Raw genomic sequence first — 56,338 nt, 5'->3', positions numbered from 1 at the left:
TGCCTTTCGCCGTCCGCGCGATCGCGACGACGAGCGTCTTGCTCGGCGCCACGAGCTCCGCCTCCTTCTTCTTCACGTCGATGCGCCAGACGCCGTGGCCCAGCGCATAGAGCTCGTCGCCCACGACCGCGAGGCGCGTCAGCGTGACGACGGGATAAGGGATCGAGGTCCCAAACTCGGAGAACGGGACCCTCTTCGCCTTCGGACGCGCGATCTCGACCCAGTCTTTGCCGTCCTGGTAAGCGAGATATCCGTCCATTCCGGCGACCCAGAGCGCGCCGCCGTGGCGCACGACCCCGATGATCTGCTGGTCGATCTTGCCGATCTTCTGCAGCTTCCACGACGCGCCCTGATCTCCGGAGCGGTAGAGCCCGCTCGGACCGCCGGCGATCCATTCGCTCCCGTCGACGCAGATCCCCTCGAGCGGCGTCCCCAGCTTCGAAGACGTCGCGCGCTTCTTGAGGTCGGCGGTGCTCGTCACCTCCGTTCGCGCGCCGCCCCAGTAGCCGCCGGTCCGGAACGCCACCGGCGTCCCGCGGAGATCGCTGCGCAGCTCGTGGACGTCGAGCCCGTCGACGAAGATGTCGCTCGTCGTGAGCGCGTTCGGCCTCCCGGCCGGAAACAGCGTGGTCGCTTCCATGCGCCGAGTAGAGACGAGCCGGTGGCGGCGCGCAAACCCGAAGACGCAGCGCCTACCAGGCGTGCCCGCCGGCTCGGCTCGAGATCGTCGCCCCCGCGGAGGGCGGCGGAGGCGCGGCCGGCGGCAGGCTCGCCGACGTCCCGGCGCGCACACCGCAAAACTCGACGACCGGCACCGCCGCGAGGTGATGCGAGAAGGCGCCGTGCGTCCAGAACTGCGGCTCGTCGTAGCGGATCACGACCGAGCCCTGCTCCGCATGGAAGACGAGCGCGTCGAAGACGGTCGTGGAGCCGTCGGCCTTCACCGTCGTCGCAACGGACCAGCTGGTGAGGGGCGAGGTGCCATCCTCGTCATGGACGATGAGCTGCGTCTCGATCCCTGCCTCCGCCGAGAACGTGCCGAGGTGATACGCGCCGTCGCTCGTCGTCTCCACCGTGAAGCTCGCGCCGTCGATGCCGAGGTCGGCGCACGTGAGGACGCGCTCGGTCCCGCGTCGCCGAGCTGGGTCGGGAGTCGCGGTGCACGCGCGAGGATCGCGCCCGCCTCGGGACCGAGCTCGTTGTGATCGAGCTCGAGCATCTCGAGCCGGGAAAACCCGGGGTGGGCGACCCTACTCCCCTGCTCGCCGATCCTCGGCTCGAGAATCATAAGCAGCCAAAAGTGCCCTACACAGGCCAGTTTTGGCCACCGATACATGCTAGGGCGCGTCTCCTCGATCAGAGCTGGCTCACGCGACGCATGAGGCTCCCGCAGAGATCGGACGCGGGATTGCGCGCGCGTTCGACGTCGAGCGCCTTCTTGAAGATCTCCATCGCCTTCTCCGGCTCCTCGAGGACGGCGTACGCCATGCCGAGGAGCTCGTAGTCTGCCGGATCTCGATCTCTGAGCACGAGCGCTTGGAGGATCGGCAGCGTCACGCGATAGGCGTTCTTCACGTCGTCGCTCGCGACGTCCGGCTGCTTGCCGAAGAACATCAGCTTGAGCGCCTGCCGCTGATCGTCGGGCCGCATCGACGCGAACGAGCCGCTCGCGAACACGGTCCCGTATTGCCGGAACATGTCGTCGAGACGCCCCTCCTTCGCGGCGGAGCGCGCTTGCTTGAGCGCCTCCGACTCGCCGACCTCCAGGGACGGAGAAGACGGCGCCGGTGGCTTCTCCTTCAAGAGGGGCGCGACGACGGCGTTCATCGACCCGGAGGATCGCCGCCGCACGTAGGGAGGCTCCGGCTGCGCGATCTCGGAGCGAATCTCCGACGGGACCGCCTTCAGGCTCGGTTCGCTCGGGACCTTGGGAGAGAGAGAGCGCGTGACCGCGGCGAAGAGCTTCTGATGCGCTTCGTCGAGGCCCGAGAATTTCTCGCGCAGGCGAGCCTTCGGCATGAAGAGCTCCTCGCGCCTCCCATCGTCGAGCTCTCGTCGCAACACGAGCTCCGTTTCGGAGCGCGATCGGGACGCGATGTCATCGACCGTGGGCGCGAGGCTCTCGACGAGGCGCGCCACGACCTCGACGAGCTTCGGCTGCGACTCGGCGCTCGTACCGTCGAAAGGGAGACCATCGAAGGTCGCGGAGACGAGCCGCTGCTTCGGGAGCGCGCGCACCAACTCGCGGACCTTCGCCGCGAGATCGCGCAACGCCGGCTCGTCCTCTGGCGCCACCGGGAACGCCCCGACCGTCGGATCGTCCGCCCGACCGGTCCGGACCAGCGCGATCGCGCTCGGATCCACGGTGACGGTAAACCCCTCCGGTTCGCCGATCTCGGCGCGGAGCTCGATGCTCATCGTTTCACCGTCGTCCACGACGCCCGTGATCCAATGACGATCGACCTTCTGCCGCTTGCTCTTGACCTCCTTCTTCACGAGACCGGTGAGCTGCGGAGTGACGATCGCGAGGTCCTCGGCGAGACGAGAGACGCGGAGCGGCGCGGCCCAGATCCCGTCCTCCGCGATCGCGAGCGCGAGCGTCCAGGCGAGCCCGATCGGCGACTCTCCGCCGAGCTCGGCGCGATAGCGGTGCAGATCCTTCTTCGCTCCGGGGATCAGCTCGACGCGCCACGTCTGCTTCGCCTTCGGCGGCGCACGCACGAGCAGCCAGTCTTGGAGCGTGGGGAAATAGTCTTCACGCGCCGCGACCACGTCGGCATCGAGCACGACGATCTCCTCTTCGAGCTTCGTACGCACCGCGGCGTCGGCCACGTCGCGCCGCTCGTTGACGAGCATGCCGAGCTCCGCCGCGAGACGCGCAGACGCGGAGTCGGCGCCGCCACGATCGCACGCCTCCGCCGCGGCGATCGTCGCCCACGCGAGCGCCTCGAGCCTCGCGAGCTCCACCTCCGCGCGCCCCCGCGCCTCCTCGCGCCGCACATCGGCGGTGACGATCGTCTGATCGGCCGCCGCGATACCGCCCGCAAAATCGAGCGCGTCGCGAAGCTCCTCGAGGAAATTCGTCACGAACGGCGCTCGCGAGAGGTCACCGAAGAGAAAGGACATCGAAGCAAACGAGTCTACCAGCCGCACCGCTCCTCATCACCCGCGCTGCGTCCGTCGCGCTCACCGACAGCAAGAAGGCCGGTTCGTGCTCGAGCAAGGGGAGTGGTCGATGCCGCGGGCCGCCGCGCGGCAGCGGCGCTCCGATCATGCCTCGTGGAATCATAGGCAGCCAAAAAGCGGTCTACTACCCCCGGTTTGGCCACCGATGCATCGTCGAGGAAGGAGGCAGGTGAGGCCGTCTGGCGGCATCATTGAGACCACGCCGAGGCGCGGTTCACGGAACGCCTGGGGTGCAGACGGCCTTGGCCTTGTCGTCGAGCACGAGGCAGGCCGTGAAGCCCAGCGCGGCGCAGTCGATCCGGTCGATCCGGCCGCGGTTGCAGAGAACGACGCTGGTGCCCTCGCACGTACGCTCGCCGATCGTGCTCGTTACGCACTCCGCCCCGAGCGTGCACGCTGCGCTCGTATCTGTCCCGGCGTCATCGATCACGCGGCAGCGCGAACCGACAACGTGACGTTCGCAGTCGAACGTCGCCACGCCACCGTTGACGCAGCCACGGACCTTGTCGCCGTCGCAGCTCGCCCCGCTGAAGGAGAGCGGCGCCTGAGGCACGAAGCTCCCCGAGCACGCCGCACCGCCCTGACAGCCGTTCGCCGCGCACGTCATGCCGAGGTCCGTGCAGCGCGGCCCGCGAACATCGCGCTCGTTGCTCAGGGAGCAGGAGTGGGCGTGGCCATCGTCGCCGCATCGCGTGCTGTTCGGTCCCGCAACGCACGGAGCGGCGCCACGTTCACTGCAGGCGGGGAGCCCGCCACCTTCGCGCGTCAGACAGACGAGCCCACGCACAGCGCAATCCTCGCGCGAGAGCACGCCGTCGTCGCACGTCTCGACCACGTCACCGTCGCAGCGCGAGGGGCACGCTCCGCCGATGCGTTCGTGTACCTGTCCGGCACACTCGGCGAGCGCTGCGCACCCGTTGCTCTTCGCCGCCGCGCACGCAGCGACGGCGCGAAGATGCAGCGGTCCGTCTGCGTCGTAGAGCTGGCGGAGGATCGCCTCCGCCTTGACCTTCGGGGAGCAGCTCCCCATGAGAACCGCGAAGCGCGCCGCGACCTCGGAGGAGATCGCCGCGCCGGCGTCGACTCCCTGGCGACCGCTGTCGGCCACGCTCTCGCCAGGACCGTCCGCGACTGCCCCACCGTCAGACACGTCGACGACGCCTCCCGTGGGTTCATCGGAGCATCCAACCGCGCTCGCGGTGCCGAGCGTGAACGTGACGGCGGCGACGGCGTGGAGCCGCCGACCTTCGCCCTCAGCCACCATCGTGGCCTTCGTGGGCGACGGTCATCGTGAGAGCTTCCGCATAGCGACAAGGCCGGCACTCCTCGCCGTTTGGCGCCGGAGTGTCCCGATACTCGGGCCGAAACGAGGCCTCGCCGAGCAGTCGGTCGTCACGCAGAACGCGGACGTTCAACGTCGACGGTGGCGGCAACTCGGTAAGGAGAAATCCGCTCACGATCGGGGTTCCTCCGTCTTGATCCTCCCTGTAATCGACGAGTAGCCCTTGATCGCAGCGATAGTACCGGGGTTGGGGGATGCAGCGAAGCACGCGGCTGTCGTCGACAACGACCTCGAGTCGGTCACGCTTTGGATCGATCGGAGAGACGAACGCCACATCTACGGCTGCGCCGCAGGCCGGGCCTTCTTGACAGCGGTCGACACCGCACGCGAGCGACGCGCTGGAAGCGCTCGTCAGGAGGCCCATGAGCACGATGAACCACTCTGCCGGACGAAAAGCCCAACGACCACTCATCGCGTCAGGTTCGTCCGAAGGAGCTCCGTCAGCGTACGGACGGTGCGTTGCTCTGCGCAGACCACGATCCAGTCATCGTTGCCGGGGCTCGAACCGCAACCGTCGAGCTTCTTGAGGAGAAAGTCGATCCTCTCCGTCGCGCCGGCGACGTCACCGACGAGCAGCTTGCGCTCCGCCTGGTCGAGCGCGTTGTAGAGCGGGTTCTTGCTTGGCTTGACCACCTCGTCGGGAAGTCGCCGGATCGCGACGATCACGAACTGTGGGTCCTTCCCATCGATGAGGCCGTCTCCGTCCGTGTCGCGACTCTTTGGATCGAGCAACAGGTCGATCTCGAGACCATCGCTCAGCAAGTCATCGTCCGTGTCGGAGCGCGTCGGGTCCGTGCCGTAGCGTCGAACCTCGTCTCCATCCGCGAGCCCGTCTCCGTCCGTGTCCGCGCGTAGCGGATCGCTGCGATGGACGTTGACCTCATCGCCGTCGCTCAGGCCGTCTCCGTCCGTGTCGCCTAGGAGCGGATTGGTTCCCAGACTGATTTCATCCCCGTCTCGAAGACCGTCCCCGTCGGTGTCCGCCATGCGCGGGTTCGTTCCCCGGCGAATCTCATCGAGATCCTCCAGGCCATCTCCATCGGTGTCCCGCAGGCTTGGATCGGTGCCCGCGGAGAGCTCGTCGGCGTCCAGGATCCCGTCTCCATCGCTGTCGTCGCAGGCGTCGCCGACGTCGTCGTGGTCCCAGTCTGCCTGATCTTGATTCGCCACGAGGTCGCAGTTGTCACGCGCGGCGTCGATGTCGTCGCCGTCCTGATCGAGGGCGGTGGGCCACAGCCATTGCCGCGCGGCGTTCGGGCTACCGCGAGTGATCCAGAGAATCGGACCGACCGAGTCGTCTCCACCGTCACCTCGGCGTGCGGCATGCATCGCCATGACCTCGCCCGTGTCCCGCCACAGAATCGGTGCGCCGGAGTCACCCCCGCACGGCTGCGAGTCGTCAAAATCGTACTCCCCAGAGAGCATGTCGGAGTTCTCCGTGCAGGAGCCGTTGCGAAGACCGCTCTCCATGTTGAGCCAATTGATCTGAGCCGTCGCTTGCACGCACTTCTCGCCGTCCGTGAACGGGCCACCGAGACCGGCTCCGAGAAGGGTGACGCAGTACTGATTGTCCCCGCAACCCGGTTCATCAGCGCGCTCCGGGATCACGGGCAGTGGCCTGAGGAGCGTGCGCGGGATGCGTCTCTCTGGCGGGAAGACCAGCACGCCCACGTCGACGCCATGACACTCGTCGCTCTCCCTCCGAAGCCGGGTGTGGACCGGATGCTCCAGCCCAACGGTCGTCGTGCCGAGCGCGACGAGCGCCTCACGTTGTTCGACGGAACCAGCGAGAGGGTCAACCCGCCACGTCGCGTTGGGCGCATCGCTGCCCCTTGCGCGAATGCAGTGAGCGGCCGTGGTGATGGTGTTGCTCGACGAGAGCCATCCGGTGCAAAATCCGGCGTTGGTACCATCCGCCTTCGTTATCTGAAGCCGTACCACCTGCGGATGAGCGTCACCATCCGGTCCGGCGAGATGATCATCGCCGATGTACACACGAAGTCTCGTAGACTGGAGAGGGGGTGAGCTCGTAGCGCAGGCGCCGAGGATGATCGTCGCGGTAGTCAGAGACGCGAGCCCGCCGAACCTCGTCATGTGTCTTTTCCCCTCGCCGGTGTACGCCGCCAAAGCGCCAGCGAGGCACAGGTGAACAGAGGAGGACATCGGTGTCAATCGCGCCATCCGTGCATTTCGAGATCGTCGTGAGCGGAGCTGGTACTTCGACGCGAGGAGAATCGTGAGTCGCTACGGCGAGAAGAGCGCGGGCATCTCCACCGTCGCGGCGACGAGCTCGTCGCGATGTATGCCCGGGCGGACGCCGTACGACGTCACCATCGTCGGGAGCAGCGTCTTCTTCGTCCCCGTGACACGTCGAAACGTGACCGTCTTCTCGCGTAGCTCCGCGGCGTAGCGTTTGTCGATCGTGAATTCGGCCTCCGAGAGCTTCATCTCGCAGACGTTGATCGTGGCGTCCTTTCGGTCGATGAGCAGGTCGACCTGCGCGCCGCTCTCCGAACGCGAGCGCGGCCGGTGACGCCACCCGGACTCGACCGTCTCGACCGCCTCGATCCCGAGCGCACGCTTCAAGCAGACCGCCTCGAACGCGAGACCGCTCCACGCCCGCCACGCCGGCGACGTGCGCCGCGTCACCCAGAAGCCCGAGGTGGACGCGCGGTGGCCTTCGATCCACCGCAGGTAGAAGAGCGAGTACTCGTCGGCGAGGTGATAGACCGCCTCCTTCTCGGCAGCCCGAACGCGACGAACCCCCAAAACTCGGCCGCGCTCGTACGCGCCCTCTTCGCCGTCAACGACGCGCGCCCCACCGGCGAGCACGACGTCGTCGCGGGGGTCGCCTGCGACGTGTGGCAAGTCGACGCCCCCGCCCAAGGCGTCCAGCTCCGCACCTGCATCTCGCAGCTCCTCGACGACACCGCGATCGCCAGCGGCGCGACGACGCTCCCGGCGACGGGCGCTCGGATCGAGCTCTGGACCCGCGCCTACAAGAACGGCCAGGAGACGATGCGCTCGACCGCCGTCCGCATCACACCGAGCGCGCCAGGCGCCGATCCGCTCGCGGGGACGTGCGATCCGGGCGTCGCTCCCCGCGGCTGAACCGCGCTCGGCTCAGCGCTTCGTGTACTTGCCGCGATGCTCCGGGTGCTCGTTCTCGAAGGCCTCGAGGCTCTCGCGCGTGATCTCGACCTCGACGACGCCGTCCTTCTCGATGACGCACTGGCAGCCGAGGCGCGAGTCGGCGCGGACGTCGAAGGCCTTGTCGAGGATGTCCTCCTCTTCCTCCTCCTGCTCCGTGAGGAGCTCGCGGCCGGCCTTCACGTAGACGTGGCACGTCGAGCACGCGCAGACGCCGCCGCACGCGTAGCCCTCCGGCGCGTCGATCTTCTGCGCCGCCTGGAGGATGCTCGTGCCGACCGGCACCTCGACCTCGCCGTAGCCCCGGAACTTCACGATCGCCATCAGCGCATTGGCCTCTCTGCGTGGGCCGCCTCGATGCCCTTCGCGTCCTCCACCGTGCGCTCGACCGACGCGAGCGACTGGCCCTCGATCGCCTTCGCGATCGCGCGGTTCATGCGGCGGCCCGCGAACTCCTTCGTCGCCGCGTCGAGGTCGGAGATGCGGAGCTCGATCTGCCCCGCGTTCGTGCCCGTCGCCGCGGTCTCGAGCGCGGCGATCGCGGCCTCGATGCGCGCGCGCTCGTCGCCGGCGAGCAGGTCCGCGTCCGCCGCGAGCGACTTCTTCGTCGACGACACGACGCGCCCCGCCTCGACCCGCACCTCCGCGAGCTTCCGCGCGGCGAGGTCTTCCTCGCCGTGGTCGATCGCGGCGAGGAGCATCTCCTCCACCGTGTCGTCGTCGAGGCCGTACGAGGGCTTCACGCTCACGGTCTGCTCGATGCCGGTGCGCTCCTCGCGCGCGGTGACGGCGAGGAGGCCGTCGGCGTCGACGCGGAACGTCACCTCGAGGCGCGCCATCCCCGCCGCCATCGGCGGGATCCCCTTGAGCGTGAACTTCGCGAGCGAGCGGCAGTCCGCCGCCATCTCGCGCTCGCCCTGCACGACGTGGATCTCGAAGCCGGTCTGCTTGTCCTCTTGCGTCGTGTACGAGGCGCGCGCCGCGGCCGGTGTCGTCGTGTTGCGCGGGAGGATGCGGTCGACGACGCCGCCGCCGACCTCGATCCCGAGCGAGAGCGGGATCACGTCGAGGAGCAGCACCTCGTCGGCGTCGCCTTGCCCCGCGAGGAGGTTCGCCTGGATCGCGGCGCCGAGCGCGACGACCTCGTCGGGATCGATGTCCGCGAGCGGCGGGCGCCCGAAGAGCTCCTCGACGTAGGAGCGCACGGCGGGGACGCGGGTCGAGCCGCCGACGAGGATCACGCCGTCGAGCTCGCGCGGCTTGTAACCTGCATCTTTCAGCGCGCGGCGGCAGGCGACCCCCGTGCGAGCGAGGAGCGGCTCGATGAGGGCGTCGAAGCGCGCGCGCGTGACGACGAACGACGCGCCGCCTCCGAAGGGGCTCTCGACCTCCACCTCCGCTGCGCCGGTGAGGCCGTGCTTCACCTTGCGCGCGAGGTCGAGCACGACACGGATCTCGCTCGGCGACGCCGCCTTCGGGTCGCGACCGGCGAGCGTGAAGATCTCCTCCGCGAGCGCGCGGTCCATGTCGTCGCCGCCGAGCGCGCTGTCGCCGCCGGTGGACTTCACCTGGAAGACGCCGTCGTCGAGGACGAGGATCGTGACGTCGAAGGTGCCGCCGCCGAGGTCGTAGACCGCGAATTTTCCGTTTTGCTTCTTCTCGAGGCCGTACGCGAGCGCGGCGGCGGTGGGCTCGTTGAGGAGGCGCAGCACGTCGAGGCCGGCGAGGCGGCCCGCGTCTTTCGTCGCCTGGCGCTGCGCGTCGTCGAAGTACGCCGGCACGGTGATGACCGCGCCGCCGACGCTGCGGAGCTCGTCCTCCGCGATGCGCTTCAGCGACCTCAAGATCTCCGCGCTCACCTCGACCGGCGTGACGACGCGCTCGCCGACGTCGAAGCGCACGACGTTGGGGGCGCCCTCCTTCGGCGGCACGAACGCGTAGGGACCGAGCCGCTGCGTCTCGGGATCGTCGCCGCCGCGACCCATGAAGCGCTTCACGCTCACGATCGTCTCGCGCGGGTGCTCGCTCGCGCGCAGGGCGGCGTTCCGCCCGACGACGACGTCGCCGGCCCCTCCGTAGTGCACGACGCTCGGCACCAGCGCGGCGAGGTCGCAGTCCTTCACCGTGACGGGGCGCTCGTTCTTCACGTACGCGACGAGCGAGTTGGTCGTGCCGAGGTCGATCCCGATCGCCTTCGGAGGCGCCTTCGGGTCGAAGATCTCCATCAACCCCGATTCACGCATCGCCACGGCTCACCCGTCCGCTTCGTCTTCGATCGCTTCCACCTCGTCGAGGAAGCGCTTGTAGAAGCGCAGCTCACCGAGGACGCCGACGACCGACGACGGGTTCTTCTCGAGGCCCGCCGCGAGCTTGAGCTCGGCGACGTCCCACTTCTCGCGGATCTGCTCGCCGAGCTTCTGCACCTTCGCGAGGTCCTTCGCCGCGCGCGCGTCGGCGAGCTCCTCGCGCGAGGCCATCATCTGCATCAGGAACTGCGGCGGCACGCTGATGGTGGAGGAGTGGCTGTCCTCCGCGATCGGGATCCCCGCGAGCCCGAAGAGCGCCTCCGCGCGGCGGAGCGGATCGCGCAGGATGCGCCACGCCTCGTTGACGTCCGCGGCCTTCTCGAGCGCCTCGCGCCGCTCGCTCGCGCCGGCCGACGCGAACTTGTCGGGGTGGAGCGCGCGCGAGAGCTCGCGGTGGCTCTTCTCGACGGCGTCGAGGTCGAGATCGTAGCGGCGCGGAGCGCCGAGGAGCGCGAACGGGTCTTCCATCGAAAGTGCCTAGACCGTGAACGACGTGCCGCAGCCGCAGGAGGACTTCTCGTTCGGGTTGATGAACTTGAAGCCCTGCCGCATGAGCGTCTTCTCCCAGTCGAACGTGGCGCCGTTCAGGTAGAGGAGGCTCTTCTTGTCGACGATGATGCGCACGTCCTCGCCGCTCGACGACTTCCGGTCGTACACGACGTCGCGCGCCTTCGGCTCGCCGTCGTGGAACTCGATGACGTACGAGAAGCCCGAGCAGCCGCCGCCGCGGATGCCGACGCGGAGCGCGGTGCCGGGCACGTTGCGCTTCGCGATCTGCTGCGCGACCGCGTCGACCGCCGCCTGGGTGATCTCGATGCTCAGCGACTTCGACGCCGGCGCGCTCTTTTCGACCTGCGGATCCATCGCTCCTTACCCGCTCTTCGCCGCCTGCTTCGCGCGGTAGTCGGCGATGGCGCTCTTGATCGCGTCCTCGGCGAGGACGGAGCAGTGGATCTTCACCGGGGGGAGGTTCAGCTCGTTGACGATGTCGACGTTCTTGATCGCCTCCGCCTCCTCGACCTTCTTGCCCTTGATCCACTCCGTCGCGAGGGACGACGACGCGATCGCGGAGCCGCAGCCGAAGGTCTTGAACTTCGCGTCCTCGATCACGCCGTCATCGCTGACCTTGATCTGAAGACGCATGACGTCGCCGCACGCCGGCGCGCCGACGAGGCCGGTGCCGACGCTGGGGTCGTCCTTGTCGAGGGTGCCGACGTTCTTCGGGTTCTCCGCGTGCTCGATGACTTTTTCGCTGTACGCCATGACGTGCCTCTTCTTCGTGGGTCAGTGCGCCACCCACTGGACGCTCTTGAGATCGATGCCCTCTTTGTACATCTCGTACAGGGGCGACATGTTTCGGAGGTGGACGACCTTGTCCGTGACGAGCTTCGCCACGTAGTCGACCTCCTCTTCGGTGGTCCAACGGCCGAGGCCGAAGCGGATGCTCGAGTGGGCCATCTCGTCGCCGACGCCGAGCGCGCGGAGGACGTAGCTGGGCTCGAGGCTCGCCGACGTGCACGCGGAGCCGGAGCTCACCGCGACGTCCTTGATCGCCATCATCATCGCCTCGCCCTCGACGAACGAGAACGAGATGTTGAGGTTGCCGGGGAGGCGGTGCTCGAGCGAGCCGTTGACGACGGCCTCCTCGATGCCGCTCTGGAGCTTCTTCCGCAGGCGCTCGCGGAGGCCGAGGATGCGGGCGTTCTCGGCCGGTCCGTCCTCGAGCATGATCGCGGCGGCCTTGCCGAAGCCGACGATGCCGGGGACGTTGAGCGTGCCGGAGCGCATGCCGCGCTCGTGCCCGCCGCCGTCCATCTGCGCGACGAGGCGGACGCGCGGCTTGCTGCGCCGCACGTAGAGCGCGCCGACTCCCTTGGGGCCGTACATCTTGTGCGCGGTGATCGACGCGAGGTCGACGTTCATCTTCTGGACGTCGAACGGCACCTTGCCGATCCCCTGCACCGCGTCGGTGTGGAAGAGGACGCCCTTCTCGCGCGTGATCTTGCCGATCGCCTCGAGCGGCTGCACGGTGCCGATCTCGTTGTTCGCGAGCATGACCGAGACGAGGATCGTCTTGTCGGTGATCGCGGCGCGGACGGCCTCCGGATCGACGAGGCCCTCTTTGTTCACCGGGAGGTAGGTGACCTCGCAGCCTTCTTTCTCGAGGCGCTTGCAGGTGTCGAGCACGGCCTTGTGCTCGATCACGGTCGTGATGATGTGGTTGCCCTTGTCTTTGTAGAACTCGGCGACGCCCTTGAGCGCGACGTTGTTCGACTCCGTCGCGCCGGAGGTGAACACGATCTCCTTCTCGCTCGAGGCGCCGGCGAGCTTGGCGATGCGCTCGCGCGCGTAGTCGACCGCTTCTTCGGCGGTCCAACCGAAGGCATGGCTGCGGCTCGCCGCGTTGCCGAACTTCTCGGTGAAGTACGGCAGCATCTCCTCGAGCACGCGCGGATCGACCGGCGTCGTCGAGTGGTAGTCCATGAAGATAGGGAGCTTGATCGCCATGATGATGCTTCTCTAGGTGCGGAAGCCCGCGACGAGGTCGGGCACTTCTTGTTCGCGGTCGTGGTGGTTGCACGAGGGGCAGGAGGCGAGGAGGCGGTCCTGCTCGCAAGCCGACTCGCAGGTGTCGAGGTACTCGAGGCTGGCGAGGATCTCGCGCTCGAGGAGGCGCAGCCGTTCGATCTGGGCGCGGGTGTCGTCGAGCTTCGCCTTGTAGACGCCGCGGACCTTGGTCATCGCGGACGGGGCCGAGGCCTTGTCCGCGCCGACGTCTTTCGCGATCGACTGGATGTCGGTGAGGCTGAAGCCGAGGTCTTGGAGCTTCCCGATCCAGCGGATGCGCACGAGCGCTTCGGGTCCGTAGAGCCGATACCGCCCCTTCGAGCGCGCGACAGGCTTCAGCAGGTCCATCTGCTCGTAGAGATGGATGGCGCGCACCGTCTTCCCCGCCTCCCGCGCCAGATCGCCGACCTGCATGAGCTCCGCCGCAGCGGCGGGCTCCGCGATATCGTTCAGGATCGGCAGACGAACGTTGCTCATGACCAGAGGCGAGCCCTTACTCTCACGTACGCGTAAGACCTGAAAGCAAAATCGCTCCCAACATCAACCCTCACGTTAGCGTCAGACTTCGCCTCAGACAAGCGCCAGCATACGCCCGAGCGCACGTGAGCCCGAGGGCCCGAGGGCCCGCCGCCGCACGGAGGGGCCCCAGAAGCGGCCGCGAATGCGGGCGCGAAGCGCCCCGAGCGCGAAGCGCGAGGGCCGTGTCTGGGGCGGGGGTGTCGGGGGCGGAGCCCCCGACGTTGACAGCGCGTAAGTAGCCGGAAAATCAGTCAGCGGGATAGACTTTCTCGGGCGGATCCCGAATGAGCGACGAGGAGTCGACGCAGCAGATCGACGTCGACGCGCTGCGTGCGCGGGCGCGCGAGTCCGCGGACGAGGAGCCCCTCCTCTCCTCTTCTTCCGATCGCCGAAACGTGCACGAGGACCGGACCGTCATGGCGCCGCCCCGCAACGCGTCGCGGCGGCGGAAAGGCCAGAACGACTCCATCTCCATCGAGGTCGAGATCGGAGCCTCGGAGGCGGAGTTCGACGGCGACGAGCACCCCGACGACATCGAAGAAGTGAGCGACGACGACGACGACCTATCCCTCGTCACCGATCGCCGCCGCGTCGATCCCGCGCTCCTCACGTACGGCGCGGCGATCGACGAGCCCCCGCCCGAGCCCGAAGAAGAAGCGCGCTCGCTCATCGGCACCGTGCCCGGACACGACGTCGCGCAGGCGCTCCGCGCGATGATGGGCGACGTCCCCGACACGCCGCTCGAGAGCCTCTCGCATCCACAACAAGAAGACCGCACGCTGGAGCCGGAGCTCACACGGGAGCGAGAGCCGGAGCCCGACCACGATCCGGACTCGCTCCCGCCGATGTGGGAACCGCGACGAACCACCTCGTTCGAGGAGAGCGAGACGATGACGCGCCTCCCCGCCGGCACGCCCGCCGAGCTCGGACGGCAATACCTCCGCGACGACGCGATGGACGCGATGCACACGTCGGACGCGATGCACATGTCGGACGCGATGGGCGCGATGCACGCGATGGACGAGCCCGACGAGATGACGCGGCTCGGTCGCACGAACGAGGAGGACGCGCTCCCCGCCTTCTCGCTCGACGAGTCCATCGACGAGGAGCCCGAGCCGGCGCCGTGGCGGCCGCCGCCGATGTCGCACGAGCCTCACTCCATCACCCACACGAGCACGAGCGCGCGTCAGGCGCTCTCCACCCTCGGCGCCGAGAACACCGCGATCACGCGCGCCGCGCCCTCGACGCACGTCGCCCCCTCGACCCACGTCGCGCCGCCGCCGCCGTCCTCGCGACGCGCGCCGCCGCCGCCGAACGACGACGTCGATCGCCTGCTCGAGCAGACGCGCGCCACCGATCGCGGCGTCGACTTCCCCGATCCCGACGAGCTCCCGAGCACGACGACCTCGACGCCGGCGGTGCGATCGCTGCGCGACACGATGGACGAGGACTCGCTCAAGCACTCGCTTCGCTCGTTCCGCGACGAGCCCGCGCCGGCGTCGATGACCCACGCCGGGATGACGATCGAGACGATCGAGCCATCCCCCACCGCCGACTACGAGCACGCGCCGGAGGACGAGCTCCCGCGCTTCAGCCTCGCCTCGATCTCGGACGACGAGCAGATCGCGGCCTACGACGAGCAGGTCGAGGCCTACGCCGCGGAGCCAGCGACGAACTACATCCCGCGCGCGACGCCGCCGCCCCCGCCGCCGACCGTCCACGTCCCCGAGCCGAAGACGATGACCGCGGCGGGCGCGCCGGATCCGCTCGACTCCGTCGAGGTCCGCATCTCCGAGCCCGACGCGCAAGAGGCCGCGCCGGCGGCCGCCGACTACGCCGACTACGCCGACTTCGCCGACTTCGCGGACGAGAAGACGTCGCGCGGACAGGTCGCGGTGCGCGATCCCGAGCCGTCCGTGATCGACGGCGACGACCTGATCGAGCTCGTGCCCGAAGAGGTCATCGAAGACCTCGGGCTCACCGATCAGAACCCCGCCGTCGCGGGCGAGCCGCCGCCGCCTCCCCCGCCCGACCGCAGCACGTACCGCCCGCCCGCGCCCGCGCGCACCTCGCCGCCGCCCGCGATCGCGATGGAGGAGGTCGACCCCGAGGAGCAGGAGCTCATCGACGAGGGGAAGTTCTCGCTCCTCGTCGCGCTCTACCGCCAGCGCCTCGCGAACACCGACGGCCCGAACAAGAAGGCCGCGCTCCTCCTCAAGATCGCGCGCGTCTACGAGGACGACGTCAAGGACCTCAACGAGGCCTTCAACGCCGCGGTCGACGCGTTCGAGATCGTCCCCGACAACGAGGACGTCGTCGCCGAGCTCGATCGCCTCGGCAAGGAGACGCAGCGCATCGGCGAGCTCGCCGACAAGGTGAAGAAGCGCATGGTGCCGGGCGCGCCCGACGACAAGCGCGTCTCGTACCTCGCGCACGTCGTCTACTGGTACGAGAGCGTGCTCGGGCGCGGGAGCGAGGTCTCCTCGCTCATCTCCGACATCGAGCGCGTCGACAAGGTCCATCCCTACGTCCTCAAGCGCGCCGCCCAGCTCGCCGCGATGAACGGCGACGTGAAGACCCAGCGCGAGCACCTCACGCGCGCGCTCGAGCGCACGATCCGCAACGCCGAACGCGTGAAGCTAGAGCTCGCGCTCGCGAGCGCCTGGGCCGGCACGCCCGAGGCGATGAAGCACTACGAGACCGCGCTCACGCTCGATCCGACGTCGCTCGTCGCGCTCCAGGGCGTGAAGCGCCTCGGCAAGGAGAAGGAGCTCTACCCGCAGGTGAAGTGGGCGCTCGAGCGCCAGGCCGAGGTCGCCCCCACCGAGGCGGAGAAGATCGACGCGCTCCTCGAGCTCGCCGAGCTGGAGGAGACGAAGTTCCTGAAGCGTGAGCTCGCGGCGCAGCTCCTCGAGCAGGTGCTCACGATGGAACCGGCGCACCCGCAGGCGCTCAAGGGCCTCGAGCGCTGCTACCACGCGCTCCGCGACTGGCCGGCGCTCGCGCGCGTGCTCGCGGCGCGGGCGGAGCACGCGTTCGAGAAGAAGGCGAAGGTGGAGCTCCTCGAGCTCGCGGCCGAGGTGCACGAGTCGAAGCTCGGCGATCCCGGCGGCGCGATCGAGGTCTACACGAACATCCTCATCGTCGACCCGAAGCACCGGCGCTCGCTCACCGACCTCGGTCGCCTCTACGAGAAGATGAGCGACTGGGAGAACGTCGCGCTCTACAAGTCGCGCCTCGCCGAGCTCGCGCCGACGAAGCGCCTGCACTCGCAGGAGCTCGTGAAGCTCGGCGACTTCCTCAACACGCCGGAGCGCGATCGCAACGCGGCGAAGATCCAGTACGAGAAGGCGGTCCAGATCGATCAGACGAACGCGGCGGGCTGGGAGGCGATCCAGAAGATCGCGCAGGAGGAGGGCGACATGGCGGTCGTCCTCGACTGCCTCGAGATGCGCAAGAAGCACACCGACATCCCGCGCCAGCGCGCGGTGGTGCTCGTGGAGCTCGCGCGCCATCAGGTCGCCCAGGGCGACGAGGAGGGCGCGCGAAAATCGTACGAGGCCGCGATCCGCGCCGACTCCTCGAACGAGCCCGCCGCGATCGCGATGCTCGACGCGTACACGGAGGGCGAGCGCTGGGCCGAGGCGGCGCCGCTCTGCGAGCTCCTCGTCAACGCGGCGATCCGCGACCGCGACAACGACGCGCTCTTCATTCGGCTCCGGCTCCAGACGCGCATCGCCGCCGCGCTCGGCGACGCAGAGCGCGCCCTCACCGCCTCGATGGCGGCGCTCGACTCGCAGCCGATGGACATGGGCGCGCAGTCGGACCTCATCGCGGTGGCGAGCCAGTGCAGCGGGACGCCGTCGCTCGCGCGCGCGAAGGACCACCTCGCCCGCGTCGCCGCCTCGCTCGACGAGCTCGTGACCGATCAGATCGTCAAGCTCGCCGCGCTCCACCGCGAGCTCGCGGACCTCGACATCGCGGCGCGCTGCTACGAGGCGGCGCGCAAGAACGAGCCGAACAACGAGGTCATCGCGAAGGAGCTCTCCGCGATCTACCTCGAGCAGGCCGACTACCCGCGCGCGTGCAAGCTGAAGGTCGACCTCGCGCGCAACGCGGCGAGCGACGAGGCTCGCTTCGCGCTCCTGTGCGAGGCGGGCGAGATCTGGGCGCGGCGCGCGGAGGAGCTCGAGAAGGCGGCGGACATCTTCGAGGAGGCGCGCGGGATCAAGGCGCAGGACGCGTGGCTCCTCCAGACGCTGCGCTGGCTCTACACCGAGCTCGCCGACTGGGAGATGCTCTTCGGCGTCCTCGACGACATGATCGTCGCGGAGGAGAACCCGGCGAAGAAGATCGAGCTCGTGCTCGCGCAAGGCGACATCGCGAAGGACCACCTCGGCGATCCAGCGCGCGCGACCGACGCGCTCGACCGCGCGCTCGACCTCGATCGCAAGCGCCTCGACCTCTTCGAGAGCATCGTCCGCCAGCTCACCGAGGCGAAGGACTGGGACCGCCTCGAGCGCTGCTACCGCAAGATGATCGCGCGGGTGAAGGACGACGAGGAGCCCCAGCTCCAGTTCCTCCTCTTCCATCAGCTCGGCCTCATCTATCGCGACCGCCTCGGCGACGCCTCGCGCGCGTTCGACGCCCTCGACGCCGCCTCACGCCTCGAGCCGGAGAACGCCGAGGTCCGCAAGATCGTCATCGAGCTGCTCATCGTCACCGACAACCTCGACAACGCCGTCGCGCGCGTCCGCGACGAGATCGAGCGCGACCCGCATCAGCCCGGGCTCTACGCCGAGCTCTACGAGCTCTTCCTCCGCCAGCACTTCTTCGACAAGGCGTGGTGCTGCGTGAACGTCCTCGCGCGCCTGCAAGCGCCGACCGCGGATCAGAAGCGCTTCCACGAGGACTACGCGCCGATGCCGCTCGACCGCGTGCCGGGCCAGATCGTCGAGCAAGCGTGGCTCTCGCACGTGTTCCATCGCGACATCGACGTCGCGCTCACGAACATCCTCACCATCCTCACGCCCGCGGTCGCGCGGATGCGCTTCGGCCAGCTCCGCCCCGAGCAGCGCGTCGGCCGCCCCTTCACCCCCACCCACTCGCGCATGCACAACGCGGTGCGCGAGACCTTCGACAACGCGTCGGAGATCCTCGCGGTGCAGGCCCCCGAGCTCCTCGTCGCGGAGCTCAACTCGATCCATCCCTTCGCCCCCGCGCTCGCGCCGTTCGGCGCCACGCTCGTGTGCGGCCCCGCGATCGAGGCGCAGTCGGTGTCGCTCGTGTACCTCGTCGGCAAGCGCCTCGCGGAGCAGCGGCCCGAGCTCGCCGCGCGCGCGTTCTTCCCCGCGGAGAAGGAGCTCGCGACGCTCCTCGCCTCCTCGATGCGCGTCGCGCGCAACGAAGGCGCGAAGGAGCCGACCGGCTCGGCGCTCGACTCCGCGCTCGCGGCCGCGCTCTCGCCGCAGGAGGCGGCGCAGCTCCGCGCCGCGATGATGCAGGCGCTCGCGGACAACACCGCCTTCGACGTGAAGCGCTGGCTCCAGCTCGCGGACCTCTCGAGCATGCGCGCCGGCCTCCTCATCTGCGGCGACATCGAGCCCGCGCGCCAGGCGATCGGCTGCGAGGTCGCGGCCGCGTCGGACCTCTCCCCGCGCGACAAGCTCGGCGAGCTCCTGAAGTTCGCGGTCAGCGACCTCTACTCGGATCTCCGCGGCGCGATCGGCGTCGCGGTGCAGTCCTGACGCGCGCCGCGGCGGCGCGATGCTCACGGGCAACAAGATGGCTATCTTCATGTACATGAAGCGCGTATCGGTCGCCGAGGCACGGAATCAATTGCCGGCGCTCATTCATCAAGCAGAGCGAGAGCCGGTCGAGATCGTCCGACGCGGGAAGCGATTTCGCACCGTTCGACGTGAAGGTCGAGAGCTGGCTGTAGACGGCGCGTGCATCGCCGGCGCGATGCTAAAGTCCCGGCTCGATGAGCGACGTCGTCATCGTGGGCGCAGGGCAAGGTGGCGGCGTGACCGCGATCTCGCTCCGGCAGCAGAAGCTCGAGGGATCGATCCTCCTCGTCGGCGCCGAGCCCGAGCTGCCGTACGAGCGGCCCGCGCTCTCGAAGGAGTACCTCGCCGGCGAGAAGGCCTTCGAGAAGCTGCTCCTCCGGCCCGCGTCGGCGTGGGCGGAGCGGAACATCGAGACGCGGCTCGGCACGCGTGTCGTCGCGGTCGATCCCGTCGCGCACACGGTGACGACGGCGGACGGCGAAACGATCGCGTACGGGAAGCTCGTGTGGGCGACCGGCGGGCGGCCGCGGCGGCTCCCGTGCAGCGGCCACGACCTCGCCGGCGTGCACTACGTGCGCGATCGCGCGGACGTCGATCGGATGATCGCCGAGCTCGACGCCGCGAGCGCGGTCGTCGTCATCGGCGCCGGCTACATCGGGCTCGAGGCCGCGTCGGTGCTGCGGAAGAAGGACAAGCGCGTCACCGTGCTCGAGGCGCAGGAGCGCGTGCTCTCGCGCGTCGCCGGCGCCGCGCTCTCCACGTTCTTCGAGGACGAGCACCGCGCGCAGGGCGTCGACCTCCGCCTCGGCGCGAAGGTGGAGCGCCTCGAGGAGACCGCGGGCAAGGTCTCCGGCGTGCGCCTCGCGGACGGCGAGGTGCTCCCCGCCGATCTGGTCGTCGTCGGGATCGGCATCGACGCCGCGGTCGAGCCGCTCCTCGCCGCCGGCGCGGAGGGCATGAACGGCGTCGCGATCGACCTGCACGGTCGCACGAGCCTCCCCGACGTCTACGCCCTCGGCGACTGCGCCGCGCACGCGAACGTCCACGCCCGCGGCGACGTCGTGCGCCTCGAGTCGATCCAGAACGCGAACGACCTCGCGCAGATCGTCGCGAAGGCGATCGCCGGCACGCTCGCGGAGGGTGAGCGCTACGACGCGGTGCCGTGGTTCTGGTCCAACCAGTACGACCTGCGGCTGCAGACGGTGGGCCTCTTCCACGGTCACGACGACGTCGTCGTCCGCGGCGACCCGAAGACACGGAGGTTCTCGGTCGTGTACCTGCGCGGCGGAAAGGTCATCGCGCTCGACTGCGTGAACCTCACGAAGGACTACGTCCAGGGCAAGGCGCTCATCACGAAGGCCCACGCCGTCGATCGCGCGCGCCTCGCCGATCCGAACGTGCAGCTGAAGGAGCTGTAGGCTCGTTGCTACTCGAGTATTCCAGTGGTAGTACCATCCCATGGCGGCCCAGAAGTTCTCCATCTCGTTCGACGGAGCGCTCGCTTCCGCCGTACGGAGGGCTGCGGCGGAGGAGGGGGTGAGCCTCTCCACTTGGCTCGCGGACGCCGCCGAGGCGAAGGCGAGGCAGCGGCACCTGCGCGAGGCCCTCGACGAGTTCGCCCGAGAGCACGGCGCCCTCGGCGAGCAGGAGATCGAGGAGCTCGTCCGCCGCGCCAGGCGTACCGCACGCGTGAGCCAGCCGCGTGCGAAGCGCACATCCAAGAAGCGCCCGTCGCGGAAGGTCGCGTGAGCCTCTTGCTCGACGCTGGCGCGTTGATCGCCTTCGAGCGGGGGAGCCGCGTCGTCCAGGCGTTCCTCGAGCGAGCGCAGAGGAGCGGCGAGCAGGTCCGGACCACGACCGGAGTCGTCGCGCAGGTCTGGCGGAGACCCGCCGCGCAGGCGCGACTCTCGCGGCTGCTCCGGGGAGTCGAGGAGGTGGCGCTCGATCGTGACAGGGCAAGACGCACGGGCGTCTTGCTCGGAGCGGCGCACGTCGATGACGTGGTCGACGGCTCGCTCGTCGACGCCGGGCGGGACGGTGACGAGATCCTGACGAGCGATCCCGACGATCTGATCCGATTGGCCAGCGCCGCCGGCAAGACGCTGATCATCACTCGGATATGACGTCGTTCACTCCCCTCACCGCGCTCGCGGGCGGCGCGCTCATCGGCGTCGCGGCGTCGATCCTCCTCGCGCTCGATGGGCGCGTCGCGGGGATCTCCGGCATCGTCGGCGGGCTCTTCGATCGTTCCGCGAAGGGCGAAGAGAAGGACTGGCGCGGCGCGTTCCTCGGCGGGCTCTTCGCCGGCGGGCTCGCGGTCGCGTTCCTCGCGCGCGAGGCGCTCACGCCGTCGATCGCCGCGCCACCCGCCGCGCTCACGATCGTGGCGGGCCTGCTCGTCGGCGCGGGCACGCAGATCGGTCAGGGCTGCACGAGCGGCCACGGCGTCTGCGGGCTCAGCCGGCTCTCGAAGCGCTCCCTCGTCGCGACGATCACGTTCATGGCGGTCGCGATGGCCTCGACCTTCGTCGTGCGCCACGTGCTCCACCTCGGAGCCCCGTCGTGACGCGCCGGCTCGTCGCGGCGTTCGTCGCGGGCGCGGTCTTCGCGGTCGGGCTCGCGATCTCGGGGATGACGGATCCGGCCAAGGTCCTTGGTTTCCTCGACGTGACCGGCGCCTGGGACCCCTCGCTCGCGCTCGTGATGGCCGGCGCGGTGGGCGTCCATTTCTTCGCCGCGCGATGGGCCAAGTCCTTGAAATCACCCATCCTTGGCGGCAACTTCGACCTCCCGAAGGACGGGGCGATCGACCGGCGGCTCGTCGGCGGGGCGGCCCTCTTCGGGCTCGGCTGGGGCGCGGCCGGCTACTGCCCCGGCCCGGCCGTCGTGGCCTCGGTCGGGCTCGCCCCCACCACGTGCCTCTTTCTTCTTTCCATGATCACGGCTATCTGGCTCGTCCGCCTCGGTGCTCGACGCGGAGCAGGCGCGCCGATGAAGACGCGCTCCTGATCGTGCTTTCGGACTGGTTTGTAGGAGCAACTGTAAAATGAGCCGTTTCACTGGACCCCGCGTCAAGCGCCTCCGCGCCCTCAACACCGAGCTCCCCGGCCTCACGCCGAAGAAGTTCGACAAGCGCCCCTACCCGCCGGGTCAGCACGGCCAAGCGCGCAAGAAGCTCACCGAGTTCGCGCTCCGCCTCCAGGAGAAGCAGAAGCTCCGCCTCAACTACGGCGTGACCGAGCGCCAGCTCCGTCACCTCGTCGAGGAAGCGAAGACGTCGAAGGGCGCCACCGGCGGCGTCATCATCGAGCTCCTCGAGCGCCGCCTCGACAACGTCGTCTTCCGCGCCGGCCTCGCGCGCACGATCCCGGGCGCGCGCCAGCTCGTGAACCACGGCCACATCCTCGTCAACGGCAAGCGCGTCGACATCGCGTCGTACCGCGTGAACAAGGGCGAGACGATCACGGTGCACGAGCGCAGCAAGAACATGGCGTCGATCGCGGCGGCGAAGGAGATCGCCGACAACTTCCAGACGCCGTGGCTCGAGGTCGACCGCAACAAGCTCGAGGTGAAGGTCACGAACCTCCCCGACGAGACGGCGGTCCTCTTCCCGATCCGCGTCCAGCTCGTCGTCGAGTACTACTCGCAGCGCCTCTGATTCACTTGCAGGTGTACTGCGCCTCGTGGAAGTCATCCCCGGCGCAGCGCACCTTCAGCGTCGTCGAGGTCGTGCCGGAGGCGAGGACCTTCGCGTCGACGACGAGCGTGATCGCGCAGTCGCCGCCGTACTCGACGTTGTCGTAGGCGATCCAGTCACCGGAGCGCGGGCGGTAGCTGTGCTTGCGCTCGCCGGTGCGGTCGAAGTCTTCGCCCTCTTCCTGGATGCGGATCACGTCCTCGTTGATCTGCATCGTGAGCTTGTCGGCGAAGGCGGAGCCACCGCTCGTCGTGCACGCCCACTTCCGCGCGTCGGCGGGGAGCGTCGCGTCGACGGGCGGCGGGGGCGGCGGCGGCGGTCCCGGCACGCGGTAGGTCGCGGGCTTCGGGTTCGAGCAGTCGAGGACCTCTTGCATGAAGTCGTCGCCCTGGCACTGGATGCGGACCTGCCCCTTCGGCTTGCCGTCGACGACGTCCTGATCGGCGACGACACGGAGCCAGCAATCCATGCCGGTCTCGAACCCGTCGTAGCGAACGCGCCGCTTGCCCGCGGGCGCGCGGTAGGTCGGATCGTGCACGCCGATGTTCGTGCCGTAGTCGTCTTCGAAGGTGAGCCGCTTCGGGGTGACGAGGACCTTCGTCGTCTCCGCGCTCACGATCATCTGCTCGGTCTTGCACTCGTACTCGAACCCGCGCTCCACGGTCACCTCGGACTCGGACGCCGACGTCGCGCCGCCTTCCGCCCCACCGCACGCCACGACGACACCCGAACAAACCGCGAGGAGACCGACACCGAGCTTCTTCATCGTGCCCACCGCCCGTGCAAGCCCCAGGCCGGTACGGCAATGTGCGTAAGTGTATGCAATCGCTACGCGGGCCACGAATGACGAGGATCGCCGGCGATCCAATCTCGAGTCCTCGTCACCAGGTCTTCATGGCGAGAGCTCGAGGCGGCGCAGGCCCTCATGGAGCCAATAAAGGTATTTCGGGTCGAAGCTCGGGACGATGTTGGGCGACGACCCATCATCGCCGATCACTGCGATTTGCGTGCGCCGGCCGTTGGTCTCGTCCACGCGCATCAGGAAGCTCTCGTTGCAGTATCCGATCGGGCCGGTGTTGTAGCCGACGGCGAAGAGGGTCTTGCCGTCGCTGAGCATGTTGGCCATTCCGGGCCAGTCACTGACCACCACGGGCTCGGCGCCGGGCGTCGCCGTGTCGAGCTTCGTCAAATCGCCATTCGGGGAGCGAAAGAACGCATTCGTACCGGCGATGACGAAATCGGACGCGAAGTCCGGCAGGGAGACGCCGGTCGCGACGGCCGCGCCCGACTCGATCGCTGCAAAGTAGATAGACGACCCTTCGACCCAGTAGATGCGCCCGTCTCCAAGCCTGACGAACGATGCGCCTCCACCGTCTGACCTTCGAGGAGCTCCATCACCAGGAACGGCGCGCCGTCGGGGGCGGTGTCGTCGTCGAGCACGCGCACGGCGCCGGGATGATCGACGGCGTTCGCGACGTAGCCTTCCTTCAGGAAGCGCGCGCAGATCTCACGGCTCCTCGCCAGGTCCGGATGGAGCACCTTGATCGCGACGCGGTTCCCGTTGCGGTGCGCGCCCCGGTAGACCGACGCCATGCCGCCAATCCCCAAGAGGGCGTCGACGCGATAGCGGTCGCGCAACACCGTTCCAATGCGCTGACTCGCGAGCTCCTCGAATTCGTCCACTGCTCTCCCCCTCGACGTCCGACGTTGCGACCCCGCGACGCTCCGCCGCAATGTAGGCATATAAGAACTAGTTTATCGCGCCAAGCGCAACGAGCGCTCGGGCCGAAGCAATCCGCGCCTCGCACCGCTCGCACAATAAGGAGGCCGTCCGCGTGCGTGCGGGCGCAGTGCGAACGCGTGTGCGCACGGCGACGTCAGCGGCGCGCCGTCAGCCCGCCGTCATCCAAGCGGCGACCTCCGCCGAGAACGCGTCGAGGTCCGCAATGCCGGTCGTCACGGCGAGGTGCACGAGCGCCGGATCGATCCCCGCGTAGCCGTGCGCGACGACGTTGCGAAGCCCCACCGCGCGAGCGAGCGCGCGCCACGTCTTCTCGGTGATGACGCCGTGCGCGGCGATGCGCGCAAAGCCCTCCGCGAGCGAGCCGGCCGGAGTCCAGCCTTCGTCCGCGATGACGTGGCTCGCGATGTCGGCGCACGCTTGGACCGCAAGCATCAAGTTGAACGAGACGAGATCGAGCGCATCGCGATCGGAGGCGAGCTCCGCCGCCGTCGGCTTCGCGTGCTGCTTCGCGCGCGAGCTGCGGTCCGAGAGCTCCGCGAGCTTCGCGGCTACGAGCTTGCGATCAACCAAGGATCCCCCGCTCCGCGACGCGCTTCAGCCATGCGCGCGCTTGTCGCTCGTACCAGGGGCCGTCGGTCTCGAGCGCGAGGAGCGTGCGCGTGCGAAAGCTCGCCTCGAGCCCGCGTTCGCGCTCGAAGAGCGCGACGCCATCGCGGATGATCGCGCCGAGGAGCGGGATCGACGCCCGCGCGAGGGGAACCACGTCCACCTCGCGACGTGCAACGAGCGCGATCCGCGCCGCCAGGTCGAGGACGTCGACGTCACCTTGCACCGCGAGGTCGAGGTCGGACAATGCGGTCGCGGTGCCGCGCGCGACCGAGCCGAAGACGAAGGCCAGCTCGAGGCCCGCCGTCGCGGCGAGCTCGGCGTGCAGCGCGGCCTTCAACTCCTCGAGCGCGGCGTTCTTCATCTCAACGGCACGGCTCCGGCGCCGAATCGAGCCACGCGGCGCGCTTCTTCTCGTCCTCGGTCACGTCCGCGACCATCCATGTCTGCGGCGCGTTCGGCGCGCAGTCCTTCACGACGAGGAGATAGACGCGATCGCACGGCCGCGCTCCGCCGTCGCAGAGCACGTCCATCGTCGCGCGCGCGTGGGTCCCGCGGACCTCCGCGTCGTCCTTCGACTTCACCTTGAACTTCCGCTTCGCCTGCGACGAGAGGCTCCCACACTCCTTCGCCCAGCACTCCTTCGTCGACGACGTCTCCGCCGTCGCGGCGTCGCCCTCGTTGAGCGAGCGCTCGTAGACGTTCACGAGGAGCGTGACCGCATCATGCTCCTGCGCGGGGCTCACGCTCGCCGCCGCGGACGCCGCGACGGGCATCGGCGTGATCGCGAGCGGCGCGGCCGGCGCCGGAGGCGGTTGCTTCTCACCGCACGCGGCGAGAGCGAGAGCGATGGCTGGAACCAGGAGACGCAAGATGACCTCACGTCCAAGTGTACTTCACCGCGGCCGGAAGACGGCGCGACCGCTCGAAGCTCAAGGCACCACGTCGACGCCTGCGCTTGCCTTTACGATCGCGGCGATCTGGACGAAGAGCTCCACGCCGGTCTTCTTGTCGTCGAGCCAGCGCTTCGTCGTCGCGTCGTAGTCGAAGTGCCAGGCGCGGGCGTTGGCGGCGAGCCAGAGCTGGCGGGTCGGGCGCTGCGTGTTGATCACGCACTTTTGTTTGTTCTTGAAGGTGAGCGTCACCACGTCGCCGGCGCGCTCCACGTCGACGTCGTCGGCGTCGACGTCCTCGAGCATCGCCTCGATGTGCTTCAGCGCCTCGTCGGCGAGATGCCGGTAGTCCTTGTCATCCATCGGGTCAGCTCAGTTCAGCGAGTATGGGAGCGCGAGCGAAAACGGCGCGATCGTCGCGTCGAAGGCGCGGCCGTCGGGGCGGTGCATCTGGTAGGTGCCGCGCATCTCGCCGCGCGGGGTCGTGAGGACGCAGCCGCTCGTGTACTCGAACTGCTCGCCCGGCTTGAGGAACGGCTGCTGCCCCACCACCCCGGGGCCCTTCACCTCTTCGATGCGGCCCTCGCCGTCGGTGATGATCCAGTGACGGCTCCGGAGCTGCGCCGGAGCCTCGCCTTCGTTCGCGATGCGGACCGTGTACGCGAAGACGTAGCGATGGGTCCGCGGCGACGACTGCTCCGGGACGTACACCGCCTGGACCGTGACCTTGATGCCTTCCGTGGTGGCGAGCGACACGACAAGGATGAAGTGCCATTTGCGCGGCCTGCTGGCAATATGCGCGACTCGATCCCATGGCCGAATCTCCTCGCTCCCCGCGCATCAGCGGGATGCCGCTGAAGCAACTCGCCCGCTTCGCCCGCACCGCGGTGGGCCGGGCCACGCTCCAGCGCATCCTGCGATCGGACCTCCAGATCGATCGCCTCGACGCGATCCCCGGCGCGCTCCGCGGACCTCTGCCGCTCGACACGAACGTGCACCCCGGCCGCCCGCCGCGCGAAGCGCCCTCCGCCGGGCTGCCCCCGCCGAAAGGCATGGGCTGGGCGCCGTCGAGCGCGACCCTCGCCGCGCAGTACCGCGAGGGACGGCGCTCGCCGGTCGAGGTGGTGGAGCGCGCGATCGCGGAGGCGAAGCGCCTCGCGGAACTTTCGCCGAGCGTCGGGCCGGTCGTCGAATTCTGCGAGGACGCGGCGCGCGCGGAGGCGGAGGCCTCGGCCGAACGATGGAAGAAGGGCAAGCCCCTCTCCTTCTTCGATGGCGTGCCGTGGACGGTGAAGGAGCAGAACGCGGTGAAGGGCCTCGCGCGCCGCTTCGGCACCGCGTACCTCCCGCACGAAGGACAGCCGGAGGACTCGACCCCGGTCGCGCGCATGCGCGCGGCGGGGGCGATCGTGATCGGGACCACGCACTCGACCGAGCTCGGGATGACGCCGAGCGGCGCGAACGCGAAGCGCACGATGCCGCGGAACCCGCACGACACGAACCACCTCGCCGGCGGATCGTCGACCGGCGCCGGCGTGTCGGTCGCGACCGGCCTCGTCCCCGTCGCGCTCGGCGGCGACGGCGGCGGATCGATCCGCATCCCGTCGTCGCTCGTCGGCGTCTTCGGGATCAAGCCGACGTGGGGCCGCGTGAGCCGCTCCGGCGACGCGGCGGGCGGCTCGGTCGCGCACGTCGGTCCGCTCGGCTGCTCGACCACCGATCTCGCGCACGCGCTCGAGATCATGAGCGGCGTCGACGCGAAGGACCCGCAGACGTACCCCGCGCCACGCCGCGAGGCCGGCTCGTTCGTCGCCGCGCTCTCGCGCGGAGTGAAGGGCATGACGATCGGCGTCGCCCCGTCGGAGTGGAGCGACGCGACGGAGCCGGTCCAGCGCGCCGGCCGCGCCGCGCTCCAGGCGCTCGAGAAGGAGGGCGCTCGCCTCGTCGACGTCCGCCTCGAGCTCGCGAAGTACGCCGCCGCGATCGGCTACGTCATCATCGCGGGCGAGGCGCGCGCGGACCTCCGCGAGGACTGGAAGAACCACGCCGACGAGATGAGCGACGACCTCCAGGTCTCGTTCTCGGCGCTCGACGCGTTCGGCGCGCTCGAGTACCTCGACACCTGCCGCCTCCGGAGCGGCCTCCGCCGCGAGCTCGCGCGCACGTTCGCGTCGGTCGACCTCCTCGCGCTGCCGTCCGCCGCCGGCACCGCGGCGAAGGTCTCCGACACCGACATGCGGACCGGCTTCCTCGACACGAAGGTGATCGACGCGCTCTGCCGCTTCATGTTCCTCGGCAACCTGAGCGGCCTCCCCGCGCTCTCGGCGCCGGTCGGCACCGACAACTACGGCCTCCCGGTCGGCCTCCAGCTCATGGGCGACGCCTGGGACGAGGCGACCATCTTCGCCGCCGCCGCCCACCTCGAACGCCTCGGAGCCGCCGTCCCCCGCCGCCCCCGCATCACCGCGTCGCTCCTCCCGTAACCTCAGCGAGGCGGGAGCGGCTCGCGATAGAGATCGTCGACCGCGACGTCGATGCCGAGGTGCAGGCGCGCGACCTCTCCCGCCGTGAAGACACGTCGTATCCACTCCACCTCCGCGCTCGCGCGGGACCAGACTTCGATCTCCTGGCGAACGTGCGAGACGATGACGTACTCGCGAAGGGAGGGCAGCAAGCGGTAGTCCTCGAGCTTGATGCCACGGTCCCGTTTCTCCGTGTTGCGGCTCGTGACCTCGACGAGGAGCGACGGGTTGACGACGCCACCCTCCGCATCGCGCGGATGCGTCTTGGCCTCCCCGCAGATCACGGTCATGTCGGGGTAGTACGCGTTGAGGATCGTCCCGCGGTCGACGACGATGCGAGTGTCCGAGTCCTCGACGCGGCAGGGTCCCCCCTCGCCGAGGCCGATCGTCAGCTTCGCAGAGACTCGGCTCTTCAGCTCCGCGTGGCGTCGGGTGCCTCCCGCCATCGCGAGGATGTCGCCGTCGATGAACTCGTGGCGCGAGTCCACGGATTGCTCGAAGATCAGGTAGGACTCGTACGAGAGCGGAGCGTCGGCGGGGAGCGCGGACATCGTCGGCAGTATAGCTTGCTTCGCAGGACCAGCCAGCTATGTGGTGAATCGAAACATGCCCGCTACGCTCCGTCACTTCCTCTCCACGCTGGACTGGTCTCGCGCCGAGCTCGAGGAGATCCTCACGGACGCCGCCGAGCTGAAGGCGACGCGCGCCACCAAGCGGCCTCCGTACCTCCAGGGCAAGAGCGTCGCGCTCGTCTTCTTCAACCCGTCGCTGCGTACGCGCTCGTCGTTCGAGATCGGCGTCTTCGAGATGGGGGGGCACGCGGTCGTGCTCGAGCCGGGCAAGGGCGCGTGGCCGATCGAGTTCAAGGACGGCGTCGTCATGGACGGCGAGGCGGAGGAGCACGTCGAGGAGGTCGCGCGCGTCCTCTCTCGGTTCGTCGACCTCATCTGCGTCCGCGCCTTCCCGAAGTTCCAGCGCTGGGAGGACGACCGCGAGGACCAGGTCATCAAGCAGTTCGCGCGCTTCGCGACCGTGCCCGTCGTCAACATGGAGACGATCACGCACCCGATGCAGGAGCTCGCGCTCATGCTCGCGCTGAAGGAGCGCCTCGGGACGACGGACAAGAAGAAGTTCCTCCTCACGTGGACGTACCACCCGAAGCCGCTCAACACCGCCGTCGCCAACTCCGGCCTCATCATCGCGGCGAAGTTCGGCTTCGACGTCACGCTCCTCTGCCCCACCCCCGAGTACGTGCTCGACAGCCGCTTCATGGACGCGGCGAAGTCGATGACGAACGTGACGGTTACGCACGACGTCGAGAGTGCTTACAAGGGTGCGGACGTCGTCTACGCGAAGAGCTGGGGAGCGATTCCGTACTTCGGCCGCTGGAATGAAGAGAAACCCATTCGCGATCGTCACAAACATTTCATCGTCGACGAACCCAAGATGAAGCTCACCAACGACGGCGTCTTCAGCCACTGCCTCCCCCTCCGCCGCAACGTGAAGGCGACGGACGAGGTCGTCAGCGGCCCGCGCTCGCTCGTGATCGAAGAGGCGGGCAACCGTCTCCATGTTCAAAAAGCCGTCATGAAGCGGCTCGCTGGCAACCCTCTCTGAAAGGGGTCTGGCAATGACGAACAAGGAGAAGGAGACGCAGGACGTCATCGTCCGGCTCCTCACCAACATCGGTAGCAGGAAAGAGGTCGAGCAGTACCTCAAGCACTACGCCTCGGTCGACGCCCCGAAGTTCGCGGTCGTGAAGGTGTCGGGCTCCATCATCGACCGCCAGCTCGACGCGCTCGCCTCGTCGCTCTCCTTCCTCCAGCGCGTCGGCCTCGTCCCGATCGTCGTCCACGGCGGCTCGGTGCAGCTCGACCGCGCCCTCACGCAAGCCGGCGTCGAGACCGAGAAGGTGAAGGGCTACCGCAAGATGACGCCGCACGCGCTCGACATCGCGCGCCGCGTCCTCCACGACACGAACCTCCGCCTCGTCGAGGGCCTCGAGAACCTCGGCACGCGCGCGCGCCCCTTCACCTCCGGCGTCATCGACGCGAAGAAGATGGAGTCGCCCGACCTCGGCCTCATCGGCGACGTCGTCGGCATCCGCGAGCAGGCGATCGCGCAGACCGCCCGCTCCGGCGCGCTCCCGATCGTCGCGCCGCTCGGCGAGTCGGCGAAGGGCCAGATCCTCGTCTGCCACGCCGACGCGGTCACGCGCGCGATCGCGCTCGCGGTGAAGCCGCACAAGGTCGTCTTCCTCAACGAGACCGGCGCGCTCGTCGACGCGAGCGGCATCGTCCGCTCGGCGGTGAACCTCACCGAGGACTTCTTCGACCTCACGCAGGACGCCGCCCTCGACGCCGAGTCGCGGCGGAAGCTCATCGAGATCAACACGCTCTTGTCGGACCTCCCGCCGACGTCGTCGGTGTCGATCACCTCGCCGGACCACCTCGCGAAGGAGCTCTTCACCCACGGCGGCCACGGCACCCTCGTCCGCAAGGGCGAGCGCGTCGTCGTCCTCGAGAACTGGGACGGCATCGAGCAAGACCGCCTCCGCGCGCTCCTCGAGGAGTGCTTCGGGCGCCGCCTCGACGAGACCTATTTCACGTCGAAGGCGCCGTACCGCGTGTACCTCGCCGAGTCGTACCGCGCCTCTGCGATCCTCACGATGGAGAACGGCATCCCGTACCTCGACAAGTTCGCGGTGACGAACGAGGCGCAGGGCGAGGGCATCGGCGGATCGATTTGGAGCCGCTTCCGCCGCGAGAACCCGAAGCTCTTCTGGCGCTCGCGCGCGAACAACCCGGTCAACGCGTGGTACGCGCAGAAGGCGGACGGGCTCGTGAAGTCGAGCAAGTGGTGGGTCTTCTGGTGCGGGATGACCGACTTCACGGAGATCCAGCAGGCGGTCGAGTGCGCGCTCGCGATGAAGGCGACGTTCTCGGAGTCGCCCACCGTCCCGCCGCCCCCGCTCGCGGTCGACGAGACGCCCGCCGCGCCGGCCGTCGCGGTTGGAGCGGCGTGATGGTGACCGTCGGCATCGTCGGCGCGCGCGGCTACGTCGGGAAGGAGCTCGCCGACCTCCTCGCCAAGCACGACGGCGTGAAGGTGGAGATGGCGGTCTCCGCGCGCGACGGCGTCACGCCGGAGGACGTCGCCGCCGCGAAGCTCGACGCGTACGCGCTCGCGCTCCCGAACGGCGCGTGCGCGGCGTACGTCGCGGCGATCGAGAAGACGCGGCCCGACGCGAAGATCGTCGACCTCTCGGCCGACAACCGCTTCACCGACACGTGGATCTACGGGCAGCCGGAGCGCTTCCGCGATCGCCTCCACGGCGCGACGCGGATCTCGAACCCCGGCTGCTACGCGACCGCGACGCAGCTCGCGATCGCGCCGCTGCGTCACCTCCTCGACGCGCCGGCGCACGTCTTCGGCGTGAGCGGCTACAGCGGCGCGGGGACGACGCCGTCGCCGAAGAACGATCCCGAGGTCCTGAAGGACAACCTCCTGCCCTACTCCCTCACCGGCCACGTCCACGAGCGCGAGGTCACGCGCCACCTCGGCTGGCCGGTCTTCTTCGCGCCCCACGTCGCGCCGTTCTTCCGCGGCATCACGTGCACGACGTCGCTCACCTTCGCGGAGCCGCATTCGCACGACGAGCTCGACGCGCTGTACCGGCGCGCGTACGGCGGCGAGCGGCTCGTGAAGCTCTCCGCCGAGGCCCCGCTCGTGCGCGACGTGATGGAGAAGCACCACGTCGCGATCGGCGGGCTCAGCGTGTCGGCCGACGGCAAACACGCCGTCGTCGTCTCCACGATCGACAACCTCCTCGGCGGCGCGGCGACGCAAGCGGTGCGGAACCTGAACCTCGCGCTCGGCCTCCCGGAGCTCACAGGGATCGCACGCGACGATGCCTAAGCGCACCGACCTCCGGCGCATCCTCGTCCTCGGCGCTGGTCCCATCGTCATCGGACAAGGCTGCGAGTTCGACTACTCCGGCACGCAGGGCGTGCGCGCGCTGAAGGCGGAGGGCTACGAGGTCCTCCTCGTCAACTCGAACCCCGCCACGATCATGACCGATCCCGAGCTCGCGGATCGGACCTACGTCGAGCCGCTCGACGTGCGCGCGGTGCGGGCGATCGTGGAGAAGGAGCGGCCCGACGCGATCCTCCCCACGCTCGGAGGCCAGACCGCGCTGAACCTCGCGCTCGCGCTCGACGACGAGGGCACGCTCTCGCGGCTCGGGGTAGAGCTCCTCGGCGCGCGCGGCGCGTCGATCCGCAAGGCCGAGGACCGCGCGCTCTTCAAGGAGGCGATGACCCGGATCGGCCTCGCCTGCCCGAGGGCCGCCGTCGCGCGCTCGGTCGACGACGCGCGGAAGATCGCGGACGAGCTCGGCTACCCGCTCATCCTGCGCCCGTCGTTCACGCTCGGCGGCAGCGGCGGCGGCATCGTGAAGGACGCGACCGAGCTCGAGGCGAAGATCTCCTACGCCCTCCGCGAGTCGCCGTCGCACGACGTCCTCGTCGAGGAGTCGCTCCTCGGCTGGAAGGAGTTCGAGCTCGAGGTCATCCGCGACAAGGCCGACAACTTCATCGTCGTCTGCACGATCGAGAACCTCGACCCGCTCGGGGTCCACACCGGCGACTCGATCACGGTCGCGCCCGCGATGACGCTCACGGACAAGGAGTACCAGCGCCTCCGCGACGCGGCGCGCGCGGTCATGAGCGAGATCGGGGTCGAGACCGGCGGCGCGAACGTGCAGTTCGCGGTGCGTCCGTCGGACGGCGAGGTCCGCGTCATCGAGATGAACCCGCGCGTCTCGCGCTCCTCCGCCCTCGCCTCGAAGGCGACCGGCTACCCGATCGCGAAGATCGCGACCAAGCTCGCGATCGGCTACTCCCTCGACGAGCTCCGGAACGACCTCACCGGCACGAGCGCCGCCTTCGAGCCGACCCTCGACTACGTCGTCGTGAAGTGGCCGCGCTTCGCGTTCGAGAAGTTCCCGGACGCCGACGCGATGCTCGGGACGCAGATGAAGAGCGTCGGCGAGACGATGGCGATCGGCCGCACGTTCGCGGAGGCGGTGCAGAAGGCGGCGCGCGGCCTCGAGACGGGCCTCGCCGCGATCACGGCGCGCGACACCGAGCTCGCGCCGGCGCTCGAGCTCTCGGCGCGACCGAGCGATCGCCGCCTCCTTCACGTCTTCGACGCGCTGCGCCTCGGCGCGACCGACGCGCAGATCGTGGAGGCGACGTCGTTCGATCCGTGGTTCATCGCGCAGTTCCGGCGCATCCTCGCGGGCGAACGAGACGCGAAGGAGAACGGGCTCGGCGACGCGACGAACATCGCGCGCCTGAAGCGCCTCGGCATCTCCGACGCGCGGCTCGCGGAGCTGACGGGCACGACCGAGCCCGAGGTCCGGCGCGCGCGCGAGGCGGCGGGGGTTCGCCCCACCTTCGCGTGCGTCGACACGTGCGCGGCCGAGATGCCGGGGACGACGCCGTACCTCTACGCGACGTGGGAGTCGGAGAGCGACGAGGCCGCGCGGCCGAGCGCGGGCAAGAAGCGCGTCATCGTCCTCGGGGCGGGGCCGAACCGGATCGGTCAGGGCATCGAGTTCGACTACTGCTGCGTGCACGGCATCGCGGCGGCGCGCGAGCTCGGGTTCGAGGCGATCATGATCAACTCGAACCCCGAGACCGTGTCGACCGACTACGACATCGCCGACCGGCTCTACTTCGAGCCGATCACGCTCGAGAGCGTCCTCGCGATCTGCGAGGCGACGAAGCCCGACGGCGTCCTCGTGCAGCTCGGCGGACAGACGCCGCTCAAGCTCTCGAAGGCGCTCGCCGAGAACGGGGTCACGCTCCTCGGCACGCCGGCGGACGCGATCGATCGCGCGGAGGATCGCGGCCGCTTCGACGAGCTCCTCGGCAAGCTCGGGATCCAGCGCCCCGCCTCCGCGACGGCGAAGACGCGCGCGGACGTGCACGCCGCCGCGACGCGCCTGGGCTGGCCGGTGCTCGTGCGCCCCTCCTACGTGCTCGGCGGCCGCGCGATGAAGATCGTGCGGAGCAGAGAAGAGCTCGACGAGCACTACGACAAGATGCTCGCGCCGGCCCTCGCGGGGGCGAGCGACGGCGACGCGGTCATCCTCGTCGATCGGTTCCTCGACGACGCGATCGAGGTCGACGTCGACTGCGTCGCGGACGGTAAGCGCGTCGTCATCGGCGCGGTGATGGAGCACCTCGAGCGCGCGGGCGTGCACTCCGGCGACTCGGCGACGATCCTGCCGCCGTTTTCGCTCGGCGCCGACGTGGTCTTCGAGATCGAGCGCATCGTGCGCGCGATCGCGCTCGAGCTCGGCGTCGTCGGCCTGATGAACACACAGCTCGCGGTGAAGGACAAGGACGTCTACGTCCTCGAGGTGAACCCGCGCGCGTCGCGGACGGTGCCCTTCGTCTCGAAGGCGACCGGCGTCCCGCTCGCGCGGATCGCGACGAAGGTGATGCTCGGCAAGACGCTCGACGAGCTCGGCGCCTTTGACGCGCCGCTCACGCGCCACTCCGCGGCGAAGGAGTGCGTCTTCCCGTTCAAGAAGCTCCGCGCCGACACGATCCTCGGCCCCGAGATGCGCTCGACCGGCGAGGTGATGGGCCTCGGCGACACCGCCGCCCGCGCTTACAGCCGCGCGCTCCGCGCGATCGGGATCCACCTCAAGGCGCCGCGCGCGCAGGAGGGCAACGAGCCGGGGAAGGCGTACCTCTCCGTCTCGAACGTCAACACCGACCGTCGCGCGGTGGTGGAGATCGCGCGCCGCCTCCGCGCGGTGGGCTACGCGCTGACGACCGACGAGGCGACGAGCGCCGCGCTCGCGCCCTCGCGCATCCCGTCCACGACCGTGTCGTTCGCCGACGGCGAGGCGATGCTCCGCCGCGGCGCCTTCACGTTCGCGCTCGTCACCGCCGAGGGCGACGCGGAGATCGCGACGACGCGCCCCCTCCGCACCGCCGCCCTCGCCGGCGGCGTCCCCTGCTTCACGACGACCGCCCTCGCCCGCGCCGGCTGCGCCGCCCTCGAAGAGGACGACGGCACCGAACGCGTGAGCTCGCTGCAAGAGTGGTACGCGCTCGAGTAGACGTCGCACCGACGACTGCTGCATTTCCCGATTGCGCTCATCTCATCGTCTGTTACGGTTTACCCGCGCGCGCCTTCTTGCGCGGAGGGGGAACATGGCAAGTCGACAGCGACTTCGTTCGTTGATCATTCTCGCGGCGCTTGCCGCGTCTCCGGTTGCGGCCTCCGCTTGCGAGTCCGTACCGGCGGAGGGAGACGACATCGAAAACGTAACGTCGGCTCCGCTCCATGGCAGCCATGGCGGGGACGACGACGGGTGCGAACGAAGCGCGAGCGAGGTATACGGTCGAGCACGACGCGCGAAGCGTTCGGAGCGCGACTCATGCCGCGAGCGAGACGACGACTTCCTCTCGTGCCGGGTCAAGGGCCGGGTCTGCGGCTGCGAGGGAGAGAAGGCGTGTCTCGCGGTCGCGGCCCGAAAGCTCCATGCCTTCTGCGAAGCGTCGCCTCCTCCGTCGTGGCCGTCCATCGTCGCGGCGGTCGCTCGTGAGATCGCTCACTGCAAGCAGCTCTGCAAGGAGGAACCATTCGACCTCGAAGCGTGCGCTGCGGAAGTCCCCGTCCGGACGGACCTGCCCGAGAAGGAGCGCCAGCTCGCCTATCAGATCGACATTGGAAGTTATTGCGGCGCGGCGGGCGCGTCGACCTGCACGAATCGACTCATCGCACAAGCGAACGTCGACTACGCGACCGCAGCGACGCAAGTGGTGTCTGGCCAGATGACGCCGGCGATGTATCTCGCGCTCTCGCGCGATCGTACGCGCAAGCTCCGCGCGGCGGAGAAGAACGCACGGGAAGCAGCGACGTTGTGCTCATCGCGCGACGAGGACGGCGATTGGGTACCCGATTCGCGTGACCGTTGCCCCAGCACGCCCGACCTCGCGCCCACCGACGACGTCGGGTGTCCGCTCACCGCGCCTCCGCCGGGTCCTTCGGGCGAGGCGGTTCGACGACTGCTCGCGACGTACAACATCGCGGTAAGCCCGAGCTGCAAAGGCGCGTACGTACCCGAACGAATCCCTGCCGGCGCCTTCTACTACCCCTCTGCGCGCGATCGCGGCACGTATATCCTCGCCGGTGCAGTTCGCAATCAACCGGCTGGATGCCCCGTCTGGTACGACTTCGAGATAGAGGAAATCACGGGGGACTTCGTAGGTTTCCGCTACAACGTCGCATTCCTGGATAGCGAAGCTAAGACTGATCTCGTCGACCTCGGTCGACCGGTCCCCAACGGGTTCGTCCAGTTCAATCCCAAGCCGAACGATCCAGTGCTCTCTCGCGCGCGCCTCGGGGAAACGGGCGGTCGTGCCGGGATCCGCTATCGTGTACGAGCGGTGAACGGGCTCGGGCTACGGGGCATCTGGAGCGAGTGGAAGACGTCCGACCGCTCCAGTTGCACCGCCCTCGGTTTCCAGTGTGGAAATCCCTGAGTGAACGATGGCTCTCGCGGCGCGTGTCCTCTCGTACGTGACGGTGGCGTCGATCATCGTGGCGTGCTGGCCCAACGGAGGCGAGGATTGTTCGGCCCCCGGGACGCCGGCGGTCTGTACCGGACCGTCGACGTTCGAGCGGTGCATTCGCAACGAAGGGGGCGGAACGACGCTTCTTCAGTTGAGCTGCCCAGACCGGTGGCAATGCAGGGAGGGCTCGGCGCGGATCGACCCGTGCTTCGGCGGCGCCGTCGGCGAGGCGTGCCAATCCGATGAGCATTGTGAGCAGAACCTGCGATGTGAGTCCGAGACATGCGCGGGCCCCACCGCCGAGGAGATCGCGCGATGCGAGAGTGCTCCAACCATCACGCTCGCCGCCGACGGTGCCGCAGTCGAGGTCGATGTGCCGCTCAGCGACGACACGGCGGTGCTCGTACGCACGAAGCGTCCCAATTGCAGGGAAACCCTCGACGGTGGAATACCGCAATACGGCAGGATTGGCTTCTTACGCGTAAACGGAGACTTCGCAGATGCGGACCCGATTCGAATCGAATATCCGAGTTCAGGCGTTGGGGCGATCGTCGCCGCGCTCGACAGCATCCGTTGCGCAGACCTCTACGACCGACTTCGACTTGGTCGTCAGTGCTTCGCCGGACCACGTACCGAAACATTCCGCGTGCTCTCGCAGGGATCGGGAAGCACAACGCTCGTGATCGCGCTTGAGCCCAGCGCGACGGAATTGGGGATTCGGCTCCAAGTCAGACGCGACCCAGTCTTTTGAACCGGCCTTGCCGTGCCTTGCCAAACCACCAGCTCGACGGAGATCTCGATGCGCATCAGGAAGCCGCTCGTTCGACTGACGCTCGCGTTCTCAATCGTGATTTGGCCGCTCAGTGCCGACGCATACAATGAGGACAGTCATCGTCGTATCGTCGAATCTGCGACGGACATGATGGTGTTCGCGACAGATACCGATGCCCGACCGTCTGGCGTCTCGACGGCAGCCTGGAGCGGGTTCATCCAGCGTCTGGGCCCCGCAGTAACGAAGCTCAGCGTGCTCCGCTCCGGCCTTCCAGGCGCGTACGCGGGAGCAGACCATCGAAATCAGTCGAACTTTCAGGCTCCGCCAGAGGTCAGCAATCTAGCAAATCCGTGGCTCAGCGACAACATTCCCTCGGTCTGCGACTACCGGCGCAAAGACTCGTCCGGACGCGAGTTCAATCTCCTCAATGCCAACCTTATAAAGATCAAGGATCTACCGTACTACCCTGAAACCGACTACCTTCCGTGCGCGTTCACTCCCGAGAGGCCTGGCATCTCGCGCGTCGGCGCGGCCTTGGGATGGCAGGCCATGTCCGTCGACAAGCGCCTCGGGGATCAAGCTCTCTGGCTCCGTCCCACGAACGCGGCAGCGCTGGGGATCACGAACGAGCTCATCTCGCGAGCTTACGAGCTCTCCCTTGGTACCCTCGGCGCGGTCGTGGTCCTCGCGCTCGACTGCCTGCCCGATCTGTTTGGTGCCTTGATCGGCGGCCGCATCGATTGCAAGCCCAAGGACGCATTCGACCTGGCGCGGAAGATCAACCCGGTCGAGTACCTTCAGGGGCTCATTCCTGGCATCGGGGCTTACACGAGCCCTGACATCGTCGGGCTATGGCACTTCATCGACGTCGATGCCACCGTGAATCGCTACAACAACGTCCGCGGCCTGTTCTACGAGAACGCTGGTCCGAGTTATCCGGGTGTCCTCGACGTCACGATAATGGTACTCGCCGACATCCTCGGGCTCACGCTCAACCCTTTCGAATCCGACGGCATCAAGTATTACGGCCGATTCGATCAGGTACGTCGGACGGGCCTCCAATGGCAGGCCCATAACCTGGGCCATACGGAGTTCTCCCCTGTCAGCAACTTGGCGCGCCACGGATGGGACTCGTTCAATGGTCTGGACGCGTCGACCCTCTCGTTTCCCTTGCACGCGATCGGCGACGCCGCGGCGCCTCATCACGTGACGGGGACGACGAGCTGGGGGCATCGGCCCTTCGAAGACGGTGTGAGCTTCGCGCACGACACCGTCCTCCCGAAGTCGCCGGGCGCGACGTTCGATAGTGCGCGGGGACGAGCTCTTCAGATCGCTTACTCTGCTCTCCAGGAGTTCGATCGCGATCCGTCGATCCAAAACTTCGTCGCGCGCGAGGCTCGCGGTACCCGGACGCTCGCATCTCAGGACGACGACTGGGTCTTCCAGGACATCGAGTCCGAGAGATACGTCTTCATCGGGTCGAAGCGTGGCTCCATCGATTCGTATCGCAACAACCCTGGTCGGCTGACTCGTTTCATCGATCAAGCTGTCGGACACACCATCGCGTTTCTCGTGAAGGCCGCGGAGCGCATTACGATCGAAGCCGACGTCGAGCCCTCGACGCTTTGCCAGGTCGGCCAGTACTTCACCGGCGTCTCACCGGGCTGCGCGTTCGGTACGACACCGCTGTTCACGCCCGATCCTTCGCCGCCCGGCCTGACGCCGGCGGGCACCGCGTGCGGTCCGCTCGGCGCGTCATGTAGAACCGCGATCGAGTGCTGCGACGGAGCCGCCTGCTCCGGCGCGACGCCCTCCCAGAGTGGAACTTGCAGCGCCTCGACACCACCTTCGACGTGCGGCGTGTCGATAGCGTGCACTTCGAGCGCGGACTGCCCCGCGTCCGGTGTCTGCTCCAAGGGCTGCTGCACCGATTCGGTCCAATGAGCCGTACGGGAGCGCTCGCCGGTGTCGCTTGTCTGACCGCGCTCGCGCTCGTTCACTGCGGCGACGACGACTCCCCTTCTCCGGGCACGGTCGATGCCGCGCTCGATGACGGCGAGGACGCCGCAGACACTCCCGCGGATGCGGCTACTGCACCTGGCGCGCTGGATCTGTTGTTCGTGCTCGACAACTCGATCTTGATGGTCGACAAGCGCCTGCCGTTGTACGCGTCCATCCCGCGTCTCTTCGAGGGCCTGAAGTTCGCAGACATTCACGTGGGCGTCGTATCGACGTCGCTCGGCAACGGCGGTGACCTGTGCGACAGAACGAGGCGACCATCGTTCGACACGAGAGCTCGCCTCTTGAACCGCGACGACGCGGGCGCGATCGTGTCCGGCGCGGAAGGCGGCTTTCTCTCCTTCGGGCCCGGCGGCTCCGTCCCCGATCTGGCAACGCTGGCTCAGAGGACCGAAGCGCTCCTCCGCGCGGTGCCGAGCTTCGGTTGTGGGTTCGAGTCGCCGCTCGAGGCCGCCTATCGCTTCGCCGCCGAGCCCGACCCGCCGCTCGAAATTCGAGCGGGCGCGGATGGCCTAGGGGAGCTCGTGGGAGTCGACTACGAGCTCCTCGCGCAACGGCGCGCGTTCTTTCGCGAGAGCTCGCTCGTCGCCATCGTCATCGTGACGGACGAAGACGACGCGTCGCTCGACGCGCGTTCCGTCGGCGGCCTCGGCTATGGTTTCGGGTCGGCGACGTTCCCAGACTCGAAGGTGACGCGCGGCGCCGACGGCACCGGCGGAACGACAGCTCCGCGGGGAACAGCGGCATGTGACACGACTCCGGAGAGCGCCGACTGCACCTCGTGTGGCCTGGCGCGAGTCTGCGACCCGTCGGCCAGCGCGTGTCAGAAGCTGCGCAGCGACGTCGCGTGCACGACCGCGCCGAGCGGCGGCCCCACCGGCGAAGGGTACGCCGGCCACATCGCTCCGGACGGCGATAACCTGAACATTCGCTTCTTCGATATGAAGAGGCGATTTGGCGTCGACCCGCGCTATCCGGTCGAGCGGTACGTGGCCGCGTTCACCGGTCGAAAGCTTCCGAACCGCGCGAGCGAGCACGTCGAAGCTCAAACCACCGGACGGCGCGAGATTGGCCCGTACAGCCAGGCGGAGACCTGCGCGAATCCGTTGTTCAGCGGCGACCTTCCATCGAAGGAAGGAGACGAGCTGTGCAACCTCGGCCCCGGCAAGCGGACCCCCGCCGACGTGGTGATCGCGCTCCTCGCTGGCGCCGTCCCGGCGCTGGTCGAGGGTACCCCCGACTGGACAGGGCTCCTGGGGAAGGACCCTGAGCGTGGCGACCGCTCGGGGATCGACCCGCACATGCTCCTGTCCGTGGAGCCGCGGCCGCAGCTCACCGGAGCCGACCTTCCGATCGGTGACAATGGGAGCGATCCGGTGCACGGTCGCGAGTGGAACACGATGAAGCGCAACTTCCAGTTCGCGTGTTCGTTCCCGCTCGACGTCCCGCGTGACTGCACGAAGCCGGGACCCGAGTGTGCGTGCCTCGACACGACCGTAACCTGGCCACTCTGCGGCTGGGAAGGAAACCAGTGGCAACTGCGCGGCTACGCGCTGCCGGGCGTGCGCGAGCTCGAGGTGATGAGGGGCCTCGGCGACCGAGGCCTCCTCGTCGGCTCCGTCTGCGCCGTCGCCCTCGAGGGGCCACCCTACGCACGGTTCTTCGACGCGGTGCGTACCAAGCTCGCGACGCGCTGACCAGGCGCTCGAACGAGCTCGGTGTAACGTGCGCGCAACAGTGTGAGCCATCGGCTGCTCACGGTGAGACCGCAAGCGCCTAGATTTCCCGACATGCGGGCGCGGCATCGTTCGTGCTCGTCGAGCGAGCGTGCGCTCTCTCGCTCTCGTCTTCGTGCTCGTCGCTTCGTTCGCTGCGTGCAGCACCTCACAAGAGGAGGACGACGCGGCTGCTTCGAGCGCGGCGGCGACCGAGTCGCCGGGATTCGTCGGGTGTCGTCCGTCCGCCGGTGAGTGTCGCTCGTCGTGCCCGGACGGGCGCTATCGCTACGTGCTGCCGGACGCGCGGTGCCCGGGCATCGCCGACATGCCGCAAGACCGCGGCGCCTGCATCTGCGGAGAGAGCGCCGAGCCGCCGCCCGAGGCGCCGCCGGGGACGTTCATCGGGTGCCGCCCCTCCGCCGGCGAGTGCATGAACTCGTGTCCGACGCGGCAAGGCTCGTACGTCGACGACTGGCCCGCGTGTCCGGAGGCGGGCGATCCCCTCCACGTACGTGGCGGGTGTTTCTGCCGCTAGACGAGGTACCATCGCGTCCATGCGCGCCACTCACTGGATCCTTGCCCTCGCCACGCCGCTCGTCGTCATCGCCGCGTGCGCCGACTCGGCCGACACCAACGCGACCGTGCCGAGCAACACGTCGAGCAGCAGCAGCGGCGGCGGCGCCGACGGCGGCAACGGCGACGCGCGCCCCGACTTCTGCGTGAAGAAGACGTGCGAGACGGTGGAAGGGAAGTGCGGCGAGCACGACGACGGCTGCGGCGGGACGTTCACGTGCGGCGAGTGCAAGACGAACACGTGCGAAGCGCTCACGTGCGAGCGGCTCGGCAAGACGTGCGGGATCCACGACGACGGCTGCGGCACGACCGTGAACTGCGGCGCGTGCGAGACGACCTGCGCGAAGGACGACGCGGCGCCGAACGCGGAGCCCAACGACACGAAGGAGCTGGCGAAGGACCTCGGCCCCGCGAACGACTACGACAACCCGACGAAGCGCGCGCCGGGGATGAAGATGTCCGACGGCGACGAGGACTGGTTCAAGATCGCGACGACCGACGGCGGCTTCGGCGGCAACCCGCTCATCACCGCGACCGTGTCGGACGACAAGCTCGAGGTCACCGTCTTCCACGTCTGCAAGTCGCAGCCGGACTACTCGTACTGCGAGACGGCGGGCGGCAAGCAGGACGACCTCGTCGGCAAGGGCTGCCGCGCGATCGGCGCCGTCGCGCTCAACACCGACTGCAAGGGCATCGACGAGAGCGGCACGACGTACATCCGCGTCCGCAAGGCGGCCACGGACGGCACCTGCCATGCGTACGAGCTCACGGTGAAGGTCGAGTAGCCTCGGCCTCGGGCGGGACCTGCGTCGAGACGATCGGATCGGCCGCACCAGTATTCCACGGAATACTCGGCCACCATGCCTCAGTCGATTTAGGCGCATCAGGCTCGACGCTCTCGCCCGGGCGCGGGAAGACGGCGCGCACCTCGCGTCGGATCGACTCGGCGCGCGCGCGTTCGATCGGCTCGGTCCAGCCGTGGTACGCGAGGCGGAGGAGGCCCCAGTGGATCGGAAGGAGCGCCTTGCCGCGCACCATCACGTGGGCGCGCACCGCCTGCTCGGGCCCGATGTGCCAGTCGGGCCAGGCCTGGTGGTACTGGCCGACCTCGATCATCGTGAGATCGAAGGGGCCCCACTTCTCGCCGATCTCCGCCATCGCGGGGAAGAGGCCGGTGTCGCCGGAGTACCAGACGCGATGCGCGCTGCCGACGAGCGCGTAGCTCGCCCAGAGCGTCGCGTCCTTGTCGGTGAGGAAGCGGCCCGACGCGTGGCGCGCGGGGGTGCAGACGACGTCGAGGCCGCCGGCGTCGGCGTGCTCCCACCAATCGAGCTCGACGAGCTTCGCGCGCGGGATGTCCCAGTACTCGAGGTGCGCCCCCACCCCGAGCGGGACGATGAAGCGCGCCGCCTTGTCCGCGAGCGCCATCACGGTAGGGCGATCGAGGTGGTCGTAGTGATCGTGCGAGACGACGACGGCGTCGATCGGCGGGAGCTCACCGATCGCGACGAGCGGGGGATACCAGCGCGTCGGCCCGACGCCGTCGAGCGGGCCGATCCGATCGCTCCACACCGGATCGGTGAGGATGCGCTTACCGTCGATCTCGATCAGCGTCGAGGAGTGCCCGAGCCACGTGACGCGGAGGCCGCTCGGGGGTGGAGCGGCGAAGCGGGCGGGATCGATCGGCTCGAAGTGGAGCGGCGGATCGGGGACCGAGTGCGGGCTCGTATCGCGGACGCTCGCGATCGATCCCCACGCGTCGTTCACGAGCGGCTGCGGGTTCTCGAAGTGCCCGTCCTTCCACGCCGCCGATCGCTCCATCCGCGCGCGCCGCTCCCCCGTCGCGCGATGCCCGAACGCGCGCCACCCGTCGACGAGCGCGATCACGACGAGGACGAGGAACGCGATCGTTGCCCACTTGAAGAAGGCACGAAGCCGCCGGCGCCACGTCATTGCTTCGGGAAAGTGACCGCCACCGCGGCCCAAGGCGCCGTCTCTGTCCAGGTCACGGCCGGAACGCTTCCGCCATCGACGGCCGGGTAGGCGGCGCCGCCGAGGCCCACGTTCGAAGAGGCCTCGGCGACGACGCGCTTGAAGGGCGTCGGCTCACCGAGCGTCGGCAAGCTCGCGCCCGTCGTCGCGACGAACGCAAGGACGAGCGCCTGTTTGGTCACGATCGGCTTCACGGTGGCGGAGGAACCGCTGCCCTTCGTTTTGACCGCGCCCTCGTTGGCGCTCATGCCGGTCCACTCGCTCAAGCTCGCCACGAGCGGCCCGGAGTTGGCTCGGACGATGAACGACCGCGCGGCCGGGGTCTCCCTCTCGTAGACGAAGAGGCCGGGCGAAGCCCCATCCGTTTGGGACACCTCCGCCCAGCCTCCTCCGTCGATCGTGGGCGCAGCTCCGGCGCCCGTCGCGACGGCGAGGACGAGACGACTCTGGGGAGGAGGCCCGTTGTCGAGCTCGATCCGGAGAGGGCTCGTCCCTCGGGCTTCTTTCTTCTGAACCAAAGCGAACACGCCAAAGTCCGCCGCGCCGCTGCTCGTCGAGGTCGACGACGCGAGCGTGCCGGACGTGCTCGTCGACGAGGAGCCAACCGAGCCGGTGCTCGTGCTCGTGCTCGACGCGCTGCCGGCGTCCGCCGACGGGTCCGTGAGCTCCGCCTCGAAGCTCGCACACGCCGCGAAGACCACGAGCGCACCGACGTACACGAGCTGCCGCATCCACCGAAGATACGCCGCTTCAGGACACTCCGAAACGCTGACTCAGGCGAGGCAGAACCGCGCGGGCGCGAGGTGGAAGAAAGCCACGAAGCCGCCGGCGCCACGTCATTTCTTCGGGAAAGCGGCCGCCACCGCAGCCCAAGGCGCCGCCACCGTCCAGGTCACGGCCGGGACGACTTCGCCATCGATGGCGAGGTAGGCACCGCCGAGTCCGACCGCGTTCGAGGACACTCCGGCGAGGTGCTGAAAGGGCGTATCCGCGAGCGTCGGCGCCGAGCTCGCGCCCTCCATCGCGACGAACGCAAGGACGAGCGCCGGTTGGGTCACGATCGGCCTCGCGGTGGCGAGGGTGGTGCTGCCCTTCGTCTTGACCACGCCCTCGTTGGCGCTCATGCCGATCCACTCGCTCAAGCTCGCCACGAGTGACACGTTGATGGCTTGGATGGTGATCGACCGCAAGCCCGAGGTCTCCCTCTCATAGACGAAGAGGCCGGGCGAGGCTCCATCCGTTTTGGACAACTCCGTCCAGCCTCCTCCTTCGATCGTGGGCGCAGCTCCGGTGCCCGTCGCGACGGCGAGGACGAGACGACTCTGGGGAGGCCCGTCGTCGAGCTCGATCCGAAGAACGCTCGTCCCGCTGGTCTCCACCTTCCGAACCAAGGCGATCGCGCCGGCGTCCGGTGCGCCGCTGCTCGTCGAGGTCGTCGACGACGCGGATGAGCCGGACGTGCTCGTCGACGAGGAGCCAGTGCTCGTGCTCGTGCTCGACGCGCTGCCGGCGTCCGGCGACGGCTCCGCTGGCTCCGTCTCGTAGCTCACACACGCCGCGAAGACCACGAGGGCACCGACATACACGAGATGCCGCATCCACCGAAGATACGCCGCTTCAGGACACTCCGAAACGCTGCCTCAGAAGTGACGCGGACGCGTCATTGCTTCCGGAAATTGACCGCCACCGCGGTCCAAGAAGACGTCCCTGTCCAGCTCCAGCTCGCGGTCGGGATGCCTACGCCACCGTCGGTGATGAGATGGACGCCGGCGTGGCCCACAGTGTTTCCAACGGCGCCGAGACTCTGAAAGATCGGCGCCCCCACGAAGCTCGGCGCCGCGCCCGTCTTCGCGACGAACGCGAGGACGAGCGTGGGTCCGGGCGCGTTGAGCGGCGTCACCTCGGCGCGGCGACCGTTGCCGTTCGCCCTGACCACGTCCCTCTCGCCACTCAGGCCGGTCCACTCACTCAAGCTCGCCGCGAACGACACGGTGGCGGCTTCGACTTTGAACGACCACACGCCCTGGGCTTCCCTCGTAAAGACGAAGAGTCCGGGCGTCTCCGTGCCTTTGGACACCGACGTCCAGCCTCCTCCGTCGATCGTGGGCTCCTCGCCGGTCGTCGCGACGGCGAGGACGAAACGACTCTGGGACACTGCCGCTCCACCGAACCCGATCGTGAGAGCGGCAGCGCCCGTTGCCGTCGTCTTCCGGACCAACCCGATCGCGCCGGCGTCCGGTGCGCCGCTGCTCGTCGAGGTCGTCGACGACACGGGCGTGCCGGACGTGCTCGTCGTCGAGGCGCCGACCGAGCCGGAGCTCGTGCTCGTGCTCGTGCTCGATGTGCTGCCGACGTCCGACGGCGGGTCCGTCTCCTCCGCCCCGAAGCTCCCACACGCCGCGAAGGCCACGAGCGCTCCGACGTACACGAGATGCCGCATCCACGAAAGATACGCTGCTTCAGGGGCGCTCCAAAACGCCGGAGAGCCCTACGAAAACGGTTCGAAACGGCGCGCCGAAGCTCTGAAGGCCCTTTTCGAGAGAGCGCTGTCGCTGTGAAATTCCAGATGATCGAATCGTTCCGGTCGCCGCCGTGCGACACGCGCCCCGATGGATGCAGTGGAGCCCAGGTTTGTTCGAGCACTCGTCCGCCATCGAATTTCGTGGGCGATCGTGGCGGGCACGATGGCTGCTTCGTCGGCGGGCGTGCGTATCAACTCAGGATGGGGCTCGGGGCTCGTGGCGATGATGGCAGGCGCGACGGCGATGGCGTGCAGCGTCACGTACGGTGAGGCACCTGCGGCGGACGTTGCGCCTCAAGAGGAGGCTCCGGCGGCGCCGCCGCCGGAGCCCGATGCGAAGCCGGTGCCCGATACGGAGGTCGGCGCCGGAGAGCTCGCGCCCGTATCTACGTGCGATGCAGCGAAGCCGTTCGGCTCGCCGCACCGGCTCGGCGGGCTCGACGGCTCGGCGCGCTTCTCGTCGGACGAGCTCCGTGCGTACACGAGCAACGGGCTCACGTTCGGCGTCGCGCGACGACGTTCCGTCGCCGACGCGTTCGCCGCGCTGGAGCCCTTCGGCTTTCCTGTCCAGCTCCACGCGACCGACGCGCCGACGGCCTCGGGTGACGAGCGGACGCTCGTGTTCACGGACTACTCGAGCCACCGCCTCCTCCTCGCGACGCGCGACGACGCTGGAGAAGCCTTTCTCCCGGCCTTGGTCCTCGACGGAGGGATCAACGCGCCCGCGTGGGGCCAGATCGATCCGTACCTCGTCGCGGACGGGAGCGCGCTCTACTTCCATCGCTATCCGCTCACGAGCGAGACGTTCGAGGGCGACATCTTCGTCGCCGCGCGGAAGCAGGATGGGTTTGCCGACGCCGTCCCTGTCGAAGGAATCAACACGTTCGCGGAGGAGCTCTCGCCGGTCGTGACCCCCGACGGTCTCACGATCTTCTGGGCCTCCGATCGGACGGACCTCTACGGAAAGGGAATGCTCGACATCTACGTCGCTACGCGCACGTCGAAGGACGCGGCTTTCACGAACGTGCGAAACGTCGCGGAGCTCAACGCGGACGGCGACGAGCGACCGACGTGGATATCGCCTGACGCGTGCCGCCTCTACTTCTTGAAGGACGACGCCGTCCTCGTCGCCTCGCGCTGAGCCGAGACGAGCTCAGCGCGGCCGCGTCGCGACGTAGAGGCTGCCGTCGCTCGCTCGATCGCTCCCGAGGTAGAGGCGGCAGCCGTCCCGCGAGAGCCAGCCCGGGCGGTCCGACCTCGGCGAGCTCAGCGCGGGCACGTGAGCGATGTTCGTGAACGCCTCCGCGCGCGACGGCCGCGTCGCCATGAACACGTCCGCTCCGCCGAGCGTGCCCGCCCGATCGGAGGCGAAGAACATCGTGAGCCCGTCGCGGCTCATCGCGACGCCACCTTCGCTCGCGCTCCCCGCGGCCAGCTCCGCCACCCTCGCGGGCGCCTGGTACGTAGAGCGATCGTCGCGCAGCGATCGGTGGATGCGGCTGACGTTCGGAGCCTCGAGGACCGAGAAATAGAGCTCCGCGCCGTCGCCGGTGACGTGCGGCAGGACGCGGATCGAGGTCTCCGCCGGCGTTCGATAGGGTTCGGGGGGCCCGAAGCGCTTGTCGCGCGCGAGGCGCCGCGTCGCCATGATCGCCCCTGCCGTGATCGTCTGCCCTTCGACGGTCTGCTCGCTCCAGAAGAGTGCTAGACCATCGCCGGTCAGCGTGGGAGCGAAGCTGCGACCGGTCGAGCCGAGCTCCGTCACCTCCGCCGACTCGCCGAACGGCTCGTCGATGGAGTCACGACGCGCGGAGAAGATCGCTCCCTCCGCGCCGGCCCTGCGCTCGAAGAAAAGCTCGAGCTCGTCATCGGTGAGCGTCGGCGCCGCCTCGGTCGTCCCCGCCGCGTGGAGCGAGCCGGGCACCAGCACGGGCGGCCCGAAGTCCGTTCCCGGATCGCATGACGCCTCTTCGACGCGCGCGTCCGAGCCCGCCTCGACGCCGACGGCACCGGCGTCCGGCACTTGAATCGCGACGTCGCGCTCGAGCTCGCCGAAGCCGACGAGCGCGTTGCACGAGAGCGTCGACGACAGCAAGAGCGCCGCCCATCGGCGCGCCATCGGAGCTTGGCAGAAGCGCACGGCAGCTACGGCGGGCGCGTCGCGATGTAGATGGTGCCTCGGTTCGTCGACGGGTTGGTGCGCGTCATGTAGAAGCGACAGCCATCGACGGAGAGCCATCCTGCGCGATCCGCCTCCGTCGAGCTGAGGACCGTCACCTTCTCGATGTCCTCGAACGGCGCCTTCCGCGTGGCGCGCCGCGCCGACCAGATCTCGTTCTGCCCTATCTCACCGCGGTCGGACGCGAAGAGGAGGAGGAGCCCGTCTGCCGAGAGCGCGGCGGACGTGTCGTTGGCGTCCGCGTCGAGCTCGCTCATCCTCATCGGCGGACCGTACAGGCCGAGGTTCCCGCGCTCGGAGCGCACGAGGCGTTGAAGCTTGGTCGACGAGTCGTACGCGGAGAAGAACAGCTCGCTGCCGTCGTGACTCACGTGCGCCCCGAACGCATGCGTGATGCCCGCGGCGTCGGAGCGATACGGCTCCGGAGCGCTGAACTTCCCCTCGAGCGACGCTCGACGCGCCGTGAGGATGACCGACGAGAGGATCCCCGTCCCCTGGTTCTTCTGGAGGTTCCAGAAGAGGACGAGGCCGTCACCGGTCATCGTCGGACCGAAGCTCTTGCGGTCGGCGTCGTTGACCTCCGTGAGCTCCCTGGGCGGCCCGAAGTCCTCGTCGATCGACCCACGCGTCGTCTCGAGGATGGTGCCGTCGAGCGAGCTCCCGCCAGGAGTCACGCGGCCGAAGACCATGCGCAGCTCGTCGTCCGTCAAGGACGGCGCGCTGTCGTTGGAGCTCGTGCTGTCGATCGCGCCTCCGATCGGGACGGGCTCCTCGAACGGCTTCGTCGTGTCGCACGTCGAGCGCTTCGGCGGAGCGCCCTCGGGGGAAGTCGAGGCGTCCACCTCAAGCGGAACCTCGCCATCGGCCTCTCCCTGTCCTGCCGCAACCTCGCGCTGGAGCTCCCCGAAGTTCACGATCGCGTTGCAGCCCGCGATCGTCGTCGCGGTCGAAGCCAGCGGCAAGACCAGAATCAACGCCCTCCCCACGACACGAGCGTATCACGCGCGCGGTGAATCGCAGCGGGGGCGTCGACCTACGAGATCAGGCCTCGGCCGATGACGATGCGCTGCACTTCGCTCGTGCCTTCGTAGATCGTCGTGACGCGGACGTCGCGGAGGTGGCGCTCGGCGGCGAACTCGCGTGTGTAGCCGTAGCCGCCGTGGATCTGCACCGCCGCGTTCGCGATGCGGTTCGCGGACTCCGTCGCGAAGACCTTCGCCATCGACGCCTCACGCGAGAAGACGCGGCGCTGCTCCTTGAGCCACGCCGCGCGCATCGCGAGGAGGTGCGCGGCGTCGAGCTCCGTCTGCATGTCGGCGAGCTTCCACTGGATCGCCTGGAAGTCGGCGATGGGCTTGTCGAACTGCCGGCGGTCCTTCGCGTAGCGAACGCTCTCCTCGATCGCCGCGCGCGCGATGCCGATCGCCTGGCACGAGATGCCGATCCGGCCGCCGTCGAGCGCCATCATCGCGATCTTGAAGCCGCCGTTGAGCTCGCCGAGGAGCGCCGACGCGGGCACGCGGCAATTCTCGAACGTGAGGCTCACGGTGTTGGAGCCGCGGAGGCCCATCTTGTCCTCCGCCTTGCCGACCTTGAGGCCGGGGGTGCCGCCCTCGACGAGGAAACACGAGATGCCGCGCGTGCCCGGGAGCTTGTCGCGATCGCCCGTGCGCGCCCACACCACCATCACGCCGGCGTGCGCGCCGCTCGTGATCCATTGCTTCTGGCCGTCGAGGACCCAGTCGTCGCCGTCCTTCGTCGCGGTGGTGCGCATCGAGCCAGGATCGCTCCCCGCCTCCGGCTCCGACAGCGCGAACGCGCCCGCCGCGTATTCGCCGCTCGCGAGCTTTGGGTTGTACGCCTTCTTCTGCGCGTCGGTCCCGAACGTGGCGATGACCTCGCCGACCATGTTCGTGACCGCCATCGTCACCGCGGTCGACGCGCACGCCCGCGCGACCTCCTGCATCGCGAGCGCGTAGGCGACCGCGCCCGCCTCCGCGCCGCCGAGCGCGGCGGGGACGTTGACCGCCATGAGCCCGAGATCGGCGAGCCCCTTCAGGATCGCGGAGGGGAAGCGCTCCTCGCGATCGATCGCGCCGGCCTCCGGCATGATCACGCGGCTCGCGTAGTCGCGCGCCGCCTGCTGCACCGCCCTGTGGGTCTCGTTCGGCTCGAGGTTCATTCGTGTGCTCGCTCAGAATCAGAGCGTGAAGGTGACCTTCGCGGCGTAGCTGCCGGGGCTCGGCAGCGAGAGCATCTTCAGCGCGTCGACGAGGCAGTCGACCTTCTCCGCCGCGTCCTTGTTCGGCGACGACACGCCGATCGCCTTGAAGCGACCGCCGTGCTCCGGCTCGTCGGCGGCGGGCTTCTTCGGGCCCTTCTTCGGGTCGGGCTTCGCGCCCTTCTTCGGCTCCGGCGGCGGCTCGGGCGCGGGCTTCTCGACCTCGCCCGGCTCGACGTAGGCGGTGACCTTGAAGTCGCCGGTGACGCCGGCCTTGCACTTGCCGACGTTCTCCTTCACGTCCTTGTCCTTCTCGAGCGGCATGAGGACCTTGTCCGGCGTCCACGGCGCGGGGGCGCGCTCGTCGCCGGGGGTCCAGCCGAAGCCGTTGCGGACCTCGGCCTCGCCGCCGATCGGCTTCGGCCAGTCAGCCTTCGCGAAGAGATCGAGGATGCATTTTTCGGTCTCGCGATCGCCGAGCGTGGAGTCCTCGAAGTACGAGTACTTCACCTTCCCCGCCTGATCGATGCGGAAGAACATCTTCACGTCGCCGGTGATGTACTCGAGGCGGCCGCGCGCCTGCCGGTGGCACTCCGACTCGAGCTTCCCGTTCAGGAGCGCGTTCGTCATCTTCTCGACGCCGCGCTGATCGATCGAGCCGAGCTCCTGCGCGATGCTGGGGCCGCCGGCGCCGCCGCCGCTCCTCCGGCCGCCGCCGCCGGACTCCGACGTCTCGGACGAGTCGTTCGTGTCGCTCGGGGACTTCGGCGGCGGCTCTCCTCCGCACGCGAGGAGGGAAAGGAGGAGCGCGGAGATGAATGCAGTACGGATCATGGAATCCCCCATCAGGCTTTGAGCAGGCTCGCCGCGATGACGATGCGCTGGATCTCGCTCGTTCCTTCGTAGATCTCGGTGATGCGAGCGTCGCGGTAGTGCCGCTCGACCGGGAACTCGGTCGAGTAGCCGTAGCCGCCGTGGATCTGGATCGCCTTGTGCGCCACCCGCGTCGCGAGCTCGCTCGCGTAGAGCTTCGCCTCGGAGCTCTGCATCGTGTGGCGCGTGCCGGCGTCCTTCATCGTCGCGGCGCGCCAGGTGAGGAGGCGCGCGGCGTCGAGCTCCGTCGCCATGTCGGCGAGCATGAACTGGATCGCCTGGTGGTTCGAGATCGTGACGCCGAAGCTCTTGCGCTCCTTCGAGTAGCGCACGCTCGTCTCGAGCGCCGCCTTCGCGATGCCGAGCGCCTGCGAGGCGATGCCGATGCGCCCGCCGTCGAGCGTCGCCATCGCGACCTTGAAGCCCTCGCCGACGGGGCCGACGACGGCGGTGTCCGGCACCTTGCAGCTCTCGAAGAACACGGTGCAGGAGTGCGCGCCGTGGATGCCGAGCTTGTGATCGGGCGGCGCCTGCGTGTAGCCGGGCGTGCCCTTCGGGATCACGAACGCGGTGTGCTTCACGCGCGGTCCCTTCGGCGTGTCCTGCCGATCGGTGACCGCGAACACGAGGATGAAGTCGGCGTGGGGACCGTTGGTGATCCAGTTCTTCGCGCCGTTGAGGACCCAGCCGTCGCTCGTCTTCTCGGCGGTGGTCACCATCGTCTGCGCGTCGGAGCCGCTCATCGGCTCGGTGAGGCCGAAGCACCCGAGCTTCTTGCCCGACGCGACCGGCGTGAGGATCTCCTTCTTCTGCGCGTCGGACCCGAACTTGTAGAGCGGGTCGCAGAAGAGCGAGTTGTTCACGCTCATGATGACGCCGCACGAGGCGCACGCCGCGCTGATCTCCTCCATCACGAGCGCGTACGTGAGCGCGTCGAGGCCGGAGCCGCCGTACTCGGAAGGGATCGCGACGCCGAGGAAGCCGAGCTCCGCCATCTTCGCGACGATCTCGGCGGGCCAGCGGCCGCTCTTGTCGATCTCGGCTGCCTTGGGGGCGACCTCGCGGGCCGCAAAGTCTCGCGCCGTGTCGCGGACGAGCCGCTGCTCTTCGGTCAGATCGAAATCCATCGTCCGGCAGTCCTAATCGGACCGCGACGGCGCCTCAAGGCCCAGGAAGGCCCAGGTCAAACGCCGGTGCGGAGGGCGAGGACGACGCGCCAGATCACGATGAGGGCGAGGAGCGCGACGACGACGAGCGCGACGATCGCGCCCTTCGAGACGCGCTGGGCGCTCCGGCGCTGCTCGAGGAGCTCGCGCGGCGGCGGCGTGCGCATCGACTGGATGCCGGCGCCGTTCAGCACGACCTCCGCCTTCCGCAGGAACTGCTCCCACTCCTGCGGGCTGATCTCGAGCGCGCTCCGGTGCCGGACCTCGTGCATGATCGCGACGTGATCGAAGTCGCGCAGATCGGCGCGCTTCTCGACCTGGTTCACGGTGCCGGCGACGAAGACGTTGTAGCCCTGCCGCTTCGGGTTGAGGCGGATGTGCTGGAGCGCCTGCTTGCCGCCGCCGGTGGACATGCCTTGCGGCACCGTAAGCTCGATGCTCCACATGCCCGCGCCGATGACGAAGTCCTTGAAGGCCTCCGTCACGGAGTCGGCGAGGGACACGAACTTCCGCGCGAGCCGCGTGCGGAGCGCGTCCGGCGTCGTGGGCGTCTGCTCCGCGCTCGCGTCCGCGGGCGCCTCCGGGAGCGAGGCCTCGGCCGGGACCCACGACGCGACGGGGGTGGGGAGCTGATCGGGCCGGAGCGGCGCCGGCGCCGGCGCGGGCGCTTCTTCTTGCAGCCGCGCCGCGGCGCTGCCGAGCGACTCGCTCGCGGCGCGGGCCTCGGCGGCGGCGGAGGCGAGGACGTGCTCGAGGGTGTTGGCGTCGGCCGGGGGAGGCGGCGGCGCGGGCGGGTCCGGCGTGCGCGGCTCGAACGGCCGCGCGGGGAGGTCGGCGTCCGGATCGGCGGCGGCGTCGTGCGCCTTCACGTACGCGTCGACCTCGAACTTCTCCATCTTCCGAGTACCGGACATGGCGCTCCACGAGCCTATCATGGCCCGGCGCGGCGCCCGATTTTCTCGGTCAAATCGTGTGGAGGACCAGGTAGACCACGACCGCGGCGCCGACGAGGACCGCGGCGAAGAGGGCGTAGAGCCAGGCGGGCGTCTTCCGCGTCCGGCGCGCTGCGGCAGTGAGGAGGTCCGGCGGCGGCGGAAACCGCACCGGCCGGATACGCGCGAGGTTCAGGACGACGTCGAGCTTGTAGAGGAAGTCCGCGTACTCCTCGGCGTTGATCTCGAGCGCCTTGCCGAAGCGCACCTCGTGGAGGATGGCGACGTGCTCGAACGTCCGCACCTCGGCCGTGCTCGTGACGGGGTCGACCGTGCCGGCGACGACCGGCGGGTAGCCGCGCCGCCGCGGGACGAGGCGGATGTTCTGCCGCGCGTTCTTGCCGCCGTCGGTGGACTGGCCCTCCGGGACCGCGAGCTCCACCGCGTAAGCGGCGGCGCCGAGCTGGTAGCCGTCGAACCCGTCGTTGACGGTCTCCGCCAGCGACGCCGCCTGGTTCGCGACCTGCGTGCGCAACGCCTTGAGCTCGCGCTCGCGCTCCGTCTCGGCTCCCACGGCGCGAATGATAACGCGTCAGACCTGCTCGAGGACAACAAGCCCAGGAACTTCGGAGCGCCGCTCGAGCAAGCGCATCTTGGGGCGGACCGCGACCGCGTGCTGCGCCGCGCAGAGCAGCGGCACGTCGAACGCGTTGTCCCCGAACGCGGCGTAGAGCTTCCGCGTAGGGCCGAGCTTGGCGCGGAGGTTCGTGACCTTGCCTTCTCCGTACGGGATCGGCCGGAGGACGCCGCACTCGACGACGCCGTCCGCGCTCACGCGCTCCTCCACCGCGGTCACGTTCGCGACCTCGATCCCGACGACCTTCGCCGCCGCCTCGACGATCCCGCGCGGCGACGCGCTCACGAGGAAGACCTCGATCCCCACCTTCCGCGCGTGCTCGACGACGCGCATCGCCTCCCCGTGCAGCCGCGCGGAGAGGTCCCAGGCGACGACGGCCTCGGCGCAGAAGCGATCGAGCTCCGCGCGCGTCCACCCCGCCGCGATCCACGCGACGATCTCGCAGATGCGCTCCTCGGAGAACGAGCCGCCGAGGTACGCGGCGTGGAGCGCATGCGCGACGTCGCGCGCGCTCCCCTTCGCCTCGATCCCCGCCTCCGCCGCCTCGCGCACGAGCGCGGCGCGCGTCACTTCGCGCGGTCCGTGCTTCAGCGCGGCGTCGAAGAAGTCCTCCCCGACGTCGCCCGACCACAGCGTCCCGTCCCCGTCGAACGCGATCGCCCCGCCCGGCTCCTTCTCCGCCGCCTCGTCGATCGCGCGCGTGATCTCCCCGACCGTCGCCGTCCGCATCGCGCCCCAGCTTACGCCACCCCGCACGCTCGCGCATGCGCGGCCCGGACGTGACGGCGCGCAGTATCATCGTGCGGTGGCGCGCGACAGAGGGGTGCACATCTCCAAGCTGCTCGCGCTCGCGCTGCGCCACGAGCCCGCGGCGCTCGGGATCGTGCTCGACGCGCACGGGTGGGCGCCCGTCGACGGCGTGGTCGCGGGGCTCGCCGCGCGCGGGTACGTGCTCGACGCCGACGCGCTCGAGGAGCTCGTGCGCGCGAGCGACAAGCAGCGGTTCGCGCTCTCGCCGGACGGCGCGCGCATCCGCGCGAACCAGGGCCACTCGATCGCGGTCGACCTCGACCTCCCCGCGCGCGCGCCGCCCGACGTGCTCTTCCATGGAACGGTGACCCGCTTCCTCGCGGCGATACGAAGCGAGGGCCTCCTTCGTCGCGCGCGGACGCACGTCCACCTCTCCGTCGACGAAGCGACGGCCGAGACGGTCGCGCGCCGCCGCGCCGGCACGATCGTGCTCCTCCGCGTCCACGCCCGCGCGATGCACGACGCGGGGCACACGTTCTACCTGAGCGAGAACGGCGTCTGGCTCACCGAGCACGTGCCGCCGGACTTCCTCGCGGAAGACTGAGCGTACGGCCCAGATCAAGCTCGCTCGACGATCACGCCTTGGGAGTGGGCCGCGAGTGCGCGAAGGTCGCCGACGTCGGAGGTCAGGACGACACCGTCCGGCTCCGCCGACGCGACGACGAACGCGTCGACCGCCGAGCCGCGGCGCGCAGCGAAGCGCAAGGCCGCCGCGCGCCGGACGATCGTCTCCGGGATGCGCTCCTCGACGTTGCACGTGCGGATGAGACGGTTCACGTTGGCGTCGCGGCCGGGGTGGCCGGTGAGGCACTCGACGAGCACCGAAGAAGGGACGAGCGGAGGCCAAAGCTCCTCGCGACGCAGAGCGGTGAGGAGCGAGCTCGCCCGCAGTGAGCGCTCCGCGAGGCGGCTTAGGCCACCCGCGTCGAGGACGAGGATCGGCATGTCGCGCGTCAGCTCGCGCGCCGCGCCGTGCGGCGGGGACGGGTCATCCGGCGGACCA

60 protein-coding genes (2 of these 60 cut by a window edge) are annotated in these 56,338 nt (G+C 69.0%); 23 read left to right on the top strand and 37 right to left on the bottom strand.

Translation table 11 applies throughout. The annotated features are described in order from the left end of the window. The 7 genes from KF837_09120 to KF837_09090 all read right to left on the bottom strand — a co-directional run. Positions 1-640, bottom strand: the start of a protein-coding gene (locus tag KF837_09120; protein ID MBX3227463.1) for a TIGR02996 domain-containing protein. The gene continues 1,259 nt to the left of window position 1, outside the view; the window shows 640 of its 1,899 coding nt (coding positions 1-640); it begins with the start codon at positions 638-640; its stop codon lies beyond the left edge, outside the window. Positions 641-692: 52 nt separating this feature from the next. Continuing rightward, positions 693-1,073 (bottom strand): hypothetical protein, encoded by a 381-nt coding sequence (locus KF837_09115; GenBank protein ID MBX3227462.1) that lies wholly within the window; start codon positions 1,071-1,073, stop codon positions 693-695. 283 nt (positions 1,074-1,356) lie between these two features. Then, on the bottom strand, positions 1,357-3,126 hold the full coding sequence (locus KF837_09110) for a hypothetical protein (protein MBX3227461.1): 1,770 nt from the start codon (positions 3,124-3,126) through the stop codon (positions 1,357-1,359). Positions 3,127-3,400: 274 nt separating this feature from the next. Further along, on the bottom strand, positions 3,401-3,664 hold the full coding sequence (locus tag KF837_09105) for a hypothetical protein (GenBank protein MBX3227460.1): 264 nt from the start codon (positions 3,662-3,664) through the stop codon (positions 3,401-3,403). Positions 3,665-4,439: 775 nt separating this feature from the next. Continuing rightward, positions 4,440-4,940, bottom strand: coding sequence for a hypothetical protein (locus KF837_09100; GenBank protein MBX3227459.1), 501 nt, complete (start codon positions 4,938-4,940; stop codon positions 4,440-4,442). Beyond that, on the bottom strand, positions 4,937-6,622 hold the full coding sequence (locus KF837_09095) for a trypsin-like serine protease (GenBank protein MBX3227458.1): 1,686 nt from the start codon (positions 6,620-6,622) through the stop codon (positions 4,937-4,939). Before KF837_09095 ends, KF837_09100 begins: the two co-directional genes overlap by 4 nt. Before the next feature lie 150 nt (positions 6,623-6,772). Continuing rightward, on the bottom strand, positions 6,773-7,297 hold the full coding sequence (locus KF837_09090) for a hypothetical protein (protein ID MBX3227457.1): 525 nt from the start codon (positions 7,295-7,297) through the stop codon (positions 6,773-6,775). On the opposite strand from KF837_09090, the gene KF837_09085 reads away from it, so the two are divergent. Next, on the top strand, positions 7,250-7,639 hold the full coding sequence (locus tag KF837_09085; protein ID MBX3227456.1) for a hypothetical protein: 390 nt from the start codon (positions 7,250-7,252) through the stop codon (positions 7,637-7,639). The two genes, KF837_09090 and KF837_09085, sit on opposite strands and share 48 nt — an antisense overlap. Positions 7,640-7,651: 12 nt before the next feature. On the opposite strand, the gene KF837_09080 is transcribed toward KF837_09085, so the two are convergent. From KF837_09080 to KF837_09050, 7 genes are read right to left on the bottom strand one after another with little or no spacing between them, the layout of a single operon-like run. Further along, positions 7,652-8,002 (bottom strand): 2Fe-2S iron-sulfur cluster binding domain-containing protein, encoded by a 351-nt coding sequence (locus tag KF837_09080; GenBank protein MBX3227455.1) that lies wholly within the window; start codon positions 8,000-8,002, stop codon positions 7,652-7,654. Then, complete coding sequence (hscA, locus tag KF837_09075; GenBank protein ID MBX3227454.1) at positions 8,002-9,921, bottom strand: Fe-S protein assembly chaperone HscA; 1,920 nt, start codon at positions 9,919-9,921, stop codon at positions 8,002-8,004. Before hscA ends, KF837_09080 begins: the two co-directional genes overlap by 1 nt. A 9-nt stretch (positions 9,922-9,930) precedes the next feature. Beyond that, positions 9,931-10,452, bottom strand: a complete 522-nt coding sequence (gene hscB, locus KF837_09070; GenBank protein MBX3227453.1) for a Fe-S protein assembly co-chaperone HscB — start codon at positions 10,450-10,452, stop codon at positions 9,931-9,933. 9 nt (positions 10,453-10,461) lie between these two features. Beyond that, positions 10,462-10,848, bottom strand: a complete 387-nt coding sequence (locus KF837_09065; GenBank protein MBX3227452.1) for an iron-sulfur cluster assembly accessory protein — start codon at positions 10,846-10,848, stop codon at positions 10,462-10,464. A 6-nt stretch (positions 10,849-10,854) separates the two neighbouring features. Beyond that, a complete protein-coding gene (gene iscU, locus KF837_09060) occupies positions 10,855-11,247 on the bottom strand; it encodes a Fe-S cluster assembly scaffold IscU (GenBank protein ID MBX3227451.1) in 393 nt (130 codons plus the stop codon). A gap of 21 nt (positions 11,248-11,268) precedes the next feature. Beyond that, positions 11,269-12,486 carry an IscS subfamily cysteine desulfurase gene (locus tag KF837_09055; protein ID MBX3227450.1) on the bottom strand — a complete coding sequence of 406 codons (1,218 nt, stop codon included), beginning with the start codon at positions 12,484-12,486 and terminating at the stop codon, positions 11,269-11,271. Between the two features lie 18 nt (positions 12,487-12,504). Continuing rightward, positions 12,505-12,966 carry a MerR family transcriptional regulator gene (locus KF837_09050; GenBank protein MBX3227449.1) on the bottom strand — a complete coding sequence of 154 codons (462 nt, stop codon included), beginning with the start codon at positions 12,964-12,966 and terminating at the stop codon, positions 12,505-12,507. A gap of 389 nt (positions 12,967-13,355) precedes the next feature. On the opposite strand from KF837_09050, the gene KF837_09045 reads away from it, so the two are divergent. From KF837_09045 to rpsD, 7 genes are all read left to right on the top strand, one after another. Next, on the top strand, positions 13,356-18,818 hold the full coding sequence (locus KF837_09045; GenBank protein MBX3227448.1) for a hypothetical protein: 5,463 nt from the start codon (positions 13,356-13,358) through the stop codon (positions 18,816-18,818). A gap of 236 nt (positions 18,819-19,054) precedes the next feature. After that, positions 19,055-20,278 carry an FAD-dependent oxidoreductase gene (locus KF837_09040; GenBank protein MBX3227447.1) on the top strand — a complete coding sequence of 408 codons (1,224 nt, stop codon included), beginning with the start codon at positions 19,055-19,057 and terminating at the stop codon, positions 20,276-20,278. Positions 20,279-20,318: 40 nt separating this feature from the next. After that, a complete protein-coding gene (locus KF837_09035) occupies positions 20,319-20,609 on the top strand; it encodes a hypothetical protein (protein ID MBX3227446.1) in 291 nt (96 codons plus the stop codon). A 23-nt stretch (positions 20,610-20,632) separates the two neighbouring features. Continuing rightward, positions 20,633-20,983: a hypothetical protein gene (locus tag KF837_09030; protein ID MBX3227445.1), complete on the top strand. Its 351-nt coding sequence runs from the start codon at positions 20,633-20,635 to the stop codon at positions 20,981-20,983. Continuing rightward, positions 20,980-21,426, top strand: coding sequence for a YeeE/YedE family protein (locus KF837_09025; protein ID MBX3227444.1), 447 nt, complete (start codon positions 20,980-20,982; stop codon positions 21,424-21,426). The genes KF837_09030 and KF837_09025 overlap by 4 nt, the downstream gene beginning before the upstream one ends. Then, positions 21,423-21,869: a YeeE/YedE family protein gene (locus KF837_09020; protein ID MBX3227443.1), complete on the top strand. Its 447-nt coding sequence runs from the start codon at positions 21,423-21,425 to the stop codon at positions 21,867-21,869. Before KF837_09025 ends, KF837_09020 begins: the two co-directional genes overlap by 4 nt. Before the next feature lie 37 nt (positions 21,870-21,906). Next, positions 21,907-22,518, top strand: coding sequence for a 30S ribosomal protein S4 (gene rpsD, locus KF837_09015; protein ID MBX3227442.1), 612 nt, complete (start codon positions 21,907-21,909; stop codon positions 22,516-22,518). A 1-nt stretch (position 22,519) separates the two neighbouring features. On the opposite strand, the gene KF837_09010 is transcribed toward rpsD, so the two are convergent. From KF837_09010 to apaG, 8 genes are all read right to left on the bottom strand, one after another. Then, positions 22,520-23,323 (bottom strand): hypothetical protein, encoded by an 804-nt coding sequence (locus KF837_09010; GenBank protein ID MBX3227441.1) that lies wholly within the window; start codon positions 23,321-23,323, stop codon positions 22,520-22,522. A gap of 126 nt (positions 23,324-23,449) precedes the next feature. Continuing rightward, positions 23,450-23,746 carry a hypothetical protein gene (locus KF837_09005; GenBank protein ID MBX3227440.1) on the bottom strand — a complete coding sequence of 99 codons (297 nt, stop codon included), beginning with the start codon at positions 23,744-23,746 and terminating at the stop codon, positions 23,450-23,452. Then, complete coding sequence (locus KF837_09000; protein MBX3227439.1) at positions 23,743-24,240, bottom strand: hypothetical protein; 498 nt, start codon at positions 24,238-24,240, stop codon at positions 23,743-23,745. The genes KF837_09005 and KF837_09000 overlap by 4 nt, the downstream gene beginning before the upstream one ends. A 208-nt stretch (positions 24,241-24,448) precedes the next feature. Then, complete coding sequence (locus tag KF837_08995; GenBank protein ID MBX3227438.1) at positions 24,449-24,871, bottom strand: DUF86 domain-containing protein; 423 nt, start codon at positions 24,869-24,871, stop codon at positions 24,449-24,451. Next, complete coding sequence (locus tag KF837_08990) at positions 24,864-25,271, bottom strand: nucleotidyltransferase domain-containing protein (protein ID MBX3227437.1); 408 nt, start codon at positions 25,269-25,271, stop codon at positions 24,864-24,866. Before KF837_08990 ends, KF837_08995 begins: the two co-directional genes overlap by 8 nt. Position 25,272: 1 nt before the next feature. Beyond that, positions 25,273-25,779, bottom strand: coding sequence for a hypothetical protein (locus KF837_08985; protein ID MBX3227436.1), 507 nt, complete (start codon positions 25,777-25,779; stop codon positions 25,273-25,275). Between the two features lie 60 nt (positions 25,780-25,839). Continuing rightward, positions 25,840-26,163, bottom strand: coding sequence for an iron donor protein CyaY (gene cyaY, locus KF837_08980; GenBank protein MBX3227435.1), 324 nt, complete (start codon positions 26,161-26,163; stop codon positions 25,840-25,842). Between the two features lie 9 nt (positions 26,164-26,172). Beyond that, positions 26,173-26,556 carry a Co2+/Mg2+ efflux protein ApaG gene (gene apaG / locus KF837_08975; GenBank protein MBX3227434.1) on the bottom strand — a complete coding sequence of 128 codons (384 nt, stop codon included), beginning with the start codon at positions 26,554-26,556 and terminating at the stop codon, positions 26,173-26,175. A 56-nt stretch (positions 26,557-26,612) separates the two neighbouring features. Here apaG and KF837_08970 point away from each other — a divergent pair, with 56 nt between their 5' ends. Next, complete coding sequence (locus tag KF837_08970) at positions 26,613-28,283, top strand: amidase (protein MBX3227433.1); 1,671 nt, start codon at positions 26,613-26,615, stop codon at positions 28,281-28,283. 2 nt (positions 28,284-28,285) lie between these two features. Here KF837_08970 and KF837_08965 read toward each other — a convergent pair whose 3' ends face one another. After that, the gene (locus tag KF837_08965; protein MBX3227432.1) at positions 28,286-28,873 is read right to left on the bottom strand and encodes a Uma2 family endonuclease; all 588 of its coding nucleotides are present in this window, start codon (positions 28,871-28,873) and stop codon (positions 28,286-28,288) included. A 55-nt stretch (positions 28,874-28,928) separates the two neighbouring features. Here KF837_08965 and KF837_08960 point away from each other — a divergent pair, with 55 nt between their 5' ends. The 10 genes from KF837_08960 to KF837_08915 all read left to right on the top strand — a co-directional run bounded on the left by KF837_08960 (position 28,929) and on the right by KF837_08915 (position 42,789). Continuing rightward, the gene (locus KF837_08960; GenBank protein ID MBX3227431.1) at positions 28,929-29,939 is read left to right on the top strand and encodes an N-acetylornithine carbamoyltransferase; all 1,011 of its coding nucleotides are present in this window, start codon (positions 28,929-28,931) and stop codon (positions 29,937-29,939) included. A gap of 13 nt (positions 29,940-29,952) precedes the next feature. Continuing rightward, positions 29,953-31,347 carry an acetylglutamate kinase gene (locus KF837_08955; protein ID MBX3227430.1) on the top strand — a complete coding sequence of 465 codons (1,395 nt, stop codon included), beginning with the start codon at positions 29,953-29,955 and terminating at the stop codon, positions 31,345-31,347. Continuing rightward, positions 31,347-32,240 carry an N-acetyl-gamma-glutamyl-phosphate reductase gene (argC, locus tag KF837_08950; GenBank protein ID MBX3227429.1) on the top strand — a complete coding sequence of 298 codons (894 nt, stop codon included), beginning with the start codon at positions 31,347-31,349 and terminating at the stop codon, positions 32,238-32,240. Before KF837_08955 ends, argC begins: the two co-directional genes overlap by 1 nt. Beyond that, the gene (carB, locus tag KF837_08945) at positions 32,233-35,463 is read left to right on the top strand and encodes a carbamoyl-phosphate synthase large subunit (GenBank protein ID MBX3227428.1); all 3,231 of its coding nucleotides are present in this window, start codon (positions 32,233-32,235) and stop codon (positions 35,461-35,463) included. Before argC ends, carB begins: the two co-directional genes overlap by 8 nt. Before the next feature lie 94 nt (positions 35,464-35,557). After that, a complete protein-coding gene (locus KF837_08940; protein MBX3227427.1) occupies positions 35,558-36,892 on the top strand; it encodes a hypothetical protein in 1,335 nt (444 codons plus the stop codon). A 7-nt stretch (positions 36,893-36,899) separates the two neighbouring features. Next, positions 36,900-37,673 carry a hypothetical protein gene (locus KF837_08935; protein MBX3227426.1) on the top strand — a complete coding sequence of 258 codons (774 nt, stop codon included), beginning with the start codon at positions 36,900-36,902 and terminating at the stop codon, positions 37,671-37,673. A 48-nt stretch (positions 37,674-37,721) separates the two neighbouring features. Further along, positions 37,722-39,638, top strand: a complete 1,917-nt coding sequence (locus tag KF837_08930; GenBank protein MBX3227425.1) for a hypothetical protein — start codon at positions 37,722-37,724, stop codon at positions 39,636-39,638. After that, complete coding sequence (locus tag KF837_08925) at positions 39,521-41,410, top strand: hypothetical protein (protein MBX3227424.1); 1,890 nt, start codon at positions 39,521-39,523, stop codon at positions 41,408-41,410. Before KF837_08930 ends, KF837_08925 begins: the two co-directional genes overlap by 118 nt. 130 nt (positions 41,411-41,540) lie before the next feature. Continuing rightward, a complete protein-coding gene (locus KF837_08920; protein MBX3227423.1) occupies positions 41,541-41,966 on the top strand; it encodes a hypothetical protein in 426 nt (141 codons plus the stop codon). 19 nt (positions 41,967-41,985) lie between these two features. Then, the gene (locus tag KF837_08915; protein MBX3227422.1) at positions 41,986-42,789 is read left to right on the top strand and encodes a hypothetical protein; all 804 of its coding nucleotides are present in this window, start codon (positions 41,986-41,988) and stop codon (positions 42,787-42,789) included. Here the strand turns inward: KF837_08915 and KF837_08910 are convergent. The 3 genes from KF837_08910 to KF837_08900 all read right to left on the bottom strand — a co-directional run bounded on the left by KF837_08910 (position 42,770) and on the right by KF837_08900 (position 45,186). After that, the gene (locus tag KF837_08910; GenBank protein ID MBX3227421.1) at positions 42,770-43,957 is read right to left on the bottom strand and encodes an MBL fold metallo-hydrolase; all 1,188 of its coding nucleotides are present in this window, start codon (positions 43,955-43,957) and stop codon (positions 42,770-42,772) included. The two genes, KF837_08915 and KF837_08910, sit on opposite strands and share 20 nt — an antisense overlap. Continuing rightward, positions 43,954-44,727, bottom strand: a complete 774-nt coding sequence (locus KF837_08905) for a hypothetical protein (GenBank protein MBX3227420.1) — start codon at positions 44,725-44,727, stop codon at positions 43,954-43,956. Before KF837_08905 ends, KF837_08910 begins: the two co-directional genes overlap by 4 nt. A 105-nt stretch (positions 44,728-44,832) precedes the next feature. Beyond that, positions 44,833-45,186 carry a hypothetical protein gene (locus KF837_08900; GenBank protein ID MBX3227419.1) on the bottom strand — a complete coding sequence of 118 codons (354 nt, stop codon included), beginning with the start codon at positions 45,184-45,186 and terminating at the stop codon, positions 44,833-44,835. Between the two features lie 52 nt (positions 45,187-45,238). Between KF837_08900 and KF837_08895 the strand changes: the two genes are divergently transcribed. Continuing rightward, the gene (locus KF837_08895) at positions 45,239-45,541 is read left to right on the top strand and encodes a hypothetical protein (GenBank protein ID MBX3227418.1); all 303 of its coding nucleotides are present in this window, start codon (positions 45,239-45,241) and stop codon (positions 45,539-45,541) included. 115 nt (positions 45,542-45,656) lie between these two features. Here the strand turns inward: KF837_08895 and KF837_08890 are convergent, their stop codons facing one another. Continuing rightward, positions 45,657-46,073, bottom strand: a complete 417-nt coding sequence (locus KF837_08890) for a hypothetical protein (GenBank protein MBX3227417.1) — start codon at positions 46,071-46,073, stop codon at positions 45,657-45,659. On the opposite strand from KF837_08890, the gene KF837_08885 reads away from it, so the two are divergent. Together KF837_08885 and KF837_08880 are read left to right on the top strand one after the other, a co-directional pair. After that, positions 46,066-46,554: a hypothetical protein gene (locus KF837_08885; protein MBX3227416.1), complete on the top strand. Its 489-nt coding sequence runs from the start codon at positions 46,066-46,068 to the stop codon at positions 46,552-46,554. The two genes, KF837_08890 and KF837_08885, sit on opposite strands and share 8 nt — an antisense overlap. A gap of 147 nt (positions 46,555-46,701) precedes the next feature. Then, the gene (locus tag KF837_08880) at positions 46,702-47,658 is read left to right on the top strand and encodes a PD40 domain-containing protein (protein MBX3227415.1); all 957 of its coding nucleotides are present in this window, start codon (positions 46,702-46,704) and stop codon (positions 47,656-47,658) included. A 12-nt stretch (positions 47,659-47,670) separates the two neighbouring features. Here KF837_08880 and KF837_08875 read toward each other — a convergent pair whose 3' ends face one another. From KF837_08875 to KF837_08840, 8 genes are all read right to left on the bottom strand, one after another. Then, on the bottom strand, positions 47,671-48,636 hold the full coding sequence (locus KF837_08875; GenBank protein ID MBX3227414.1) for a PD40 domain-containing protein: 966 nt from the start codon (positions 48,634-48,636) through the stop codon (positions 47,671-47,673). 26 nt (positions 48,637-48,662) lie between these two features. Beyond that, positions 48,663-49,538: a PD40 domain-containing protein gene (locus KF837_08870; GenBank protein ID MBX3227413.1), complete on the bottom strand. Its 876-nt coding sequence runs from the start codon at positions 49,536-49,538 to the stop codon at positions 48,663-48,665. A 191-nt stretch (positions 49,539-49,729) separates the two neighbouring features. Further along, positions 49,730-50,878, bottom strand: a complete 1,149-nt coding sequence (locus KF837_08865) for an acyl-CoA dehydrogenase family protein (protein ID MBX3227412.1) — start codon at positions 50,876-50,878, stop codon at positions 49,730-49,732. 18 nt (positions 50,879-50,896) lie between these two features. Continuing rightward, positions 50,897-51,751, bottom strand: coding sequence for a hypothetical protein (locus KF837_08860; GenBank protein ID MBX3227411.1), 855 nt, complete (start codon positions 51,749-51,751; stop codon positions 50,897-50,899). Positions 51,752-51,762: 11 nt separating this feature from the next. Next, positions 51,763-52,917: an acyl-CoA dehydrogenase gene (locus tag KF837_08855; GenBank protein ID MBX3227410.1), complete on the bottom strand. Its 1,155-nt coding sequence runs from the start codon at positions 52,915-52,917 to the stop codon at positions 51,763-51,765. A gap of 56 nt (positions 52,918-52,973) precedes the next feature. Then, positions 52,974-53,870 (bottom strand): hypothetical protein, encoded by an 897-nt coding sequence (locus KF837_08850; GenBank protein MBX3227409.1) that lies wholly within the window; start codon positions 53,868-53,870, stop codon positions 52,974-52,976. Between the two features lie 49 nt (positions 53,871-53,919). Continuing rightward, positions 53,920-54,462 carry a hypothetical protein gene (locus tag KF837_08845; protein ID MBX3227408.1) on the bottom strand — a complete coding sequence of 181 codons (543 nt, stop codon included), beginning with the start codon at positions 54,460-54,462 and terminating at the stop codon, positions 53,920-53,922. Between the two features lie 18 nt (positions 54,463-54,480). Then, a complete protein-coding gene (locus KF837_08840) occupies positions 54,481-55,254 on the bottom strand; it encodes an HAD-IB family phosphatase (GenBank protein ID MBX3227407.1) in 774 nt (257 codons plus the stop codon). A 94-nt stretch (positions 55,255-55,348) separates the two neighbouring features. Here KF837_08840 and KF837_08835 point away from each other — a divergent pair, with 94 nt between their 5' ends. Continuing rightward, positions 55,349-55,879 carry an RNA 2'-phosphotransferase gene (locus KF837_08835; GenBank protein ID MBX3227406.1) on the top strand — a complete coding sequence of 177 codons (531 nt, stop codon included), beginning with the start codon at positions 55,349-55,351 and terminating at the stop codon, positions 55,877-55,879. Between the two features lie 14 nt (positions 55,880-55,893). Here the strand turns inward: KF837_08835 and KF837_08830 are convergent, their stop codons facing one another. After that, a complete protein-coding gene (locus tag KF837_08830; protein MBX3227405.1) occupies positions 55,894-56,280 on the bottom strand; it encodes a hypothetical protein in 387 nt (128 codons plus the stop codon). Between the two features lie 8 nt (positions 56,281-56,288). Further along, positions 56,289-56,338 carry the final stretch of a hypothetical protein gene (locus KF837_08825; GenBank protein ID MBX3227404.1) on the bottom strand. 205 nt of this gene lie beyond the right edge of the window, so the window shows 50 of its 255 coding nt (coding positions 206-255); its start codon lies beyond the right edge, outside the window; it ends in the stop codon at positions 56,289-56,291.

It is taken from the genome of Labilithrix sp. (assembly GCA_019637155.1).
Taxonomy (GTDB): domain Bacteria; phylum Myxococcota_A; class Polyangia; order Polyangiales; family Polyangiaceae; genus Labilithrix.
The sequence above is the reverse complement of the archived record's forward strand: the minus strand, read 5'-3'. Positions and strand labels throughout refer to the sequence as shown.

Excerpts from the sequence above, each read along its gene's own strand:
- KF837_08955 (MBX3227430.1), top strand. The coding sequence starts at position 29,953 with ATGACGAACAAGGAGAAGGAGACGCAGGACGTCATCGTCCGGCTCCTC.
- KF837_08970 (MBX3227433.1), top strand. The coding sequence starts at position 26,613 with ATGGCCGAATCTCCTCGCTCCCCGCGCATCAGCGGGATGCCGCTGAAG.
- KF837_08960 (MBX3227431.1), top strand. The coding sequence starts at position 28,929 with ATGCCCGCTACGCTCCGTCACTTCCTCTCCACGCTGGACTGGTCTCGC.
- hscB (MBX3227453.1), bottom strand. The coding sequence starts at position 10,452 with ATGGAAGACCCGTTCGCGCTCCTCGGCGCTCCGCGCCGCTACGATCTC.
- cyaY (MBX3227435.1), bottom strand. The coding sequence starts at position 26,163 with ATGGATGACAAGGACTACCGGCATCTCGCCGACGAGGCGCTGAAGCAC.
- KF837_08965 (MBX3227432.1), bottom strand. The coding sequence starts at position 28,873 with ATGTCCGCGCTCCCCGCCGACGCTCCGCTCTCGTACGAGTCCTACCTG.
- KF837_09110 (MBX3227461.1), bottom strand. The coding sequence starts at position 3,126 with ATGTCCTTTCTCTTCGGTGACCTCTCGCGAGCGCCGTTCGTGACGAAT.
- carB (MBX3227428.1), top strand. The coding sequence starts at position 32,233 with ATGCCTAAGCGCACCGACCTCCGGCGCATCCTCGTCCTCGGCGCTGGT.
- KF837_08840 (MBX3227407.1), bottom strand. The coding sequence starts at position 55,254 with ATGCGGACGGCGACGGTCGGGGAGATCACGCGCGCGATCGACGAGGCG.
- KF837_08855 (MBX3227410.1), bottom strand. The coding sequence starts at position 52,917 with ATGGATTTCGATCTGACCGAAGAGCAGCGGCTCGTCCGCGACACGGCG.
- KF837_09080 (MBX3227455.1), bottom strand. The coding sequence starts at position 8,002 with ATGGCGATCGTGAAGTTCCGGGGCTACGGCGAGGTCGAGGTGCCGGTC.
- KF837_09095 (MBX3227458.1), bottom strand. The coding sequence starts at position 6,622 with ATGACGAGGTTCGGCGGGCTCGCGTCTCTGACTACCGCGACGATCATC.
- KF837_09065 (MBX3227452.1), bottom strand. The coding sequence starts at position 10,848 with ATGGATCCGCAGGTCGAAAAGAGCGCGCCGGCGTCGAAGTCGCTGAGC.
- KF837_09050 (MBX3227449.1), bottom strand. The coding sequence starts at position 12,966 with ATGCAGGTCGGCGATCTGGCGCGGGAGGCGGGGAAGACGGTGCGCGCC.
- KF837_08830 (MBX3227405.1), bottom strand. The coding sequence starts at position 56,280 with ATGCCGATCCTCGTCCTCGACGCGGGTGGCCTAAGCCGCCTCGCGGAG.
- KF837_08875 (MBX3227414.1), bottom strand. The coding sequence starts at position 48,636 with ATGGCGCGCCGATGGGCGGCGCTCTTGCTGTCGTCGACGCTCTCGTGC.
- KF837_08850 (MBX3227409.1), bottom strand. The coding sequence starts at position 53,870 with ATGTCCGGTACTCGGAAGATGGAGAAGTTCGAGGTCGACGCGTACGTG.
- KF837_08910 (MBX3227421.1), bottom strand. The coding sequence starts at position 43,957 with ATGACGTGGCGCCGGCGGCTTCGTGCCTTCTTCAAGTGGGCAACGATC.
- KF837_08865 (MBX3227412.1), bottom strand. The coding sequence starts at position 50,878 with ATGAACCTCGAGCCGAACGAGACCCACAGGGCGGTGCAGCAGGCGGCG.
- argC (MBX3227429.1), top strand. The coding sequence starts at position 31,347 with ATGGTGACCGTCGGCATCGTCGGCGCGCGCGGCTACGTCGGGAAGGAG.
- KF837_09035 (MBX3227446.1), top strand. The coding sequence starts at position 20,319 with ATGGCGGCCCAGAAGTTCTCCATCTCGTTCGACGGAGCGCTCGCTTCC.
- KF837_08930 (MBX3227425.1), top strand. The coding sequence starts at position 37,722 with ATGCGCATCAGGAAGCCGCTCGTTCGACTGACGCTCGCGTTCTCAATC.
- KF837_08915 (MBX3227422.1), top strand. The coding sequence starts at position 41,986 with ATGCGCGCCACTCACTGGATCCTTGCCCTCGCCACGCCGCTCGTCGTC.
- KF837_09100 (MBX3227459.1), bottom strand. The coding sequence starts at position 4,940 with ATGAGTGGTCGTTGGGCTTTTCGTCCGGCAGAGTGGTTCATCGTGCTC.
- KF837_08940 (MBX3227427.1), top strand. The coding sequence starts at position 35,558 with ATGGCAAGTCGACAGCGACTTCGTTCGTTGATCATTCTCGCGGCGCTT.
- KF837_08935 (MBX3227426.1), top strand. The coding sequence starts at position 36,900 with ATGGCTCTCGCGGCGCGTGTCCTCTCGTACGTGACGGTGGCGTCGATC.
- hscA (MBX3227454.1), bottom strand. The coding sequence starts at position 9,921 with ATGCGTGAATCGGGGTTGATGGAGATCTTCGACCCGAAGGCGCCTCCG.
- KF837_08990 (MBX3227437.1), bottom strand. The coding sequence starts at position 25,271 with ATGAAGAACGCCGCGCTCGAGGAGTTGAAGGCCGCGCTGCACGCCGAG.
- KF837_09010 (MBX3227441.1), bottom strand. The coding sequence starts at position 23,323 with ATGAAGAAGCTCGGTGTCGGTCTCCTCGCGGTTTGTTCGGGTGTCGTC.
- KF837_08860 (MBX3227411.1), bottom strand. The coding sequence starts at position 51,751 with ATGATCCGTACTGCATTCATCTCCGCGCTCCTCCTTTCCCTCCTCGCG.
- KF837_09040 (MBX3227447.1), top strand. The coding sequence starts at position 19,055 with ATGAGCGACGTCGTCATCGTGGGCGCAGGGCAAGGTGGCGGCGTGACC.
- KF837_08905 (MBX3227420.1), bottom strand. The coding sequence starts at position 44,727 with ATGCGGCAGCTCGTGTACGTCGGTGCGCTCGTGGTCTTCGCGGCGTGT.
- KF837_09025 (MBX3227444.1), top strand. The coding sequence starts at position 20,980 with ATGACGTCGTTCACTCCCCTCACCGCGCTCGCGGGCGGCGCGCTCATC.
- rpsD (MBX3227442.1), top strand. The coding sequence starts at position 21,907 with ATGAGCCGTTTCACTGGACCCCGCGTCAAGCGCCTCCGCGCCCTCAAC.
- KF837_09045 (MBX3227448.1), top strand. The coding sequence starts at position 13,356 with ATGAGCGACGAGGAGTCGACGCAGCAGATCGACGTCGACGCGCTGCGT.
- iscU (MBX3227451.1), bottom strand. The coding sequence starts at position 11,247 with ATGGCGTACAGCGAAAAAGTCATCGAGCACGCGGAGAACCCGAAGAAC.